General features: G+C 64.8%; 49 protein-coding genes (2 of these 49 running past the window's edge). 25 read left to right on the top strand and 24 right to left on the bottom strand.

Annotated elements, in window-relative coordinates; translation table 11 throughout:
- Window positions 1-1,212: the 5' portion of a hypothetical protein gene (locus Q7P63_02685; protein ID MDP0498983.1), read on the bottom strand. The gene continues 681 nt to the left of window position 1, outside the view; 1,212 of the gene's 1,893 nt are visible here — the first part of the coding sequence; the start codon lies at window positions 1,210-1,212; its stop codon lies off the left edge, out of view.
- A gap of 135 nt (window positions 1,213-1,347) precedes the next feature.
- Between Q7P63_02685 and Q7P63_02690 the strand changes: the two genes are divergently transcribed.
- Window positions 1,348-2,745: a PQQ-dependent sugar dehydrogenase gene (locus Q7P63_02690; protein MDP0498984.1), complete on the top strand. Its 1,398-nt coding sequence runs from the start codon at window positions 1,348-1,350 to the stop codon at window positions 2,743-2,745.
- A gap of 322 nt (window positions 2,746-3,067) precedes the next feature.
- Here the strand turns inward: Q7P63_02690 and Q7P63_02695 are convergent, their stop codons facing one another.
- Window positions 3,068-3,451: a hypothetical protein gene (locus Q7P63_02695; GenBank protein MDP0498985.1), complete on the bottom strand. Its 384-nt coding sequence runs from the start codon at window positions 3,449-3,451 to the stop codon at window positions 3,068-3,070.
- 21 nt (window positions 3,452-3,472) lie between these two features.
- Window positions 3,473-4,291 (bottom strand): ion transporter, encoded by an 819-nt coding sequence (locus tag Q7P63_02700; GenBank protein MDP0498986.1) that lies wholly within the window; start codon window positions 4,289-4,291, stop codon window positions 3,473-3,475.
- A gap of 81 nt (window positions 4,292-4,372) precedes the next feature.
- Here Q7P63_02700 and Q7P63_02705 point away from each other — a divergent pair, with 81 nt between their 5' ends.
- On the top strand, window positions 4,373-5,578 hold the full coding sequence (locus Q7P63_02705; GenBank protein MDP0498987.1) for a glycosyltransferase family 4 protein: 1,206 nt from the start codon (window positions 4,373-4,375) through the stop codon (window positions 5,576-5,578).
- On the opposite strand, the gene Q7P63_02710 is transcribed toward Q7P63_02705, so the two are convergent.
- Window positions 5,532-6,533 carry a calcium/sodium antiporter gene (locus Q7P63_02710; GenBank protein MDP0498988.1) on the bottom strand — a complete coding sequence of 334 codons (1,002 nt, stop codon included), beginning with the start codon at window positions 6,531-6,533 and terminating at the stop codon, window positions 5,532-5,534. The genes Q7P63_02705 and Q7P63_02710 overlap by 47 nt on opposite strands.
- 396 nt (window positions 6,534-6,929) lie before the next feature.
- Between Q7P63_02710 and Q7P63_02715 the strand changes: the two genes are divergently transcribed.
- Window positions 6,930-8,204 (top strand): response regulator, encoded by a 1,275-nt coding sequence (locus tag Q7P63_02715; protein ID MDP0498989.1) that lies wholly within the window; start codon window positions 6,930-6,932, stop codon window positions 8,202-8,204.
- Between the two features lie 4 nt (window positions 8,205-8,208).
- Here the strand turns inward: Q7P63_02715 and Q7P63_02720 are convergent, their stop codons facing one another.
- Window positions 8,209-9,423, bottom strand: coding sequence for a cation:proton antiporter (locus Q7P63_02720; GenBank protein MDP0498990.1), 1,215 nt, complete (start codon window positions 9,421-9,423; stop codon window positions 8,209-8,211).
- Window positions 9,424-9,593: 170 nt separating this feature from the next.
- On the opposite strand from Q7P63_02720, the gene Q7P63_02725 reads away from it, so the two are divergent.
- The 3 genes from Q7P63_02725 (at window position 9,594) to Q7P63_02735 (ending at window position 11,780) form a co-directional block, all read left to right on the top strand.
- The gene (locus tag Q7P63_02725) at window positions 9,594-10,049 is read left to right on the top strand and encodes a RimK/LysX family protein (protein MDP0498991.1); all 456 of its coding nucleotides are present in this window, start codon (window positions 9,594-9,596) and stop codon (window positions 10,047-10,049) included.
- 12 nt (window positions 10,050-10,061) lie between these two features.
- Window positions 10,062-11,270, top strand: a complete 1,209-nt coding sequence (rimK, locus tag Q7P63_02730; protein ID MDP0498992.1) for a 30S ribosomal protein S6--L-glutamate ligase — start codon at window positions 10,062-10,064, stop codon at window positions 11,268-11,270.
- An 81-nt stretch (window positions 11,271-11,351) separates the two neighbouring features.
- Entirely contained in the window at window positions 11,352-11,780 is a 429-nt protein-coding gene (locus Q7P63_02735; GenBank protein MDP0498993.1) for a hypothetical protein, read from the top strand.
- A 368-nt stretch (window positions 11,781-12,148) separates the two neighbouring features.
- Here Q7P63_02735 and Q7P63_02740 read toward each other — a convergent pair whose 3' ends face one another.
- Complete coding sequence (locus tag Q7P63_02740; protein MDP0498994.1) at window positions 12,149-15,094, bottom strand: DUF3372 domain-containing protein; 2,946 nt, start codon at window positions 15,092-15,094, stop codon at window positions 12,149-12,151.
- 120 nt (window positions 15,095-15,214) lie between these two features.
- On the opposite strand from Q7P63_02740, the gene Q7P63_02745 reads away from it, so the two are divergent.
- Together Q7P63_02745 and Q7P63_02750 are read left to right on the top strand one after the other, a co-directional pair.
- Window positions 15,215-16,012: an SDR family oxidoreductase gene (locus Q7P63_02745; GenBank protein ID MDP0498995.1), complete on the top strand. Its 798-nt coding sequence runs from the start codon at window positions 15,215-15,217 to the stop codon at window positions 16,010-16,012.
- 63 nt (window positions 16,013-16,075) lie between these two features.
- The gene (locus tag Q7P63_02750) at window positions 16,076-16,603 is read left to right on the top strand and encodes a DUF420 domain-containing protein (protein MDP0498996.1); all 528 of its coding nucleotides are present in this window, start codon (window positions 16,076-16,078) and stop codon (window positions 16,601-16,603) included.
- Here Q7P63_02750 and Q7P63_02755 read toward each other — a convergent pair.
- On the bottom strand, window positions 16,587-18,959 hold the full coding sequence (locus Q7P63_02755) for a hypothetical protein (protein ID MDP0498997.1): 2,373 nt from the start codon (window positions 18,957-18,959) through the stop codon (window positions 16,587-16,589). The genes Q7P63_02750 and Q7P63_02755 overlap by 17 nt on opposite strands.
- A gap of 56 nt (window positions 18,960-19,015) precedes the next feature.
- Here Q7P63_02755 and Q7P63_02760 point away from each other — a divergent pair, with 56 nt between their 5' ends.
- Both Q7P63_02760 and Q7P63_02765 read left to right on the top strand, forming a co-directional pair.
- Complete coding sequence (locus Q7P63_02760) at window positions 19,016-19,876, top strand: hypothetical protein (protein ID MDP0498998.1); 861 nt, start codon at window positions 19,016-19,018, stop codon at window positions 19,874-19,876.
- A gap of 206 nt (window positions 19,877-20,082) precedes the next feature.
- Window positions 20,083-20,472, top strand: coding sequence for a response regulator (locus tag Q7P63_02765; GenBank protein ID MDP0498999.1), 390 nt, complete (start codon window positions 20,083-20,085; stop codon window positions 20,470-20,472).
- A gap of 9 nt (window positions 20,473-20,481) precedes the next feature.
- On the opposite strand, the gene Q7P63_02770 is transcribed toward Q7P63_02765, so the two are convergent.
- From Q7P63_02770 to gcvPB, 3 genes are all read right to left on the bottom strand, one after another.
- A complete protein-coding gene (locus tag Q7P63_02770; GenBank protein MDP0499000.1) occupies window positions 20,482-21,348 on the bottom strand; it encodes an SMP-30/gluconolactonase/LRE family protein in 867 nt (288 codons plus the stop codon).
- Window positions 21,349-21,453: 105 nt separating this feature from the next.
- Complete coding sequence (locus tag Q7P63_02775; GenBank protein ID MDP0499001.1) at window positions 21,454-22,089, bottom strand: hypothetical protein; 636 nt, start codon at window positions 22,087-22,089, stop codon at window positions 21,454-21,456.
- Window positions 22,090-22,572: 483 nt separating this feature from the next.
- Complete coding sequence (gene gcvPB, locus Q7P63_02780) at window positions 22,573-25,548, bottom strand: aminomethyl-transferring glycine dehydrogenase subunit GcvPB (GenBank protein ID MDP0499002.1); 2,976 nt, start codon at window positions 25,546-25,548, stop codon at window positions 22,573-22,575.
- A gap of 111 nt (window positions 25,549-25,659) precedes the next feature.
- On the opposite strand from gcvPB, the gene nth reads away from it, so the two are divergent.
- The 4 genes from nth to Q7P63_02800 all read left to right on the top strand — a co-directional run bounded on the left by nth (window position 25,660) and on the right by Q7P63_02800 (window position 29,634).
- Complete coding sequence (gene nth, locus Q7P63_02785) at window positions 25,660-26,322, top strand: endonuclease III (GenBank protein MDP0499003.1); 663 nt, start codon at window positions 25,660-25,662, stop codon at window positions 26,320-26,322.
- A gap of 246 nt (window positions 26,323-26,568) precedes the next feature.
- Window positions 26,569-27,318: a PEP-CTERM sorting domain-containing protein gene (locus Q7P63_02790; protein ID MDP0499004.1), complete on the top strand. Its 750-nt coding sequence runs from the start codon at window positions 26,569-26,571 to the stop codon at window positions 27,316-27,318.
- Between the two features lie 381 nt (window positions 27,319-27,699).
- Complete coding sequence (locus Q7P63_02795) at window positions 27,700-28,350, top strand: PspA/IM30 family protein (GenBank protein ID MDP0499005.1); 651 nt, start codon at window positions 27,700-27,702, stop codon at window positions 28,348-28,350.
- Between the two features lie 3 nt (window positions 28,351-28,353).
- The gene (locus Q7P63_02800) at window positions 28,354-29,634 is read left to right on the top strand and encodes a hypothetical protein (GenBank protein MDP0499006.1); all 1,281 of its coding nucleotides are present in this window, start codon (window positions 28,354-28,356) and stop codon (window positions 29,632-29,634) included.
- An 8-nt stretch (window positions 29,635-29,642) separates the two neighbouring features.
- On the opposite strand, the gene Q7P63_02805 is transcribed toward Q7P63_02800, so the two are convergent.
- From Q7P63_02805 to Q7P63_02865, 13 genes are all read right to left on the bottom strand, one after another.
- Entirely contained in the window at window positions 29,643-30,233 is a 591-nt protein-coding gene (locus Q7P63_02805) for a hypothetical protein (GenBank protein MDP0499007.1), read from the bottom strand.
- The gene (locus Q7P63_02810; GenBank protein MDP0499008.1) at window positions 30,233-30,400 is read right to left on the bottom strand and encodes a hypothetical protein; all 168 of its coding nucleotides are present in this window, start codon (window positions 30,398-30,400) and stop codon (window positions 30,233-30,235) included. Before Q7P63_02810 ends, Q7P63_02805 begins: the two co-directional genes overlap by 1 nt.
- A gap of 62 nt (window positions 30,401-30,462) precedes the next feature.
- Window positions 30,463-31,938: a TrkH family potassium uptake protein gene (locus tag Q7P63_02815; GenBank protein MDP0499009.1), complete on the bottom strand. Its 1,476-nt coding sequence runs from the start codon at window positions 31,936-31,938 to the stop codon at window positions 30,463-30,465.
- Window positions 31,939-31,942: 4 nt separating this feature from the next.
- Window positions 31,943-33,298 (bottom strand): Trk system potassium transporter TrkA, encoded by a 1,356-nt coding sequence (trkA, locus tag Q7P63_02820; GenBank protein ID MDP0499010.1) that lies wholly within the window; start codon window positions 33,296-33,298, stop codon window positions 31,943-31,945.
- Window positions 33,299-33,405: 107 nt separating this feature from the next.
- Complete coding sequence (locus Q7P63_02825) at window positions 33,406-35,928, bottom strand: VWA domain-containing protein (protein MDP0499011.1); 2,523 nt, start codon at window positions 35,926-35,928, stop codon at window positions 33,406-33,408.
- Entirely contained in the window at window positions 35,928-37,622 is a 1,695-nt protein-coding gene (locus Q7P63_02830; protein MDP0499012.1) for a hypothetical protein, read from the bottom strand. Before Q7P63_02830 ends, Q7P63_02825 begins: the two co-directional genes overlap by 1 nt.
- The gene (locus tag Q7P63_02835; protein MDP0499013.1) at window positions 37,619-38,491 is read right to left on the bottom strand and encodes a DUF58 domain-containing protein; all 873 of its coding nucleotides are present in this window, start codon (window positions 38,489-38,491) and stop codon (window positions 37,619-37,621) included. Before Q7P63_02835 ends, Q7P63_02830 begins: the two co-directional genes overlap by 4 nt.
- Window positions 38,488-39,852, bottom strand: a complete 1,365-nt coding sequence (locus Q7P63_02840; protein ID MDP0499014.1) for a hypothetical protein — start codon at window positions 39,850-39,852, stop codon at window positions 38,488-38,490. Before Q7P63_02840 ends, Q7P63_02835 begins: the two co-directional genes overlap by 4 nt.
- Window positions 39,849-40,847 (bottom strand): ABC transporter ATP-binding protein, encoded by a 999-nt coding sequence (locus Q7P63_02845; protein MDP0499015.1) that lies wholly within the window; start codon window positions 40,845-40,847, stop codon window positions 39,849-39,851. Before Q7P63_02845 ends, Q7P63_02840 begins: the two co-directional genes overlap by 4 nt.
- On the bottom strand, window positions 40,844-42,424 hold the full coding sequence (locus tag Q7P63_02850; protein MDP0499016.1) for a hypothetical protein: 1,581 nt from the start codon (window positions 42,422-42,424) through the stop codon (window positions 40,844-40,846). Before Q7P63_02850 ends, Q7P63_02845 begins: the two co-directional genes overlap by 4 nt.
- On the bottom strand, window positions 42,421-43,455 hold the full coding sequence (locus Q7P63_02855) for a MoxR family ATPase (GenBank protein ID MDP0499017.1): 1,035 nt from the start codon (window positions 43,453-43,455) through the stop codon (window positions 42,421-42,423). The genes Q7P63_02850 and Q7P63_02855 overlap by 4 nt, the downstream gene beginning before the upstream one ends.
- Window positions 43,448-44,776, bottom strand: a complete 1,329-nt coding sequence (locus Q7P63_02860; GenBank protein ID MDP0499018.1) for a hypothetical protein — start codon at window positions 44,774-44,776, stop codon at window positions 43,448-43,450. Before Q7P63_02860 ends, Q7P63_02855 begins: the two co-directional genes overlap by 8 nt.
- 203 nt (window positions 44,777-44,979) lie before the next feature.
- Complete coding sequence (locus tag Q7P63_02865) at window positions 44,980-45,276, bottom strand: DUF2470 domain-containing protein (GenBank protein ID MDP0499019.1); 297 nt, start codon at window positions 45,274-45,276, stop codon at window positions 44,980-44,982.
- A gap of 70 nt (window positions 45,277-45,346) precedes the next feature.
- Here Q7P63_02865 and Q7P63_02870 point away from each other — a divergent pair, with 70 nt between their 5' ends.
- The 10 genes from Q7P63_02870 to Q7P63_02915 all read left to right on the top strand — a co-directional run bounded on the left by Q7P63_02870 (window position 45,347) and on the right by Q7P63_02915 (window position 54,449).
- Window positions 45,347-46,165 (top strand): ABC transporter substrate-binding protein, encoded by an 819-nt coding sequence (locus tag Q7P63_02870; protein MDP0499020.1) that lies wholly within the window; start codon window positions 45,347-45,349, stop codon window positions 46,163-46,165.
- A 10-nt stretch (window positions 46,166-46,175) separates the two neighbouring features.
- Window positions 46,176-47,282, top strand: coding sequence for an iron ABC transporter permease (locus tag Q7P63_02875; GenBank protein ID MDP0499021.1), 1,107 nt, complete (start codon window positions 46,176-46,178; stop codon window positions 47,280-47,282).
- Window positions 47,283-47,285: 3 nt separating this feature from the next.
- A complete protein-coding gene (locus Q7P63_02880) occupies window positions 47,286-48,074 on the top strand; it encodes a heme ABC transporter ATP-binding protein (GenBank protein MDP0499022.1) in 789 nt (262 codons plus the stop codon).
- Window positions 48,075-48,115: 41 nt separating this feature from the next.
- A complete protein-coding gene (locus tag Q7P63_02885; GenBank protein ID MDP0499023.1) occupies window positions 48,116-48,682 on the top strand; it encodes a pyridoxamine 5'-phosphate oxidase family protein in 567 nt (188 codons plus the stop codon).
- A gap of 94 nt (window positions 48,683-48,776) precedes the next feature.
- Window positions 48,777-49,490, top strand: coding sequence for a PEP-CTERM sorting domain-containing protein (locus Q7P63_02890; protein MDP0499024.1), 714 nt, complete (start codon window positions 48,777-48,779; stop codon window positions 49,488-49,490).
- 82 nt (window positions 49,491-49,572) lie between these two features.
- The gene (locus tag Q7P63_02895; GenBank protein MDP0499025.1) at window positions 49,573-50,274 is read left to right on the top strand and encodes a MotA/TolQ/ExbB proton channel family protein; all 702 of its coding nucleotides are present in this window, start codon (window positions 49,573-49,575) and stop codon (window positions 50,272-50,274) included.
- Window positions 50,275-50,280: 6 nt separating this feature from the next.
- Entirely contained in the window at window positions 50,281-50,685 is a 405-nt protein-coding gene (locus tag Q7P63_02900) for a biopolymer transporter ExbD (protein ID MDP0499026.1), read from the top strand.
- A complete protein-coding gene (locus Q7P63_02905) occupies window positions 50,682-51,437 on the top strand; it encodes an energy transducer TonB (GenBank protein MDP0499027.1) in 756 nt (251 codons plus the stop codon). Before Q7P63_02900 ends, Q7P63_02905 begins: the two co-directional genes overlap by 4 nt.
- Window positions 51,434-52,228, top strand: a complete 795-nt coding sequence (locus Q7P63_02910) for a hypothetical protein (protein MDP0499028.1) — start codon at window positions 51,434-51,436, stop codon at window positions 52,226-52,228. Before Q7P63_02905 ends, Q7P63_02910 begins: the two co-directional genes overlap by 4 nt.
- Window positions 52,229-52,238: 10 nt before the next feature.
- On the top strand, window positions 52,239-54,449 hold the full coding sequence (locus Q7P63_02915) for a TonB-dependent receptor (protein MDP0499029.1): 2,211 nt from the start codon (window positions 52,239-52,241) through the stop codon (window positions 54,447-54,449).
- On the opposite strand, the gene Q7P63_02920 is transcribed toward Q7P63_02915, so the two are convergent.
- Window positions 54,433-55,674 (bottom strand): MFS transporter, encoded by a 1,242-nt coding sequence (locus Q7P63_02920; GenBank protein MDP0499030.1) that lies wholly within the window; start codon window positions 55,672-55,674, stop codon window positions 54,433-54,435. The genes Q7P63_02915 and Q7P63_02920 overlap by 17 nt on opposite strands.
- Window positions 55,675-55,759: 85 nt before the next feature.
- Here Q7P63_02920 and Q7P63_02925 point away from each other — a divergent pair, with 85 nt between their 5' ends.
- Window positions 55,760-56,101 carry the 5' end (the start) of a LysR substrate-binding domain-containing protein gene (locus Q7P63_02925; GenBank protein MDP0499031.1) on the top strand. The gene runs 606 nt beyond the window's last position, so the window shows 342 of its 948 coding nt (coding positions 1-342); the start codon lies at window positions 55,760-55,762; its stop codon lies beyond the right edge, outside the window.

Below are 56,101 nucleotides of genomic sequence, written 5' to 3' on the forward strand. Positions count from 1 at the left end.
CCGGTCGCGTGGGCGCTCGCGCTTCAACGTACGCCGCGTCTCCACCAGCGGGGCCAGCAACACACCCGTCAGAAAGGCGGCGAAGAGCACCCACACTACCCACGGGTTGCCAAAAGGCTGGAAGTTGGCCACCAGCGGTGTTTCGAGCACCACCGCAGGGTCAAACAACTTGCTGGCCGGTTGCCCGCTCTCCGTCCCGGGCGGAGGGACTACGGTCTTCAGCTCGGGCCGGAACTGTTCGGGCGCAGGCTGCCATTCGCCGTCCATATACAAGGTGCCATCTTCGGCCATAAAAAACCAGGCCCCCGTCTCCGGCCACATATGCCAGTATCCAAGCCGGCCCTCGTAATCCTTGCGCATCGTCTGCCCCCACACGGTGCCCCAGGTCTGCGAGCCGAACCACCGGCCCGCATCCTCGTCGGGGTTGGGTTCGGTGCCGGGCACCAGCTTCACGTCGTCGCGGGTCAAGACCGGTGCGGCCTCGAACTGGACGCCCGGCAAGGCTTCCCGCCCGATCATCGAGACGAGGTCGGCATAGCCGCGCGGGTGTTCCCAAGCCAGGAAAGGCGACCACACCGCCAGCCCCAGCACGGTGCCGACCAAGGCTGGCTTCCATGGTAGTGCACGCCACCCCACCACCCATGCCACGCCAAAAAGCACGGCAGTCGGTAAAAACTCCAGCATCCAGAAGCAGCCGACAAAGTAGATCAGCACGGCTGCGCCAAAGGCCCAACGCTTGCCTCCCCGCGCCCAGGCGTCGAGCGCCCACAGCAGCAGCACCATAAAGAGCGGGTGCGCGCGCGGCCACAGGTTGAAGCCGAAAAACCAGCCCGTGGGCAGCAGCAAAAAGAGCGTCGCCACCAGCGCGGCCCAGCCGAGGCCCAACGGCTTGCGCAGCCATAGCACCAGGCAGACCGCCGTCGCCAGCATCATCAAGGTGCCGCCCCAACGCTCGGCCTCGCCCAGGTGGTGGGGGGCAAACAGCCCGCCCAGCGCCAGCCCGTAGGCCACCCCCGGCGGATTGACCGACATCAGGCTGTTGACCCCGCCGTGGATGGGCACTCGCCCGTGGCGCAGCAGCTCATAGGCGTTCTGGCCCTCCATGTTCAAGTCCGACGTGATCAGCGGGCTGACCGGGGCCCCCACGTTGCCGAGGAAATACAGGACCATGCCGACAAAAAGCACGAGCAGAAGGAATAAACGGCGGAGCATCGGGATCAGAAGGAAACCACGGTTGGCGCGATAGGCCAGCGCGTTTTGCAGCAGAAGACAAGCCAGCACTCCGCTTGAGCCGCGCCCGTAGTCGGGGTATGCTGCCCCTGAGTTCCGCCCTTCAGACTTCTCACCATGATGATTCGCCTCCTTGCCCTCTCTGCCAGCCTGCTCACCACCCTTTCCGCCCAGCGGATCGACGCGCTCTACCAGCAATACTGCGCCAGTTGCCACGGCGATGACCTGCAGGGCGGCTCCGGCAGCTCGCTTGTCGACGGCATCTGGAATCACGGCGGCACCGACGCCGACCACGCCCGCATTATTCGCGAAGGCCTGCCTCAGATGGGCATGCCCGGCTTTGGCGACGGCCTGAGCGAAGAGCAAATCCGCGGCATGGTCATTTACATGCGCGAGATGGAGCACCGAGCAAAGCTGGAGGGTATCCGCGAACGGGCCCGCCCCACCGACGGCGTCGTCACGAGCGAAGCACACAAGTTCCGGCTGGAGCGCGTAGTGGAGGCCAGCGACAAGACGTTCTGGTCGATCGACTTCCTCCCCGACGGCACTCCGCTCCTCACCGCCCAGCAAGGGCAACTCTACCGGGTGGAAAAGGGCGGCAAGCTGCGCGAGATCACGGGCATCCCGGCGGTGCGCTACGGCGGCCAGGGCGGCCTGATGGAAGTGGCAGCCCACCCCGATTACGCCGAGAACGGCTGGATCTACCTCTCTTACAGCGATGCGCGCTTCGACGACGTTTCCTTCACTGCCGTGGTGCGCGGCCGGATCAAAGGCGACAAATGGGTCGACCAGGAGACGATTTTCGAGGTGCCGGAGAAGTTCATGCACCGCACCCGCCACCACTACGGCAGCCGCTTCGTGTTCAAGGACGGCTACGTGTTCTTCGGCATCGGCGAACGCGGGCAGGATGCGCTGGCGCAGGACCTCAGCCGCCCCAACGGCAAGATCTACCGCTTGCACGACGATGGCCGCGTGCCCGAAGACAACCCCTTTGCCGACGACCCCGACGCCTTCCCCGGCATCTGGGCCTATGGCGTGCGCAACCCCCAAGGCCTCGACCTGCACCCCGAGACGGGCGAACTGTGGGAGACCGAGCACGGCCCGCGTGGCGGCGACGAGGTCAACCTCATCGAGCCCGGCAACAACTACGGCTGGCCCACCGTCACCTACGGCATGAATTACAACGGCACGCCGATTACCGACCAGACGACCGCACCTGGCATCACCGACCCCATCCTGCACTGGACGCCCTCCATCGCCGTCTGCGGCATCGACTTTTACGAGGGCGACAAGTTCCCACAGTGGCGCCACAACCTCTTTGTCGGCGGCCTCGTGACCGAAGAGCTGCACCGCCTCGTGATCGACGGCCACCGCGTCGTCAAAGACGAAGTGATCCTCAAGGACCAAGGCCGCGTCCGCGACGTCGCCAACGGCCCCGACGGCTACCTCTACGTGCTCCTCAACACCCGCTCCCCCAGCCGCGGCAGCGTCTACCGGCTGGTTCCGGCGGAGTAGGGGGAGCGGACTGGCCTTCGTGGCACCCCCTGCCGGGGTGCTCTCGTATCGCGGGATCTTCCCGGGGTATCGGTCCGCCAGATGGCGAACCTCGACCCCGGGCTAAGTGATGGCATCCCTCCGGGATGCTGGACCGATCGGCAACTCTCTGGAAGGGATCGGAAGCGTAGCCTTTTCTAGAGCCTGTGACGCTGCCTTGCATCCTGAAGGGATGCTATCACTAAGCCGGTGGTTGAGGACGGCCTTGCGGCCGACACCACCGGTATGCCACACGAACGGAACGCACCCCGGAGGGCGTGCCACTGAAGGGGAATGTTTTTTTCTATGGCGTCTCTACCGAATCAACCGCTTTGCTCCGTTCCTCGCGCTGGTAGATGAGGTAGACGAGTTTGTTGTAGGTGCTCACTTCCTTTTCAACCGCTTCCCAATAAGAGGCGTCGGCACCGATTGGCTCCGGATCGTTCGAATATCGAGCGACAATTGGGCGCTTTTTTGTCTCCATCTCTGCCATTTGCCCTTCGTCCAAGCCCGGCAGACGGTAGCCGAAGAAGTAGCTCCCGACGGCGAAGAAGGGCAGATCACCCGTTTCGAGGGCAGTGGCGAGTTCCTGACAGGCTGGAATTACCGGCGGGGGCTGGATTTGTACTGGGGCTGAAAAGAGGAGGCCGGGTAAAGTCACGAATAAGAGTAGAAGCGTCGTTTTCATTTCGGCTGCATATTACGAGTCTCACAAATCCTCGCCGCACTGGTCGCAGTAGCGGGCGGAGGGGCGTTGGTCGGGGGAGCCGCAGCGGGGGCAGCGACGGCCGGGGCGGGTGAGTTCTTCGCGGGGCGCACGGGCCAGCTCGGCCGTCACGATGCCGGTGGGCACGGCGATGATCGCGTAGCCTGTCAGCATGATGGCGCTGGCGAGAAATTGGCCGAGGGGCGTCTGGGGCGAGATGTCGCCGTAGCCGACTGTCGTGAGGGTGACGATTGCCCAGTAGATGCTCGTGGGGATACTGGTAAAGCCGTTCTGGCCGCCCTCCACGATATACATGAGCGAGCCCATCAGCGTCACGAGCACGGCGACGGTAAGGATGAAGACGGTGATCTTGTAGCGGCTGGCCCGCAGCGCGGTGAGGATGACGTTGGAGCCCTGGATGTAGGCGAGCAGCTTGAGCACGCGGAAGATGCGCAAAGTCCGCAACAGCCGCAGCATCAGGATGTATTCGGCCCCTGGCAGTAGCAGGCTGAGGTAGGTGGGCAGGATCGAGAGCAGGTCGACCACGCCGAAAAAGCTGCGCTGGTAGCGACGGGCCGAGGGGGCCGACCAGAGGCGCAGCAGGTATTCGACGGTAAAAAGCACCGTAAAGGCCCACTCGGCGGCGCGCAGCACCGGCCCATATTGGGCACGCCAAGGCTCAACGCTCACGGCCATGACGGCCGCCACGCTGGCGAGGATCGAGAAGATCAGCAGCACGTCGAAGGCCTTGCCCGCCGGGGTGTCCGATTCGAAGATAATGATGCGCGTGCGTTCACGCAGAGACTGAGGCGAGCGATCCATGACGGCAGTTTGGCGGCGACTGCGGCAGCTTTCAAGCGCGCGGGATTGACCGTCGCGCATGGATCGCTACACCTGAGGCAGATGTCGCTGCCTGCTGCACCCGTCCGCCTCCGGGTTGTCACGAGTCACCCGATCCAGTATCAGGTGCCGGTCTGGCGGGCGCTGGAAGCCCGGGGAGATCTCGATCTGGAAGTGTGGTTCGCCTCCGACCACGGGCTGAAGGAGACCCGCGACGCCGAATTTGGCCGCAGCATCCGCTACGATGTGGACTTACTGGGCGGCTACCGCTCCCGCGTGTTCCCGAACTACGGCCAGTCGAGCGGCAACGGCCCGCTGCGTTACGTCAACCCGGGCATCTGGCGCGAATTGCAGCGCGGCGGCTACGATGTGGCCTTCTTTCACGGGATGCACTACCTGACGCATGGGGTGGGGATGCGGCTTGCGCGCAACGCCGGGGCGAGCGTGCTCCTGCGGACAGAGACTTACAACCTTGGTCAGCCGGAAATGGGCCTGAAGCGACACGTGCGCGATTTCTGCTACCGGGCGCTGACCTTGCCGACCGACCGCGTGCTGGCGCTTGGCGCTTGTAACCGCGCCTTTTATGAGAGTATTGGGCTACCCGCCAAACGCATCGGCTGGGCACCCTATGTGGTCGACGACACCCTCTTTCGCCAGAGCCGGGCTGCCTTGGACGGTCAGCGCGACCGCCTGCGCGCTCAATGGGGCCTGCCGCCCGAGCGCCCGGTATTGATGTTTTCCGGCAAGCTGATCCCGAAAAAGCAGCCGCTGCGCCTGTTGGAAGCCTTCCTCGGCTCCGCCATGCGGCAAACGTGGTCGTTGCTGATCGTGGGGGAGGGCGAGCAAAAGGCGGTGGCCGAGCAGATGGCCGCCGAGGCCCCCGATGCGGTCGTGCGCTTCACCGGCTTTCTCAACCAAAGCCGCCTGGCCGAGGCCTACGAGGCTGCCGACGCCCTTGTACTGCCCAGCGCCTATCAGGAGACCTGGGGGCTGGTGGTCAACGAAGCGCTGCAGTTTGGCTGCGCGATCATTGTCAGTGACCGAGTGGGCTCAGGCCCGGACCTCGTGGCTGGGCGCACGGGCGAAGTCTTTCCTTACCACAAGACGGAAGCCTTGCGGGCAATCCTCGACCGCTGGGCGCAGGAGCCGGGGCTGGTGCGGGCCTATCAGGCGCGCGCGGCCGAGACCATCGCGCCCTACACCGTTGCCCGTCAGGCCGAGGCTATTGCACAGGAAGCGCTTCGGCTGACCCGGTCGGCAAGTTGGTAAAGACCAGGTAGCCCATGTAGGCGAGGTAGGCGGCGAGCAGCAAAAAGCCCTCCTTGCGGTCCACGCGCCCCACGCCCCAGAGGCCGGCAAAGATAAACAGGGCCAGCGTCAGCCCCAGCATCAGCAAGCCGTCGCGCCAGAACAGCATCGGGTCGACCGGCAAGGGCGAAACGACGCCCGCGATGCCCAGCACCATCAGCGTATTGAAGAGGTTGGAGCCCACTATATTGCCCAGCGCCAGGTCGTGCTGCTTCTTCATTGCGGCGGTGATCGACGAGGCCAGCTCGGGCAGCGAGGTGCCGATGGCGACAATCGTCAGGCCGATCAGCAGCTCCGAAACGCCCAGCAGCTCGGCGACGCGCACGGCGCCCCACACCAGCACGCGGGAGGAGGCGATCAGCAACAGCAGGCCGATCAAGGTCCACACAATGGCTACCTTGAGGGTGTATTTGGGCTTCTCCGTCGCCTCGTCGCCCTCCGGCGGCGCAGCCATCGGGTCGTTGGGAGTCTGTTGCGATTGCCAGATCGACCAGCCCATGAGGCCGGCGAACACCACCAGCAGGCCGATCGCATCGAGGCGGCTGACCGTGCCGTCGGCAATCTGGTAGAGCGAAAGCGCGGTGACGCCCACCAGGATCGGCAGCTCGCGGCGGATCACCTGCGAGTGGACGGCAATCGGGCTGATCAGCGCCGTGGTGGCCAGGATGAAGGCGATGTTGGCGATGTTGGAGCCGTAGGCATTGCCCAGGGCAATGGCTGGCGCGCCCTGGATCGAGGCCAGCACCGATACGATGATCTCCGGAGCGGAGGTGCCGAAGCCGATCACGAGCATGCCGATCAGCAGGGGCGGCAGGCCGAGGTGCTTGGCCGTATCGGACGCGCCACCTACAAAACGGTCGGCGCTCCACACGAGCAACACGAGGCCGACGATCATCGCAATTATCCCAAGGAGCATGGCGAGGGAAGTTGGCCGGAAAACGCCAGTTCCGCCAGCTTTGTCGGTCGAAAACTCGGCAGATTTTGCGCGTGGCGGCGGAGTGGGGCATTTTCTAGGGTCTATGGCCTGTTTTGCTAAAGAATTCTCGATAGCGGCCGCTCTTACATGCTGGCCCCTATGGGCTTGTAGTCACCACAAATCTGCGATGGCTACTTGTCCTGCAACTAGTTGTGAGGAATGGTTCTCTTTTTCGTGACTGCCTTACGCCAAATGGCCCCGAGCCCAAACAACGATTGCCAACCTTGGTCGGAACGCTTTGGATGGGGTTGCGCTGCGATTGTGTCCCCACCGGGGCCGTCCGCGTACGCTCCGACTCCCGGGGTGGCCGACACGATTTCTTCTTGCCTCTGATTCATGCCCAAGGTCCTGGTAGTCGATGATGCGACTGGGGTGCACGACATGTTGCGCACCCTTTTTGCGACCATGGACCTGGAGGACGCTTACGCCCACAGCGGCGCCGAAGCGCTCAAGATTTACGAAGGGGGCGACATCGATGTGGTGCTCTCCGACGTGCGTATGGAGCAGATGGATGGCATCGTGCTCTTGCGCCGCCTCAAGAAGATGGACCCGAATGCCGTCGTCATCATGATGACGGCGCTCGACCGCAAGGACGACATCCTCGCGGCGCTCAAGCTCGGCGCCTTCGACTTTTTCATCAAGCCCTTCCTCGTCAACGAGTTCAAGGAAAGCCTGCGTCGGGCCTTCGACGAGCGTCGCCGCCGCTTGGCCCCCGTGCTCGGGCAGGCCCAGCCTCCAGTGATGAAGGCCGCCGGCGTGATCGAGACCGAAAAGCTCCGTCAGCTGCGCCAGAAGCTGGAAGAAAGCGAAACCTCCCTTGCCGCCCGCGAAGCCGACCTGCTCGACCGCGAGGCCGAGCTGGAAGAGCGCGAGGTGGAAGCTGCGGCTGAGCTGCAACGTTATGAAGCCCAGCGCAAGCAGATCGAGCAGCGCGAAGCCGAGCTGGCCGCACTGGAAAAAGACCTGACGTCTCGCGCGCAGTCGACCCCTGCCTGGGCCGGAACCGGCGGAGACGACGAAGAGGCCGCTCCGGCGGTCGACCCGCATCTCGTCGAAGAGCTGCAATCCCAACTGGCCGACCTGCGCGACATGTTGGCCGAGCGCGAACGGGAGATCCAGGAGCTGCACCAGGCCGGTGGCGCCGCCGCCGAGAGTAACGACTGGGCGGCAGCCGACCTGCTCGGCTTTGGCGACGACGAGGAAATGGACAGCGGCCCGGTGACGGACGAATCCCTTTTGGCCCGCGAAGCCGCCCTTCGCGAGCGCGAAGAACTGCTGGCCGAGCGCGAAGCCTTCCTCGAACAGAGCGAAAATGCCCTCTTCGACAAGGGCCAGCAACTCCAGGAGCTGGAGACCGAGCTGGAGCATCGCCGCGATCAGATCGAATACCGCGAGCAAAATGGCGGCGGAGGCGGTGGCATCTCCGCCGAAGATCAGGCCGAGATCATGCGGATCAAGGAAGACATCGAGACTCGCGCCCGCGAACTTGCCGAACGCGAACACCGCCTCAAGGAGCGCGAACGCGACATCAAGAAAGCCGAAGCCCTGATCAAGGCCCGCGAGCAATACCTCCGCGCGAGCGAAAGCATCCTCTTCAACAGCGACGACTGATTCGTTACTCGAAGCGCTTTGTCATCGGCCCGGCCAGCACGCCGTGGATGAGCACGGAGAGGAAGATCACCAGCCCCACGAACGACCAGAGGAAGCCGGCCTCCGCAAAGGCGTGCTTCTCCAGTGCGTAGGAGAGGTAAAAAGTCGAGCCCACGCCGCGGATGCCGAAAAACGAGATGATCACGCGCTGCCCGCAGGGTATACCCGAGCCCCAGAGGCCGATCCAGCCCGCCAAGGGCCGTACCACCAGCACAAAGACAAAGGCAAGTGCGACCGCGGGCCAGGTCAGCGAGTCCAGCAAGCCGCCCGCGATGGAGCCGCCGAAGAGGAAGAGCAGCACCGCCATGAGGATGCGCTCCAGGTTTTCCGCAAAGTCGTGCAGCGCCTGGTGATACTTGTGCTCACGCTCGCGCCGCCGGATCATCAGGGCCGCGACGAACACCGCCAGAAAGCCGTAGCCATGCAGCAGCTCCGTCGCCGCATAGGTGATGAGGGTCACGGCCAGCGCTGCGATGCCCTCGCCCGTGCGCGTCTTGCTTCCCGGCAGGTGCGTGCGGAAGATCAGCCACGCCAGCCCCATGCCGAAGGCGATGCCGCACAGGGTGCCCATCGTCAGCTTGTAGGCGACGTCCCACGCCAGCCAGTGCCCCCAGTCCGTCGCGCCCAGCGAGCCGGCCGCCGCGACGGCCAGCGCCAAATGGGTAAACGGAAAAGCCAACCCATCGTTGAGGCCCGATTCGGAAGTCAGCCCAAAGCGCACCTCGGTCTCTTCGCCCTCCTGCGGGGGCCCAGCCTGCACATCTGCCGCCAACACCGGGTCGGTCGGTGCCAGCACGGCCCCGATCAACAGCGCTGCTGCCGGGGCCAGGCCGAGCACCCACCAGCTGAGCCCGGCAAAGGCCGCGATGCAGAGCAACATCGTGATGGCGAGCAGCCGCCACGTTGTCATCCAGCGTCGCCAACCCAGCGGTCGGTCGAGCTTCAGGCCCACGCCCATCAGCGCGATGATCACGAGAAACTCGCTCAGGCGCTCCACCGCATAGTTATTTTCCAGCGGGTCGAGCGGGATGAGCCCCAGCGGCAGGTTAAACGCCACGAAACCCAACCCGAGCGAAATGATCGAAAGCGAGATCGGCTTGCCTTGCACAACGTAGGGGACCCAGGCCGCGCCGAAGCAGGCCAGCCCGATCAGGAGCATCCAGATGTTGACGTTGTTCAAGGGCTTACGGAAAAGAGGGTGAGAGTGGGGTAGGGCACGCTGGGTATTTCAGCAGCCCGGGTGCCAGCCAGCTCCAGAGGCGGAGCCCAGTGGGCAGCCCAAAGGGATTTCTCGTTGGTTGACGCTCGCCGCCCTTGCCAAGCGGTGGAAATGGCCCATCTTGTGCCGCGATGCGTGAACGGTTGATTATCGGCTGGAAGGAGATCATCAGCCTGCCGGAGTGGGGCATTGGCGGCATTACCGCCAAGTCCGACACCGGGGCGCGGAGCTGCGCCATCGACGTGAGCAACATTCAGGAGCTGGAAGACGGCCGCATCTCCTTCGAGGTGATTCTTGCCCGCGGCTCCGAAGCCCGCACCCGCCCGGTGACGGCGGAGGTGGTGGGCAAGACGGTCGTGCGCTCCAGCAACGGCCGCAGCCAGCTCCGCTACCGCGTGCGCACCCAGGTCAAGATCGGTGAATGCCTCAAGGCGGCCGACTTTACTTTGGTCAACCGCCGCCGCATGATCCACCGCGTGCTCTTGGGCCGCCATTTCCTGGCCCACGACTTTCTGGTTGATCCCTCTCAGGTCTACGTTCATGGAGGCAGACCAACGCGTCGCTCCGCCACAATTCGCAAAGCCTAGAAAACCTTTTTTATGTCGGCCGTTTCTTCTCTCAACCTGGCCATCTTGTCGCGTAACCCCAAGGCCTACAGCACCCGTCGCCTGCGCGAAGCCGCTCTGGCGCGCGGGCATCGCTGCCGGGTCATGGATACGCTCAAATTCGGAATTTACGTCGAGCAGACCAAGCCTGCCCTGACTTATAAAGGGGAGCCCATCGACGATTACGATGCGATCATCCCCCGCATCGGCGCCTCGATCAGCTTCTACGGCGCCGCCGTCGTCCGCCAGTTCGAGCAAATGGGCGTCTTCAGCGCCAACTCCGCCGTCGCCATCTCCACCGCGCGCGACAAGCTGCGCTCGCTGCAAGTCCTCAGCCGCCACGACATCGGCATCGCCCACAGCGCCTTCGTGCGCCAGAAGAGCGACGTGCTACCCGCGATCCAACGCCTCGGCGGGGCCCCCGTGATCGTGAAGCTGCTGGAAGGCACGCAAGGCATCGGCGTGATCCTGGCCGAGACCGAAAAGGTAGCCGAGGCGATCATCGAGACGCTCCAGGCCAAGGAGCTGAACGTGCTGATCCAGAAGTTCGTCAGCGAGAGCAAGGGCCGCGACATCCGCGCCTTTGTGGTGGGCGACCGCGTGGTGGCCGCCATGCGTCGGCGCGCCGTGGGCGGCGAATTCCGCAGCAATGTGCACCGCGGCGGCATCACCGAGCGCGTGCAGCTGACCGAGGAATACGAGCGGACGGCCGTCCGCGCCGCTCAGATCATGGGCCTGCGTGTGGCGGGCGTCGACATGCTGGAGGGCAACGAAGGCCCCGTCATCATGGAGGTGAATTCGTCGCCCGGCCTCGAAGGCATCGAGAAATGCACCGGCATCGACATCGCGGGCGAAATTATCGATTACACCGCCGAGCACGCCCGTTTTGACGACCTCGACGTGCGCCAGCGCCTCTCCTTTGCCCGGGGCTACCTCGTGGCGGAGTTTACCGTCACCGAAAACTGGCACCTAGTCGGCAAGACGCTGGCCGAATCGGGCCTGCGCGAGCGCGACATCGTGGTGATGAGCATCAATCGCGGTGGCCAGCACTACCCCGTGCCCCGAGGCAGCGACCTGCTGCACCCGGGCGACGTGCTGCTCTGCTACGGGCCCAAGCTCGCCCTGCGCGAATACTTGCCCACGCTCGAGCGCAAACGCAGCAAGCGGAGCAACGGCGAACCCTCGGCCAAGAAAGAGTCCTAACCGCTTTTAGTAGGGATTGACAGCCGGGTGGCTCAGCAATAGCTGTCGGAAGACGTCTACTCGTTTCCAGAAAGGCCGCTTATGCTCCCTCGCCACATCGCAACCAATCGCGTCCAGGACGCCCTCCGCATTTTGCTCGGGGCGACCATGGTCTTCGCTGCCATCAGCCACGCCACCTTCGCTCGCGAAGGCTTTCAGGCCCAGGTGCCCGACTGGGTGCCTTTGGGCAAAGACCTCGTCGTGCTGCTCTCGGGCGTGGTCGAACTGGCCCTTGGGCTGGGCATGATCTTCGGCACGCACTGGAAGGTCTGGATCGGGCTGGCCCTCGGCGTTTTCTTCATCCTGATCTTCCCCGGCAACGTCAACCAGTACGTCCACCAGATCGACGCTCTCACGCTCGATACCGACCGCAAGCGCTTCATCCGCCTCTTCTTCCAGCCCGTGCTCGTCCTCTGGGCCCTCTGGTCGACGGGCGCCCTCAAGGCCCTGCTCCAGCGAAGGAAAGGGTAGGGGGGCGCTTCAAGGACAAGTGGCCGCGCTGGCTTTGGGGTCCTTTGGTCTTAGTGGCACCCAAAGGGTGCATTTCGCGGGGGGACGGTAACCGGAAGTCGCCTGCGACATCACGGCTAATCGCTTGCATCCTTCGGATGCAAGGCAGCCCAAGGGCGTAACGCCATTGTTACCCCCGTGTTAAAACTGAAAGAGGAAGTTCAAGCATCCGCAGGATGCCAGCGACATAGCCGGATGTCGGAGCGCTAGCGACGACTTCCGGTAAGGTACCTAAAACAGATGCACCCCGCACGGGGTGCCAGTGGCCGCGCTAAAAGATGGCTTCTCGCGTCCCTTTGGCGTCTCCTTTTCTTCTCCCTGCCCCCTTCCTACTCCTTCGTCACCGTCAGCTTTGGAGCGTGCAGGCCGGAGCGGAAATCGAGGGTGAAGCGGTAGCGGCCGGGCTCGGAGAGACGCAGGGTAAGGTTGCTGGCGTTGCCGGTGCCGGAAAGGCGGAAGGGTGTGCCCAGCTCCAGCGCGCCTGCGCCGCCGAAGTTGGCGTCGGTCCAGTCTGCATCGGCCAGCTTGAACTCGTGATCGCCTGCCGGCAGGTCGAGCGATAGGCCATAGACGCGGCGGCCTTCGTAGCGGAGCCGTTCGCGGTCGCCGAGGCCGGCGTTGCCCCAGTCGTTCATCGAGCCGCGCACAAAAATATCCACCGCGTAGATCGGCAGGTCTTCGCCCGGCGCGCCGAGGGACTTGGGCACTTGCCGGGCCGTCAACACCACCAGGCTCAGCGGCGGCACGCGGACCTGGCCTTCTCCCATCACCTGATCGGCGGGCAAATCGGTGCCCTCCAGCGCGGCGTGGGAAATTGGGTGCAGCCCCTGCTCGACTTCGTTCAGGGCGGCGTGGCGGAAGGTGATCTCGCGGTCGTCGCCGTTGAGCAGCAGGAGAATCCAGGCGCGGTCTGGGTCGAGCCGCTCTTCGCCGAGGTCGGCCAGGCTGAGGGCGATCAGGCCGGGATTCTCGGCGCTGCCGGGGTTGAGAAACGTGAGGCAACGCTGCACATCCTCTGCGGTGCGCAGGCGGAAGAGCGGGCTGCTTTTGCGCAGGGCCAGCAACTGGCGGAAGTAGTCGCGCTGGGCTGCGATCTGCTCCGGGCTGGGGCGCAGGGCCTCATTGGGCATGGTCGCCTGCCAGTGCGGCCAGTTGGCGCGGTTGTCGTGGTCATTGCCCGGCGGCAGGCCCACGGCCCAGTTGTTGTGCGAGGCGTCCCAGAAGACGCGGTTGAACCAGTCGCCGCTGTTGTAGCTGTTGCGGTCGCCGCTTTTGGAGCGCAGCAACTCGACCCCGGCGTGGAAAAACGGCACGCCTTGCCCCACCGCGAGGCAGGCCAGCCCCAACCGTGCGCGGCGGATGATGCGCGCGAGCTCCTCCGGGCGGCTGTCGTGGCGGCCATGGCGCAGCATCAGCTCGTCAAAGAGCGTGTAGTTATCGTGCGCGGTGAGGTAGTTGACGTTTTCCTGCGGCTGCTGGGTGTAGGTGCCGCCCGCGTCGACGCCCGGCAGCGAGACGTTGACGAGGTTGCCCGCGAGGCCGTTGCGCACCCAGTTGATGCGGCGGAATTCACCGTCGATAAAGCCGCGCTGCTTCTTGTGGCCCAACCCGTCGCGGATGCGGTCGTTAAAGCTGCCGATGCCGGTGCCGCCCAGATTATCCTGAAAGGCCGCCTCGCCGCGCCGGAAATCGAGCAGCGAGCCAAAGGCCCAGCCTTCGCCGTAGAGGTGGATGCGCGGGCCGTCGACGCCGTGCTCCTCCAGCGACAGCTCGTCGAGCGCCTTGCGCACGGCCTTGAGGTTCGCGACCGTGTGGTCGCCCATGATGTCGAAGCGGAAGCCGTCGATCTTGTAGACGCGAGCCCAGTGCACGATCGCGTCGACCATCAGCTTTTCGACCATGCGGTGCTCGGTCGCCAGCTCGGGGCAGCAAACGTGATCGTAGGCGTGGCCTTGGCGGGTGCGACGGTAGTAGTAGCCGGGCACCAGCTTGTCGAAGACGGACTTGTCGCCGTGGCCGTTCTGGAAGGTGTGGTTGAAGACGACGTCTTGCACCACGCGCAGGCCGATGCCGTGGAGCGCCTGAACGGCTTCCCGCAGCTCCCGGACGCGCGGCGCGCCGTGGGGGTCGGTCGCGTAACTGCCTTCGGGCACAAAGTAGTGCACCGGGTCGTAGCCCCAGTTGAAGCCATCTTCGTCGCGGTGGCGCTCGACGATGGCCTGCGGCTCTTCGGATGCCGGGCCATGGCCATCCGGCTTAGGCCAGAACTCGCGCAAGTGCGGCCCGGCCTCTGGCGTCGAGCCAAAGTCGTAGATCGGCAAGAGGTGCACATGGGTGAGCCCGGCCTCGGCGTGGGCCTTGAGGTGCTGCATGCCCGTGCTCTCGGTGCAGGTAAACGCCGCAAAGGAACCCCGCAGGTGGGCGGGCACGCTCTCGTCGTTGATCGAAAAGTCGCGCACGTGCAGCTCGTAGATCACCCAGTCGACCATCGGCAGGCCGGGCTTGGCGAGGCGATTCCAGCCCTTGGGCTGCAGCTCCGCATCGTCGAGGTGCACGATCTGGCCGAAACGGCTGTCAGTTGCGAGGCTCGGCGCGTAGGGGTCGATCACCTCGTGGGTGCAGACGCGGCCCGCCATCGGGTCGTAGACAGTGGCTTGAAAACGGTAAAAGCAGCCCTTCCAGTCGCGGCGGCCTCGGATCTCCCATACACCGCGCTCGCCCTCTCCGCTCAGGCGTTCGAGCGGCACGAGTTGAAAGCTGCCGTGGTCTTCGGCCCGGGCAGAGACCCGCACCTTGACCTCGTGGGCAGTTGGCGCCCAGACGCGGAGGGTCGGCACGCCGCTCTTCCAGATCACGCCCAGCGGCCCGTCGTAGGTGTATAAAGAGTCGAGCAGGCCGGCGTTCTGGATGCCCGTCGCGTCGACCACTTTGCCATTGCCGTCGAGCGCCACGATCACCAGGTGCCCGGCGGCCAAGGCTTCGAGGTCACTGGCCTGGCAGGTATCGAGCAACACTTGCTGGCCCGTCCATGGGTAATCGCGGTGGAGCTGGCCGAGGCGGGTCTGGTCGGTGATCACCTCCAGCGGGAAGTCGCGTCCGCCATCCGCCGTCAGGACCGCGCTCTCATGCCTCAGAATTTCCCCAGTGGGGTGGGCGTAGAGCTTGAAGTGGAGGCCATCGGCAGACTTCAGCGGCCAACTGATGGCGTCGCGCTGTAGCCAGCGGGCGGCAGCTCCGGTGATGGGTTGCGGCTCTGTGGAGGCGGAGTCGGGCACAACCGAGTAGTATGGGGGGATTAGCGTAATGTCTAGGAGCTATGAGCCTTTTACGCCCACTTTTGTCCTGCAGAACAAGGCTCGTGCTTGCAACCAGACAGAGTTGACTATGTTAGGGGCATGGATTTGCAATTCTCTGGGAAGACAGCCCTTGTGACGGGCTCGACTGCTGGAATCGGCTTTGCCATCGCCAGGACCTTGGCCGCCGAAGGAGCCGCCGTGATCGTGAACGGCCGCCACGACGACCGGGTGGGCGAGGCGGTGGCGGAGATCCGCCGCGCCTATCCAAACGCGCCAGTAACGGGGCTCGCGGCCGACCTCTCCACCGCGCAAGGGGTCGAAGAGCTGACCAATTCACACCCGGATGTGGACATTTTGATCAACAACGTCGGCGTCTTCGAGATCAAGGACTTCAGCGAGATCCCCGACTCCGATTGGCAGACGTTTTTCGACGTCAATGTAATGAGCGGCGTGCGCCTTTCGCGCCATTACCTGCCGGGTATGAAGGCGCGCAACTGGGGCCGCATCATCTTTATTTCCAGCGAGTCGGCCCTCAACATCCCGGAGGAGATGGTCCACTACGGCATGACGAAGACGGCGCAGCTCGCCCTTTCGCGCGGAATTGCCGAGCAGACCAAGGGCACGGGCGTGACGGTCAACAGCGTGCTGCCCGGGCCCACCAAGTCCGAAGCCGTGGGCGCGTGGCTGGAGGAGATGGTGAAAAAGGGCGAAGCGAAAGACGTGGAGGAAGCGGGCCGCAAGTTCGTGAAGGCCCACCGCTCGGCCTCGCTCATCCAGCGCGCGGCCGACGTGCAGGAGGTGGCCAACGTGGTCGCCTTCGTCGCCAGCCCCAAAGCCTCTGTGATCAACGGCACCTCGATCCGCGCCGATGGCGGTGTGGTGAAGCATATCCTGTAGGGGGCGCGCTACAAACTGCGCTTCCGGCTTGGCAGAAAGGCGGGGGGCGGCATATTCGGGGCCATGGGTAATCGCGCGGTTGTCGTGGGTAACATCGTCCTGAGTGTGCTGATCGTCGCCTTCCTGTTTTGGCTGATCTACGCCTTCGAGCTGAAGGAGGCCACCTTTACGCTCCCCTGGCTGCCGAGCTTCAACGCCGCCTGCAATGCGCTCTCGACGCTGCTGGTCGCGGCGGGCATCCAGCGGATCTACGCGCACGACAAGCGGGGCCACGGCTACCTGATGGCAGGCGCCACCGCCGTCAGCGGGGCGTTTCTCGTCGGCTACCTGCTGCACCACACGCTGCACGGCGATACCCGCTACCTGGGCACGGGGCTGCTGCGGCCTCTCTATTTCGTGATCCTGATCACGCATATCATTATGGCGACGCTCACCCTGCCGCTGGTCACGACCACGCTCAGCTTTGCCGCCCTGCGCCGCTTCGACGCGCACCGCCGCATTGCCCGCTGGACTTACCCGTGCTGGCTCTACGTCTCGATCACGGGCGTCGTGGTCTACGTGTTCCTGCGCTGGCTCAATCCGGCGGCGTAAGCCAGCGAAGGCCGCGCTGCACCCACGTGCGCCCCTCGCCATCGGCACGCAACTCGGGTGTGCGCTGCAGGATCGCTTCGCCCCAGGCCCGCGCGGTGACTTCGCCCGAGCGCGGGTGCACCGCCTCGCCGTAGAAAACGATGCGAAACGTGTCGGACCTCACCGCCAGCCATGGGCCGAGGGCCAGCAGCAGGTCGGCCTGATCGATGACGCCCGGTAAGGCCAAGGCGGGCAGGCCGTCGAGCCGTTCCGCGTCTGGATAGAGCGGCTCCACGGTCGGGAAGGTGCCGTCGCGCGTGGTCAAGGCCGGGCCGACGGCTTCAAGTGCCTGCTGCAGCCATGCGCTGTCTGCCAGTTCGGCCACGCTGCGCCAAGGTTCGGAGCGCTGTCGGTTGCCCTCCGCCAGCCGGGCGGCCAGTTGATCGAGCTGTGCGGGGGAAAGTTCGCGACCACGGGCTTGACTGGCGGCGCGAGCCAGGCCCGCCTCGTCCACCGCCTCGCCGGCAGCAGGTGCGTAGAGCGGCAGGGTGCTTTGCGGCAGACGCTCAAATGCCAGCTCCAGCCAGGCCCGCCACGCGGCGTAATGGGGGCTGTTGAGGTTAAAGGTGCCTTCGCGCAGCACTTGCGCCGCTGCCGCCGGGTCGGTCGGCTCGGGTAAGACGGTGCCTTCGGGCCAAGGCACGAGGCTGGCTTGGTCGCCGGCAAAAAAGGCGGAGTCGAGCCACGCATTGGGCCCGCCCGGCCAGCCAAGCCCTTCCAGCCCGGGGGCGTTGCGCAGGGCCGACCACGAGTGGACGGGTGCGCGGGGCCAGTCTAGCCAGGTGGCGCGGGTGGCGGTGGGCTCGTGCGTGCGCCAGTTGGGGCTTTGGAAATAGCCGCCCGCCCAGTTCGAGGCGCTCAACGGACGGGTGGGATCGATCGGCCGCCCTTCGCCGCCCCCCTGATCGAGGCTAGCCACGCCCGTGACCAATGGCCGCTCGCTCCACTGCCAATGCGCGCCCCAGTAGCGGTTGGCCGGGCGGTAAGTGTCGCTGTTGACCACATACACCGCCGGGTTGCCGCCTTGGGCGACGGCCAGCGGCGGTTCGAAGACCCAACGCTGGGCGGCCAAGGGGATGCCCCCCTGGCTCGCGTAAGCGTTGTCGACCTCATAGCCGTTCTCGGCAAAGCCGTGGGCGAAGGGGATCAGGTGCAGGCTATAAAGCGCGTCGCTGAACTCGACTTCCAGCCGGTCGAACTGCACGTCGACGTAAAATTCGTTGCTCAGGCGGCGTGCGAGGCCTTCGGGCTGGCGGGCCAGATCGGGCTCCAGGCTGCGATACACTTCGCCCGGCTCCAGTCGCCAGCCCGCCACATCCAGCCAGCTCACGAGGTTGCGCTCCCGAGGCTCACCCTCGCGCAGCAGTTCGTCGAGCGGCAGCCATGGCGTCTGATCGCGCACGCTCCAGCCCGAGCCGTTGCGGCGGTAGCTTGTCACCCGCACGGCGGGCAGGTCTTTCCAGACGAGTCGTGCCGCCTGCTCGTAGCCCATAAAGGTGGAGGCAGGGAAGGCGAGCGGCCAGGGGTAGGGGTTCCACAGCTCGGCCTGCACGTGGTAGCGGAGGTTGAGCGAGTAGCGGTTCCTCACGTTGGGCGCGCCAAAAACGTATACTCCGGCCTCGACGGCCGCCTCGGTCAACCGTGGTCGAGGGGCGGCCACGCCGTGGCTTGCCTTCAGCTCCCGTTGCTCGGCGTCCCAATACAGCGGCGCGTCGGTCATAAACGCGGCGGCCTGGGCTTCCGCAGCGCTCTGCAGGCTCCAGTTGACTCGCAAGCCGCTGCCATCGGGGGCTGACTGCACGCCACGACTCCAGGCCGTCGTGCCCCTTTGCTCCACCGCTGCTGCTCCCGGGGCATAAGTGCGATGCGCCCGCATCCCCTCGTCTGCCACCGCGTAGGCGTAGCGGCCTGCCAACTGGCCGTCCGGGGTCCGCAGCTCGACCAGGGGAGCGGCCAAGCCATGCGCCAGTGTAGCGAGCGCCGTATCTGGCGCGTCGACCCCCAGGAGGGCCAGCGGCTGATCCTCTTCGCCCCACACCATGAGCGTCTCACGCCCCTCAGCGGAAACGGCAAGATGGGTAAAACGTGCGTCTGCCGCCATGAGGGCTTCGGCCTGCATCCGTGCCTGCGCCAAGCCCGTTAGCGCTTGCCGGCGAGCCAGCTCCTGTTGCCATTGCAGCGTATCGTCACTGCGTTGCAGAGACTGCCACCGCAACACCGCCACGACGAGCAGTGCCACGGCGGCCAGCACCAGCAGAGCCCCCGCCAGCGCAAAACCGCGCCGCCGGGCGCGCAAGGCCGACGGGAAGCGCCGCATAACGGTGGAATTAAACATTTCCTTTACAAACAAGGGCTTGAATACAAGATGCAGGCATGCAGAAGCACCCAGATTTGCCAGAATTGGCAGTCCCGGACCCGGTGTCGATTGCGATCATCGGCGGAACGCACCTCAACGACGCGATTTGGGAAATGGGCGCGTTGCAGGGCCGCTTCCATGTCGAGACGGAGGCGGGTGAATCTCCGCCGCTTTATCTGGGCGAGTATGCTGGGGTCCGCTATCTATATGTGCACTTCCACGGCGAGAACCGCTGGCTGAGCACCTGGATGGCTCTCCACCAGCTGGGGGTGCGCGAAGTCATTACCGGCGCCACGGCAGGCGGGATCAACCCGGCCTTCCGCCTCTTCGACCTCGTGGTGCCCGACGACTTTGGCGACCTCAATATCGACCGCCCCACCGGCATCCCGGTCGACTATCTGGGCGGTCCCGATTTTGCTTTTCCCCGCTTCACCCCACCGATGGACGCCACGCTGCGGCAGATCCTGATCGAGCAGTGCCGTCAGGTCGTCCGCCCTCGCCGGGAGTTCGACGACATCAGCATCCACCCGGTCGGCAGCGTCTGGCAGGCCCGTGGAGGCCGGTTCGAGACCGCATCGGAGATCCGCTCGCTGCGCACGCAGGGGGCCGACCTGGTGACGCTCAACGTGGCGACCGAAATCACCTACGCCCGCCAGCTCGGGATGCACCTCGCCTGCCTCAACCTGATCAGCAACCCGGCCGAAGGACTCGGAGCGTGGCGCTGGGATACGATTCGCGAGGTTTACACGCGCTTCAACGCCGTCTGCACCGAGATCGTGCTCAGTTGCCTGCCACGCATTGCCGCCCTCGACCCGGCCCTGCCGCGTAGCGGAGACGCCTTGCGTCAACATCCGCCCTTTGAACGGCCAAAAAAGTAAACCATACTCGGAGTAAGGTTAACAGGTTTCAATTTTTAGGCGGTAGCGCACTTCAAAATGAGGCAAAGAGACCGAAAAAGAAACGACCGCTTTGGACCTGCCACTCGTAACGCGTCATGACTCTGACCCTCATCGCCACCTCACCGAGAACTGTTCGACAAAAACACTCGAGTGAGCCTTTCCCAAGTGGCCGCCCGGAGAAGCCCATGTCAAAAGCCCGTCTGTTTTACGCTGAGGACAACAACATCAATCAGCGCGTGCTTGGCGCAATCCTCAAGCGGTTCGGCGTCAGCTGCCAGATGTGCGACAACGGGGTCGAGCTGCTCGAAGCCCTGCAGGGCCAACAGGCCGACTTGATTTTTATGGACATCCAGATGCCGGAGATGGACGGCGTTGAGGCTACCCGCCGCATTCGTGCGGGCGAGGCTGGGCCCGGTAATGCCAATGTGCCCATCGTAGGCCTCTCTGCCTTCGCCCGCATGGGCGATGCCTCGGCCTATGCTGAGGCGGGTATGGACGGGTATTATGACAAACCCATCCACGCCGATACGATCCGCCGCGTCCTGACGACCTACCAGCTGTTGCCGCAGGATTAGGATACGGGCTTAGCCCGCAAACGGCACTGCCGGCTCTCCCGCCACGCCGGGTTCGCAGGCAAAAAGGTCGCCGGCCTCAGGCAGTGCAGCGCGGTCTTTTACGTCGCGGGACCCCGTGGTGATATAAAGCGTGCGCAGCCCCTCGCCGCCGAAGGCACACGCCGTGACATGCGGCACCGGCAGGCGAACCTCGGCGAGCAAAGTGCCGCGATGGCTGTCGATGCAGCGCACGGCCCCGCCCGCGTAAAAGGCGACCCATAGGTTGCCCTCCGCATCGCGCGTCATGCCGTCGGGGTGGCCCCAGTCTTCGGGCACTTGCAGCAGCGGCCGCCGGTTGGCGATATCGCCCGTCTGCACATCGTAGTCAAAGAGGTCGATGCGGCCAGTTGGCGTGTCGATGAAGAAAAAGAGGCCGCGCTCGGCATCCCAGCACACGCCGTTGGAGATCGTCAACCCGCCGAGGACTTCGCGGAAGCTGCCGTCGCCGTCGAAGCGAAAGAGGCGGGCCTGGCCTTCGTCGCCGGGCTCTTCCGAGGTGGTGCCGACAAACAGCCGCCCGCGCGGATCGCACTTGCCGTCGTTGAAGCGGTCGCCCAACAGATGGCGCGCAGGGGAGGGCAGGGCCTCCTGTTGGCCGGTCTGAAGATCAAAGGCGACGAGCCCGGTCGTTTTGGCCACGATCACTCGGCTGTCACCCGCCCGGGGCACGACGGTGCCGATCTTTTCGCCGCAGGGCAGTTGCGTGTCGATCCCGGTTTGAGGGTTGAAGCGGTGCAGCTCTCCACGCTCCACGTCGATCCACAGGAGATGCTCATGCCACCAGATGGGGCCTTCGCCGAGGCAGGCTTGTGCGTGCAGGACGTTTTCCGCTTTCATGCCCGGACAGAAAGGCGGGTGGCACCGCAGCGCAAGTATAGCCCACAAAAAAGGAGCGGAAGACCAACGCCTTCCGCCCCTCCGGGATCAAATTCGGGTGCGCTCTTACGAGAGCGTCACAGGCTTGACGCGCACCGGCCTGCTCTCGCTCCAGCCTGGGTGAGTCGCCACCTTGGCGGTCAGCTCGCGCGGCGACAAGGCATAGAAGAAGGCCGCCGTCATGATGAGCAGGGCGCCATTCAGCTCGGCCAGCTCTTCCATAAAGGGCATTTCGACTTCTTCGCAGAATGAGCCCAGTGCCAGCAACAGGCAGCCGCCTATCACCAGCAGCGAGATTCGGCTGCGGACGATTTGCCAGAACTCGCGCAGGTGGTGGCGGAAGGCTACGGCGAATCGCGCCACCAGCGCGAGGAACACCAGCGTCATCAGGATGTCCTTGGACATGCCGCCAAAGAAGAAGTTGACCATTGGGGCGATGTCCATCTCCGCCACATCGACTTCCCGCAGGAAAAAGGCGACATTGGCAAAGGTAAAGACACCGGCCAGCCAACGCTCGAAGCCCTTCAGTTGTAAAAGGGCCCAAAGGGTAAAGAAAGTCGCGCCGATGTAGCAGACAGCCTGCAGGTTCTCGATCAGCTCGTTTTCCTCGTAGAGGTGGACTTGCCCTTGCCAGAGCACGGCGTACAGGATGGCCGCGTTCAGGCCCAAGGCGGCCAGAAGGATGGTTAGCACTCGTTTCATCAGGGATCTCCGTTTCGATCACGTCACACGTGGTCAAGGTGTGACGCAAACGCCGCAGTTGGCGGCTCTTCGTAACAATCAAGTTCTACTTATGCGCCTATACCCGCAAAAGTAAAGCTCTACTTAAAACATTCGTTTTTGAACGGCAGGAGGTGAAGGCAAACAGAGGATTAGCGCATCATCTCGGCTAATCCTGAAGATTCTGACCCTCGGGAAAGGACCAGGAAGCAGGTGTATCATCAAGCTTGCAGCATTCTACCCCGCAACGAAGTGTCCACAACGGCTCGTCCGGGAAGTCTCCTATCGTCAAGGTGCAGATAAGCCCGTTGACGTTGGCGAAGTAGTTCCCGTCCGCTGGCGCTACTTCGAGCCAGTGGATCCTTCTGCACAAGAGGTCTGCTATGATGGCATCTGGTGGTTGCACCCAGACATAAAAAAGGCGGCCGAAGCCGCCCGGGGAAGTTTAAAAACGAACGACGCCCTCTACGCCTGCGCCGCGAGCTTTTGCTGGGCGGCGGCGACGATGCGGGCCTTGAGCGCCTGCACATCCATGTCGAGCAGCTCTTGCGCGGGCACGGGGGTCGGGTGGATGGGGGGCAGCTCATCGAGCGGGGCGTTGAGCACGAGGTTGCGGTTGGCCGCCACTTCGTCGATGCGCTCGGTAGGCATGAAGAGCGGCACCACCTGCAACACCTCGGGGTGCTCGGTCACGATTTCGCCGATGGCGAGCACGGCCTCGTTGAAGCGGTCCAGCTCGGCCTGCGTGTAGCTCTCGGTCGGCTCGATCATCACGCCATAGGTCTCGGGCCAGGCTACGGTGGGCGCGTGGTAGCCGAAATCGAGGAACAGCTTGCCGATGCGGGCGATGACGGCGGCGTGCGGGACCCCGGCGGCCTCCAGGCGCTCAAAGTCGGCCTTGCTCAGCGTCATGATAAACTCGTGCATGCGCTTTTCGTCGCTGCCGGCGGGGAGTAGCGGGAAACGTTCCTTGGCGCTGGCGAGGCAGTAGCGAGCGGCGAGCACGGCCACGGCAGACATGCGTCGCACACCCTCTTTGCCCAGACGGCTGAGGTAGGTGTAGGCGCGCACCTTGTGGCCAAAGTTGCCCCAGTGGCGGTGGAAGCGGCCGATGCTGTGGAGCGGGCGCACGGGCTCGAAACGGCCCCCGCGCTTCTCGATCTGGTAGCCCGGCAGGAAGTCTTGCAAACGGGCGCTGACGGCCACGAAGCCGTCGCCCGGGCCGCCGCCGCCGTGCGGGATCGACCACGTCTTGTGCAGGTTGTTGTGCACCGCATCGACGCCCAGCGCGCCGAGGTCGACCCAGCCCGCGATGGCGTTCATGTTGGCGCCGTCCATGTAGACGAGGCCGCCGGCGGCGTGGACCTTGTCGGCGATGCGCTTGAAGTCGCGCTCGAAGAGGCCGGTAGTGTTCGGGTTGGTCACCATGATGCCGGCGAGGTTGGCCCCGTGCTTGGCGAGCTGTGCATCGAGGTCGGCCTCGTCGATCAGGCCATTGTCGCCGCCCTTGAGCAGGGCGAGGGTGCAACCGGCCATGCTGGCGGTGGCAAAGTTGGTGCCGTGGGCCGAGGCGGGGATCAGCAGCACCTTGCGGTGGTGTTCGCCACGGCTGCGGTGGTAGGCCTGGAAGAGCTTGATGCCCACCAGCTCACCCTGCGCGCCGGCGACCGGTTGGGTCGTGACGGCGGCGAGGCCGGTGATCTTGCGGAACCACTCCTGCGACTCCCACAACACCTCCAGCGCGCCTTGGGCGTCCTCAATGGGGGTCTGCGGGTGCAGATCGGCAAAGCCCGGCAGGGCGGCCGCCCACTCGTTGAGGTAGGGGTTGTATTTCATCGTGCAGGAGCCGAGCGGGTAGATCCCGTCGTCGGGGCTCACATTCAGCTCGGCGAGCTGGTTGTAATAGTCCTGCAGCTTTTCCTGCGAATAGCGGGGAAGGTTGGGGGTCTGCTTGCGCTGGAGCGGCGCGGGGACCTTGGGCAGGTGAGCCGCTGGCTGGGTCGGCTCGCCATAGCGCTCCGCAAAGAACGCCACCGTCTGGGCCACCACGTCCGCGTCCTGGCGGTCGCTCGTCGAGAGCTTGAGCAGGGGGCGCTTGCCGCCGCCGATGCGGTCGCTCACGTCCACGCCGAGGTGCAGACCGGCCTTGCGGGCGTCGGCCAACAGCTCGTCCACCGGCTCCGGCACTTCGAGGGTCAGCTCGTTGAAGAACGGAGCCTCTTCGAATGCCGGGCGCACGCCTTCAAAACGGGTCAGCTGCTCAAACAGCTCGACCGCGGTCGCACGGGCCTGGCGTAGCATCGTGCCGATCCCTTCCGCCCCGCGCTCAAGCAGGGCCGAGCCGGCGAGGGTGGCGAGAAAGGCCTGGTTGGAGCAAATGTTGGAGGTAGCCTTCTCCTTGCGGATATGCTGCTCGCGGGTGCTGAGCACCATCACCCGGCAATCGCGGCCCGCTCCGTCGAGGGCCTTGCCCACGTAGCGACCGGGGGTGTAGCGGATGGCGTTCTTGTTGGCGTCGTTGTAGCGCACGCCAAACAGACCGAGGCCCGGACCACCGAAATTGGGACCGATGGCGAGGTGTTGCGCTTCGCCCACGATCATGTTGGCACCGTTCTGGCCGTAGGCTGCCGGCTCCTTCAGGCCGTCGGGCCCGAGCAGCATCGGATCGACCACGGCCACGCTCTGCACGCCCAGCTCGGCGCAGAGGTCGGTCAGTGCGTCGACATCTTCGAGCAGGCCGAGGGTATTGACCTGCGGGAAAACGATGGCGCCCACGCGGCTGCCCAGCTCTTCGGCCTTGCGGCGCAGGGCGGTCAGGGAGATGCGGCCGGTGGTCGGGTCGAGCGGCACGCGCTCCAGCGAAAATTCGGTATCGGCAATCAGCGTCTCGACGGTTTCGAGGTCGGCTGGGTAAAGGCCGTCGCAGACGATGGCGATGTCGGCCTTGCGCTGCATGCGGAGCGCGGTGGCGAGGGCCTCGTAGATCCCGCTCGCACGATCGTAGAGGGAGCTGTTGATCGCCTCGAAGCCGGTCAGCGAAGTCAGCGCGCACTGGTAGATCCAGTGGCAGATCAGGGTGCCCTGCGAGCGCTCGGGCTGGTAGGGCGTGTAGGCGGTGGCCAGCTTGCGCAGCCCCAGCACGTAGGGCACGATGGGGCTCACGCTGAAGTGCGGCAGGCCGTCGCCAAGGAAGCCCGGCAGCGGACGGTTGCGCTGCGAAATGGCCTCGACGTGGGCGGCCGTCTCTTCGTAGCCCAGCTCGTCGGGCAGGTCGGGCGCCTTGGCAAAACGCACCTCCTCCGGCACATGGGCAAACAGCTCGTCCAGGCTGCTCAGGTTCAGCCGTTGCAGCATCGCCTGCAGCTCCGCTTCGGAGGCAGGCAGGTAGTGGCGGTGGGATTCGCGCGGAAAAGCGCTGGGATCGTACGGAAGTTTGGACATCAGATGGCTCTCGACTTCGGAAGTTGTGGCTTGGGCCGACCGCGGCGTCAACATGCTTGCGCTGGACGCATCCACCCCTTGAAGATAGCGGTTTCAGGCCGACGATTTGACATGAACAAAAAGGAACGCGCCGCTTTTGTCTACCAACAGCTCCAGGATTTCTGCTCAGAACCCATCATCCCATTAAGATATTATGATGCCTACTCGCTGCTAGTAGCTGTGCTACTCAGCGCCCAGTGCACCGACGAACGGGTCAATCAGGTGACGCCCAAGCTGTGGGAGCTGGCGCGCACGCCGCAGGAAATGGCCGAAATCCCGGAAGAAAAGATCCTCGAAATCGTGCGCCCTTGCGGTCTCGGCCCGCGCAAGGCCAAGGCGATCAAGGAACTGTCCCGCATCCTCACCACGCAGTATGGCGGGGCGGTGCCCCAGACGAGCGAAGAGCTGGAAGCCCTGCCCGGCGTCGGCCACAAAACGGCGGAGGTGGTGCGCGCGCAGGCCTTCGACATCCCGTCGTTCCCCGTCGACACCCATATCCACCGATTGGCCCAGCGCTTTGGCCTCACCAGCGGTCAGAACGTCGTCCAGACCGAGCGCGACCTGAAGGCTCTCTACCCGCCGGAGACCTGGAACCACCTGCACCTGCAGTTCATCTACTACGGCCGCGCCCACTGCACCGCCCGCAAAAAGTGCGACGGCTCCCCCGAGGCCTGCCCCATGTGCCCCCACGTTAACGCCGGGAGAAGAACGGCGCGCAAGACGAAGAAGGCGTAGGGCTTCACAGGTAGCGCGAATACTTGGTAAAGGAGCGATGCCACCTCCTTCCCCTTACGACTTTTGGTATAACGGAATTCTTGCCGACGGGGCGTTTGTTTCTTGGCCCCCGCCAACGTTTGGATTAAAGTGCCTTATTAGAGCGATAACCTGTCTCGGCCGTCCTGTGTTGTCTCACAGCGAGGCATGAGATTTAGGCGCCTAAGCCCTCCGCGACTCTAAACCCAAGAAACCTGAAGTTCATTCGTGAAAAACAAAAATACGCTGTCTGTTCTCACCGCCGTTGCCGCATTTGCCGGGGCCACCCACGGCCAACTCGTGGTTGAGTCCTTCAACTATCCGGATGGGAGCCTGGTAGGTGCCCTCAATTCACCTTGGATCACTTCCGGGGGCACTTCGGGTCAAGTCCAGGTGTCGTCCGGTGCCATTACCATCAACGATAGCGACACGGAAGACGTTGCGATTGGTTTTGGTTCGCAGACCTCTGGAGAGCTTTTCGCGAGCTTCGAATTTTCCGTTGCCGATCCGGTAAGCTATACGGGCGTGGATTTCGAATATTTTGCGCATTTCCGCAATGATGCCTCCGCCTTCATTTCTCGCATCGATTTAGCAGCCTTCTCGGCTTCGGGCTTTCGTGTCGGCATCTCCAGCAACACCAGCGAAGCTCAATCGGTTTGGGCTACTGATCTGGCCTACGGAACTACCTACACCGCCGTTCTAAGCTATTCGTTCGAAACGGGATCCTCCACCTTGTGGATCGATCCGGTCGACCGCAACTCTGTCAACATTGTCGGGACGTCGCTGTCAGTCGGAGAGCTTGATGCGTTCGTGTTTCGTCAGTCCGGGGCCACGCCCGATCAGTCGATTACCCTCGACAATCTGACCATCGACACGGCTTTCCCGGTTGCCGCCGTGCCCGAGCCCTCCACCTATGCCGCGCTGGCAGGCCTCTGTGGGATTGCTTTCGCCTGCATCCGCCGTCGCCTGCGCGCTTAAGAGCGGAGTTGGCAGGATTTGCCTTTTTTCAGCCGCCGGAGCGAGTCCCGGCGGCTTTTTTGTGCGGGTCTCCATGATCTTGGTGCTGAGTCAACGCTACCGAGGCAGATCCGTGCCTTGGTTGAGGATGGAGAGATAGCCCAGAAAGCCATATTTCTATCATGTTGTAGCATACCCGTATCCTCTCCCTCGCGGCTCGGCGTGAGGCAACATTATATGTCTTGATGGCTGACATAGAATGTATGATGCCCTTTGGGATTTCCCTGTGGGTTTAATGGTTGAAGTCTTTATGTATGCTGATCATCAAAAGCTTACGGGATGTATGGTTTTGATGGCCCGCTTCGTGATTAAAGGAAAGAACAACCTTCAATCCGAAGCACCATGAGTATCTGGAATCGTATCCGCATCAATTTCCGCACTGAGGTGACGCGCCTGCTCGATCAGGTGGAGAACCATGAAGCTGTCGCCGACGAATTGCTCGGCAAGGCACGCCAGCAGTTGGCGGCGGCTGAGACGCGCCTCGTGCGTCTGCAACGAGAGCGCGAGCAGCTCGACCAGCAGCAGCGCGACGCAGTGGCCAAAGCCGAACAGTGGCAGACCCGGGCCGTTCAGAACGCCACCGCCAACCAAGAGCTGGCCCTGCAGTGTCTCCAGCGCAAGAAGGCCGCCGCCGAACTGGCCCGCCAACGCGAAGAGGAGCTGGTGCAGCTCGACGGCCTGGTCCACGAGGTGGAGCAAGAGCTGGACGAAAGCCGCCGCCTGATTGGCGAGCTGAACCGTCGCAAGCAGGCCCTCGCCGCACGCGACCTGAGCCAGCGGGCGCAGCAGGATTCGCGGGCCGCGAGCGGCGACGAGGAGCTGGGCCGCTTGCTCGACCGTTGGGAAGAGCAAGTGCGCGTGCGTGAACTGGAGCGCCCTATGGGGCGAGGGAAGCCCGTCGACCGTCTGGAGCAGCAGTTCCGCGAGGAGGAAGAGCGCGACGCGCTGGCTCGCGAGCTGGCTGAACTGAAGTCGAACCTCAACCAGGCCTAAGTCATGAACGCCACCCCACCTCCGCTGCCCGCTACCGTCGTCCCCAATCTTCCGGAGGTAGAAGCTCGCCCGCACGAGGGCTTTTCGCTGCCCCGCCTGCTCCGTTGGCTGGGGGGCCTGCTGCTCGCGTCTGCTGCGGGCAAGTTTATCTTTACCGATCTGATGGAGCGCGGCCCGTTCGGCCAATACGCCGTCTTTCTCGGCTTTACGCTGCTCATCGGCGTGTGCGGCTGGCTGGTGACGCGCCGCTGGCAAGATGCAGCCGCCGGTCGTGCGCTGCTGGGGCTGGCCGCTGGATTTGTCCCCGCCCATTTCGGCCAACTGAGCGCACTGCTCTACGAGGCACGCTTTGAGGGCCTCATGCTGGGCGCGCCTGCCTGGAGTCTACTGGGCCTCGCGCTGCCGGTGCTGGCGCTCGTCTCGTGGCTGGGCATGTCGGCCCTTTGCCGTTCACATGCGCGGTTGCTGGCGGTCAGCTTCTTCGCGGGGCAGCTTCTCCTGCTGCCCACCTGGCGCGATCCGCAGTGGATCACCGGTATAACGGTCGCTTTGCTGATCGCTACCGTGGTCGTGCTCGAACGGGTGCGACGTAGCTCCCCCGGCTTTGTGGGGCTGGAAGGCCTATTGGCGCAAGTCGCGTTCTTTCCCGCCATCCTCATGCTGCCGATCCGGCAGGTATGCTGGCATCATGGTGACGAGGGGCCGTTCTTCCTGCTGGTCGCGCTGACGCTTGCCTACCTTTTCAATGGCGTGTTTGCCCCGGGCGTTCGCAATCGCGTGCTGCGGGGAATCGTCGAGACCGGGGGCTTGCTCTGGGGCTTTGCGGCCTGGCTGCTCGGTGCGCAACTGCTCTTCGGTTGGCACGAGGAACTGCTGGCCTTTGCCGCGCTGCTCTATGCCGTGCCGGTGATGCTGTGGAGCCTCACCCGTTCAGTGGAGCAGGGCCAATGGATCCGTAGCGTGGCAGCCTTTCTGCTCATGCTCGTGGCGCTGCTGAGCGTGGGCGAAGACGCTTTTCCGCTGATGGAGCGTGCGTTGGTGGGGCTTGCGGTCGGTGCGGCTCTGCTGGCCTGCCACCTGCGCGAGCGCTTGTTGCTGACGTTTGCCCTCTTGGCGTTGATCGTCTCCGGCTGTGACAACGCCTACACGCTCTGGACCGGCCTCTTCCGCTGGCACTGGAGCCTGCTCGGCGTCGCGGGTCTGGTCATCATCCTGCTCGCCTCCTGGCTCGAACGCCTCGACGCCCGCCGCGTCTACCACCACTTCAAGCACGAGTGGCGGTAGGGGGGGCGTTAAAGCTCTGCCACCCGGAAATACCCGCGAATTGCCACGGGATCACGGACGGTAATTTGCACGTGCGTCTTTGCCATGATCTTGGCCCCAGGATAAAGTGGCTCCCCTTCCATAAATGGGCCTCGGACAGTCGTATACGGTTCGAGGCCTTCTTCTTGGCGGAAATAATGCATAAAGTTGATCACGGCGCAGTCGAGGTGGCGCTTGATCAAGTCGGCGTCGCCCTCAAAGCCGGACTTATTCTCGGGAAGCTCTCCCCCTTCCATCTTCCTTATTTCACGAAATACTTCGTAGGCGCGTTGAAGGGTTGTGAGCGAGCTTTGATCAGAGAGATCTAGGCATGAGCCGGGATCTATAATCGCCCCTACCACAAAGGGCTTATCGATGCGGGTCTTGAAGAACTGGGGATGTTGTTGGATGAAGAGCGCCCAGTGATAGGCGCGGAGCGGGTCGTTTTCCCAGAAGTAAATCCCTTCTCCAAGCCAGTCGTAGTCATTACGGCTCAGTTGAAGGTGTTCCCCAGCCAGCACACGTTCGCCCACGGCTCGGTCGCAACCGTGAAAGCCTAGAACCCAGGAGGTGCGGAACATTAGCGGTATTTCTTCGCCAACTTCCCGTCTTTTGTAATAAAGCCGCCTTTCAGCAACGCTGCGCGCGCAGCCTCAGGCGAGGCTGTAGCTTTCTTAGCAAACGATTCCAGTGCCCGGCGTTCGGCTTCGATGTCCGCTTGGGGACGCTTGTAGACCACCCACGTCATGGGGTTACTATCACAAAATACTTGTATTCCCGCAAGCTGATTTGGCGTCTCCCCACTGCCCTCTAATACTTCTTCCAGAGGGCGGGGGAGAAGAGGGCGAGGATGGCGTAGAGCTCGAGGCGGCCCAGGATCATGAGCAGCGAGAGGAATATCTTGGTGCCGCTGTGGAAGAAGGCGAAGTTCTGCGTAGGGCCGACTTCTTCGAGGCCGGGGCCGATGTTGAACAGCGTGGCGGCGACGGCAGAGAAGTTGCCCGTAAAGCTGAGCTGGGGCTCCAGCACGGCTACGATGAGGGTCGACACGAGGAAGATCATCGCCATCTGGACGAGGAAGACCATGATCGAATCGATCGTGCTCTGGTCGAGGTGCTGGTCGTTGACCTTCAGCGGGCGCACAACGCGAGCCCGGTAGGCCCGCTCAACGTGATGGCGAGCCACCTTCCAGGCCACGCAGAGGCGGATCACCTTGATGCCGCCAGCAGTGGAGCCGGAGCAGCCGCCGATGATCATGAGGATGAAAAAGATGATATGTGTCGCGGGCAGCCACTGCTGGTAGTCTTCGGTCGCGAAGCCCGTGGTCGTCATGATCGAGATCACCTGGAAGGCTGCGTCGCGCACGGCTCCTTCAAAGCTGTCTGCGTTGAGGCCCAGATAGAGGAAGAGTGTCACCATTGCCGTGGCCCCGCCGATGATGCCGAAGTAGCTCTTCACCTCGGTCGACTGGCTGAGATACTTCCAGTCGCCCTTGATCAGGCGCAGGATAACGAGAAAGCTGCAGCCGCCCAAGGCCATGAAGACGATGACCGCCCATTCAAAGGCCGGGTTGTTGAAATCGGCCACGCTGGCGGAGCGCGTGCTGAAGCCCCCCGTGCTCAGCGTCGTGAACATGTGGTTGAGCGCGTCGTAGAGGCTGAGCCCGCACATGAGAAACACGACGGTGCAGAGCGCCGAAAGACCGAGGTAGAACAGGAGGATCTTCAACACGCCCTGTTGCACCCGCGAGGCATCGAGATCGGCCGCCTGCGCGCTGGATTCGCGCGAAAAGAGCACCTTGGCCCCTGCGCCGAGGAAGCTGAGCAGCGCGACGAAGAACACCACCACCCCCAAGCCGCCGATCCACTGGCTAAGGCTGCGCCAGAAGAGCAGGCTCAGCGGCATGTGCTCCAGATCGCTCAGGATCGAGGCTCCTGTGGTGGTAAAGCCGGAGGCGGATTCGAAGATACAGTCCGCAAAGTGAATGCCGGGGAGGATAAAGTAGTAGGGCAGGGCACCGAGCACGCTGGCGAAGATCCAGCCCAGGCCGATCGTGGCCAGCGCCTCCTTGCGAAACATCTTGTGGTTCTTGGACCGCCCAAGGATGAGGCCTGCGGTGCCGATCGCGCCCGCGATTGCCGTGCTGATCCCAAAACCCCAACGCGCCGGGCCCGCCCAGTCGCTGCCATCGTCGAGAAACCAGGCGACACCCCAACTGAGGAGGAAGGCGAGGCAGATGGTGACGGCAATCGTGCCGAGCAGGCGGATGACAATGGAGTAATTCATACGGCTAGGCGTGGCCGAGCAGGCGCAACAGCTTGGGCACCGTGTCTTCGCGGGCGATCACCACTACGCGGTCTCCACCGAGGATCTGGTCGTCGGCGCCCGGCACCTTCACACTGTATTTGTGCAGCAGGGCGACTGCGACGGAGCCTTGAGGCCAGGCGATCTCGCGCAGGGCCTTGCCGGCGGCGGGCGAATCGTTCTTAACGCCGATCTCGAGGATGCGCACCTGCTGGCGCGGAAACTGGAACAGCTCGATGTACGGCTCCTTGCTCAGGTAACGCTGCACCTCGTTGAGCGTCACGAGCCGGGGCGAGACGAGGGACTCGATACCGAGGGTCGAGCGCAGGTGGTTGAGCATTTCCTCGTAATCGCTCTTGTTGAGCACCACCTGCACGTGGTTGGCCCCCAGCTTGGCCGCCTGGATGCCCGCCATGATGTTGTTTTCGTCGTCGCCCGTGCTGGCGACAAAGTAGTCGGCATCGCCCACCTGCTCCTCTTCCATCAGGCGCAGCTTGGTGCCGTCGCCCCGTATAATGGTGACGTGGGGGAAGGCTTCCGCCAGCCGCTGGCACTTGTCGGCGTTCTTTTCGATAATGCGGATGCGGAAGCGCGAGCTGCTGAGCAGGCGGATGAGCGCCACCGCCGTCTCGCCGCCGCCCAGGATGACGACGCGGGCGGTCGAGGCCTCGCTGTGCGGGTCAAACTTGCCCCGGATGCGGCTCACGTCGTGCGGCGGGCCAAAAATCGTGACGATGTCGCCCTCTTCCAGCACGGTATCGGCGTGGGGCACGTCTTCCTGCTCGCCTCGACGGATAAAGCCGATGCGGATGTCTTGCGGCAGGCGGATGTCGCGCAGGCTGCGCCCCCGCCATTTGGCGCTCTTGTCGACCCGCACGCGCTGGGCTTCGATCTGGCCGCGGGCGAAGTTCTCGACCGCCACCCGCGCGGGATTGCGGATCGTCTTGGCCAGCTCGACCGCGCTGAGGCCTTCGGGGTTGATCATCACGTCGATCCCGAAGTGCAAGCGATAGTTGACGAGCGAATTGTCCTGATACGTCTGGTCGTGGTTACGCGTCACCACCAGGCGTGCGCCCAGCACCTTGGCCAGCGAGCTGGCGATGAGGTTGGTCTTGTCGTCGCGCGTCATGGCGAGGAAGCAGTCGCAACTGTCGACGCCTGCCTTCTTGAGCACCCCGGCGCTGCTGCCGTTGCCCTGGATCACCTTGACGTTGTGCTCCTCATCGATCGCGGTCGCGCGCTCGAGGTTGGACTCGATCACGGTCACGTCGTGCCCCTCGTTGCTGAGGGTCCAGCTCAGAAAGGTCCCGACTTCGCCCGCGCCGACAATGACAATCTTCATCGGGTGGGCAGGCTAGAGCACTTTCACCGAAAGGGAAGCGTTTTCCCCAGTGATTTTAGCCTGTATTTGGAATGGATACAGTGAAGTGCTTCGCGGTTATGCCACTTTTACCGCCGCCACCAGAGGGTCCTCAACTGCAGGCGCGTCAACGCGGCGTCGGCGAGGGCCAGCAGAAGGAGCAGGCCGAGCAGGTAGGGCCGCAGGCTGTAGGAGCGCTTGCCGGGGAGCGGCTGGAAGCTGTCGGCGAGGTTCTGGCGCAGGGTGCCCCCGCTGGCGTTCGAGAGGGCGGCCAGCTCGCGCCGCGCCTGCGGGTTGCGCACAAACTCGGCGGAGGTGCTGAGCGCAAAGGGCCCGGCGGGCACGAAGTTGCTGCCTGCGCTGACGCCGCCGGTAAAGGTCTCGCCGGGGGGCAGGTGCACGCTGGTGCGGAAGTGCCCGGGCTCCATCCGCTCCCAGGCCGGGGCCAGCTTGCGAGCCTCGGACGACAGTTCGAGCGCGGGCGGGGTTGTGCTGAGCGGCCCGATCCAGTCGTCGCTATAGTAAAAATCGAACGTCAGCCGCGAGCCCTCGCGGTGGCTCTCGATCGCGAGCCCGGCGGGCACATCGGGGCGGGCGGTCCAATCGACAATGCTGCGCAGGAAGGCCCCGCGGTCGCCCCACAGCTCCGTCTGCAGCGCGCCGTCGCCCACCACGGGGAAGGTCACGGCCATCACGCGCCCGCGCGCCTGTTGCCAAAAAGCCACCAGCGGCGCCTGGTAGGCATCGGTGGTAAAGAGCGCGCCGTTGGCGTTGTCGCGCAGGTAGCCGAGGTTGTAGCCCGGCACCTCCGGCAACCACTCCAGCGGCGCACTGCTGATCTGGCTCCAGGCCAGCGTCGGCTCGGTGGGCGTCACATCTTGCACGAAGGCCGAGCGCGCGATCGTCACCGTTTCCTGCGAAAAGAGGGCGGGTAGCTCCTGCGCTTGGTCGGTGAAGAAGATGCGGCCACCGCCCAGCTCGGCGATGTGCTTCAGTAGTTCGGCATGGACGTCTTCGGGCGTGCCCAGTGCGATGACGGACACCGTGACGCCGTCGGCCCGCATCTCGGGCAGCAGCTTTTCGTAGCCCTCTGCTGCTTCGGAGTCGTTGGCGTCGGAGAAAAGGATTACGTGGCGCTGGCCGAATTGCGCCTCCTGGAGCTGCTCCCAGGCCGCTAGCAGGCTCTTGAACACGTAGATGCCGCCGCCCATCGAGGTGATGCCGCCCACGCGCCGGAAGACCTCCTCGCGGTTGCCGGTGAGGGTTGTCATGGGCACGATTACGTGCGCCTCGGTGTCTGCCGCGAGCACGGCCAGGCCGTCGCGGTTGCCGAGCAGGGCCGCGGTCGAGACGGCTCCGGCGTTGGCCAGCTGCATCTTCGTCACCGGCTGGCCGCTGGCGTCGTCGACCGTCATGCTCATACTGCCCGAGCGGTCTAGCACCAGCACGAGAGCGGTGGCGAGGCGACGGTGCTCCTGTCGCAGCTCCATGCTCACCGGCAGCACCTCGGCCAGCGCCGAGCCGAAGTAGCCGCCCGAGCCGAAGCTGTTGGGGCCACCCACCATCAGCAGCCCCGTGCCCTGTTCGCGGATCGCCGCCGTCAGCTGCGCGTTGAAGCCGATGGGCAGCACATGGGCGGGCACGTCGTTGAGGATCACCAGCCGCGAGGCGATCAGGCTGCCTTCGTGCAGGTTTGAGAAGTCATGCACCAGTTCCACTTCCGCGCCCGCTGCCGCCAGCAGGTCGGCCAACGGGTCGTTCCGATATTTGGAAAGCAGCAGGATGCGACCGTTGCCCTGCGCGCGCAGCCAGGCTTCGCGGCGGTTGTTAGCCTCGATGGCGTCCGTCTCCGGCTCGATCTCGACTGCATAACGGTAAGCGCCCGCGCGCTCCACCCGGTCGGCCAAGGCCAGCCGCGCGCTGCCACCGCTTAGCTTGGCCGTGCCTTCGTGCACGGGCTGGCCATCGCGCAACAGGCGGTAGGGCACCTCGCCGTCGGGCCCCTCCAGCAGCAGGCTCAGGCGAAAGAGCTGCCCCGGGCGCACCTCGCCGGGCAAGGCCAGCTCGCTCACCTGCACGTCGGTGGCCTCTTCGGCCTCGATCAGGCGGTAGTCGACCGCCAGCCCTTCGCGCATCACGGCAGTGCCCACCTCTTTCAGCGGCTCGGTGCTGTAGCCGTCGCTCAACACTAGCACGCGGGCGGGGGTGTCGGTCTCGCGCCGCAAAAGGACCTGCCGCAGGGCCGTGTCGAGGCGGCTCTCGTAGCCGGTCAGCGCCTGTCCGTCGCTCTGGCGCGCCAGCTCGTCGCGCGGTTCCTCGGCGTAGTCGATTCGGTGCAGTGCGGCGTCCTGAGGACGGGCGTCTTCGAGCAGCGCCCACCAGCGGGCAAACACCTCGTCCATCTCCTCGCGGTTGGAAAGGGAGCGGTCGACCAGCACCCAGAGGTCGGGCGCGCGGTCCTGCAAGCGAATCTGCGGCTCGGCCAGGATCAGGGCCAGCAGCAGCGCCAGCAGGATGCGCAGGGGTCGCAAGACCACGTGGCGGGGTAGAAACAGCAGCAGCGCCGGGTAAAGCAGGGCGATCAGGAGCCAGGTGGGATGCGCGAGGGTCATCAGCCGCGTTTGAAAGCCATCGACCAGGCGCCGGCGAGGCAGAGCCCGATCAGGAGCAGGATGAATTGGTTGAGCGCCGTGATGGGGTGGGCGACCGCGCGGTTGCGGGCCTCCATCAGCGTCGGCAGGTCGTCGCGTAGAGCGGCGGCGGAAAAGTCGGCCTCACGTGCGTCGGCAAAGTGGGCGGCGGCGAGCAGTTGCAGGCGGCCTTCCCGCGAGCCTTCGATAAAGGACGGCACTGCGGGCCATTGGCCGAGTGCTGAGACTGGTTGGGCGGGTTGGCCGACGGGCTCCACGATCCACTGCAGGGCCTGCGCCGTCGTCAGCGGGGTCGAAAGCTCGTGGTTGGACTGCTCGTAACCGGGCGTCTCGACCCGTACTTCTTCGACGAAGCGGTGCAGCAGTACGAGAAACTCCGGCACGCGGGCTAGGTTGCTGAAGCGTGGGTCGAAGTGCAGGCGCAGCTCGTCACCCCGCCGCTCCACCAGCGGACGCTCGCCTTTCCACACCAGCACCTCGCCTTGTGGGGTGGGGGCGGCACCGGGCGGCTGGCGGATCACCAGCGCGTCCCATTCCAGGCCACGGATCAATGCCGCGTCGGTGCTCAGCGTCGGCTCGGTCCAAAGGCCCTTGACCGTCTCCGGCCAGCGGGTAAACCGCACCGTGGGGCCATCGCTCTCCTGCTCGCCGAGTATAAACGTGACTTCCGGGCTCCCCACGGTCTCACGAATCGCGCCGAGCGCGTCGAGCATGCGGCGGAGGGGCTCGTCGAAGTCGCCCGTCTGCAGGAGCACGGCGAGTGATTTTTCCTGCGGGCGGACGAGCGGCAGCGCGTCGTCGAGGGCAAAGTCGTCGCTCGAAAGGTGCAAGACCAGCCGCTGCGTCGCGGGGAAATTGCCGCTGAGGGTGGCCGTCGCGCCAGCCTCCAGCGAAAGCGTCTGGTGAGCGGCATCGGCCTGCCCGGGCACCTCCGTCCACCATTCCAGCGAACGGTTTTGCGCGCCGTAGTTGCGCACCAGCGCCTGCCAGCCCAGGGGTGGGCCACTCTCGAAAGTCACGCCCGCAAAGCCGACGTTTTCCAGCGCCTGCCCGACCGAGACCACCGTTACGGAGTCGTCCAGGCCCTCGATCTCCGGGTGATCGGTGAGCCACACGACCACACCGTCGGTCCCGGCGGCGGCGCGGGCCGCCGTCAACGCCACCAGCGGGTCGTGCCCGTTGCGCGCTGGCCAGCTCTCGGGCAGGCTGCCGGCCAAAGCCCCCGCCTCCGTGCCCCGATAAAAAACGTTGGCCGACGGGTGGCTCCCGAGCACTAGGAAATCCGTATGGCGGCTGCGGGCGGCCAGCGTTTTGCCGATCTCCGCCAGCGCCGCTTCGGTCTCGGGACGAAAAGCGGCCATTGAGAAGGACTCATCCACCACCACGGCCACGCGCTGGGTCGCCCGTTGCCCGATCCAGACCGGGCCGGTGAGCAGGAGCGTCGCGAGCAGGATTGCGGCGGCGTAGAGCCAGAACGAGGGCGTGCTCTGGAAGGGCAGGCGCTTGCGGCCCCCGGTGGCATCGGTCCCCGCGTCGGGCAGGAGAAAAAAGAGGTTGGTCGGGGCGGTCGGGCCGCGCCGCTGGTAGAGGTAGATCCACACCAGCACGGGCAGGCCCAGCAGGCCGAGCAGCCCCCAGGGTTGGGTGAAGATCATGTGCGGTAGCGGAGAAAGCCGGAGCGCAACCCGTCGAGCCGCAGGGCTTCGACGAAGGGCAGCGCGGGTGAGACGCGGAGCAGGCTGGTGCCGTGGCTTTGGGCGCTGCGTTGCCAGTCGCTCAGGTGCCGGTCGTAACGCTCCTGCAGGCTGCGGCGAAAGGCGGCATCGACGCGCAATACCCGCTGCCGACCCGATTCGCGGCAATCAAACGTCGTCTGGCCGTCGAGCAGGTCGGGCAACGGCTCTTGCGGCACGAGCACCCAGGCCTCCCCGGCGTTGCGGGCCAGCGTCGACAACAGCGGGGCCGGGCTGTCGCCAAAGAGCAGGTCGGAGATCAGAATGCGGAGTGAGCCGCTGTGCAAAGGCTGGTCGATCTGGGGACCCGATGCGCCCGCCGCCGGGGCAAACGTCGCCGCCTCGCCCCCTAGCGCGCGCGGGTCGAACGCCTCCAGACCCCGGTGGTCGGCCATCCACAAGCGCAGGCGCGCGCCCTCTTGCCGACTGGCCTCCAGCATAAAAAGCAACAGCGCCCACGTCAGACGCGCCTTGCCTTCGGGGGCAAACATCGAGGCGCTGCGGTCGAAAATCACCTCCGTCAACGGGCTTACCTCAGCCTCGAATACCTTCATTAGCAGCCGGTCCGTGCGCGCAAAGGCCCGCCAGTTGAGGTGACGGAAGTCGTCGCCGGGGTGGTAGTCGCGCTGGTCCTGGAACTCCAGCGATGCGCCCTCCATCGGGCTCGTGCTGCGGCCCGTCATGCGCTGGCGGTGGCGCGCAGTGCGGTTCAGGGCCAGCTTGGCCGCCGCCTCGATCGCATCGGCCCGGGCTTGGCGCGGGATGGCAAGGGCTGGGGCTTCGGCGCTCATTCGGTCACGACGGCATCGGATTCGCCCACCCGGGTCCGACGCCCGGCCAGCAGGATGATGAACAGCACGCCCACAAAGAGCAGCACGTTGAGCAAGTCGAAGCCGTCCAGCGATGGGCCGCCGGTCTCGTAATGGATCAAGGCCAGGGGCGGCAGGACGGGCAACAGGAAGGCTACGTCTTGCAGCTCCATCCGCGCCATGCCGAGCACCATCCCCGTGAGGATCGAAGCTACGACGACACCGGCGGCGGTAATCGCGTAGACCTTGCCGATGCTGCGGTGCTGGTAGGCTTTGCCCCAGACGGCGGGCAGCACCGGCAGGAGCAGTGCGTTGGCGAAGATCGCGATCAGGCCCGGCCCCGCCGAAAAGTCATCTGAAACGAAGCTCATTAGCATCCCGATGATCGCCACAAAGCCGATCAATACGCTACCGCCAAACCAGCCGGTGGAGTAAAAGGCCTTCCGCAACAGCCCCGGAGGGCCGTTGCGCCCATAGCGCGGGTGGAAAAACGGCGTCTGCATCAGGACGGGCAGCCCACAGAACATTGCCATCACGACGGCCGACGGAGCGGTATCGTGGTAAAAATCGGGGACAATGAGGCACAAGCCCCCGAGCAGTAGGAAGTAGAGCGCAAAGCCCCGCAGCGACATCAGTTGGCGGTCCGAGGGCGAGCGAAACGGCAAGGCTGCCACCTCCAGCAGGGCCAGCACCGCCGGCAGCAGGAGCGTTATGCCCGCCACGCTCAGTAGCAGATAGTCGGGAGGGGCCGCATAGCCCAGACTTCGGCTCAGAGTCATCAGCGAGATGAAGACCGACATGACCGGCCCGCCAAAAATCAGGGCACCCACGATGATGGCCCAGCGCAGGATCGTATTCTGGATCGGCGAGATCGAGACCGCGATGGCACACGCCAGGGCCGAGGCAAAGAGCGTCGCGCCCGCGCCCATTGCCACCATGTCGAGCGGCAGCGGGTTGATCATCTGGACGGCCAGCGCATAGGGCGCGACACAGGCCGTTGCCAGCGCGATCTTGGCCAGTAGCGCGCACCACTGGCCGTAGACGATGCCACGGGCGGTCAGTCGTGAGGTCAGGATCAGGTCGAGGCGGTTTTCCTGCCGTTCGAGCGTGAGCCCGCCCACACCCATCAGCGGCAGGTAAAGAAAGAGGTAGAGCATGGTGATGCCGCCGACCAGCCCGAACGAGTTGGCGCCATCGATGGGCAAGACCCAGAGGTTGAACACCACCACGATGGCCAGCACGGCATGCAGCAGCACGAGGCCCCAGACAAAGAAGCGCGAGCTCAACTCCTGCTGGAGCTGGCGGTGTACGATGGGCAGAAAGGTTTGGAATCGCGGCTTCATTGCGGCAGGGGAGGCGGGGTGGTCGGCAGCTCCGTCGGCTGGATGAGGTGCATGAACGCGTCTTCGAGGCGCGCCTCCACCTGGCGAAACTCGTGCACGGGGAAGCCGGCGAGGATGCTGCGGTGCAGGAGATCGCGCGCGGCTTCGGTGCCGGTCGTCTCCAGCAGCACGATGCCGCCGTCGAGGTGCTCCTCCTGCAGGGCCATCGCCGGCTGGAGCTGCACCCATTCGCGCCACTCGGCCGCCTTGGCGGTCAGGCGCACGCGGATGCGCTGCCCCGGCTGGGCCTTGGCGTGTACGCTCTCGGTCGTGCCGCTGTGGATGATCTTGCCCTGGTTGATGAAGATGAGCTGGTCGCAGATCGCCTCCAGATCGGCCAAGATGTGCGAGCTGAGCAGCAGCGTCTTGCCCTGGTTGCGCAAGGCGAGGATGAGATTGCGGAACTCCACCCGCGCGCGCGGATCGAGGCCAGCCGCCGGCTCGTCGAGCAGCAGCACCGAAGGGTCTTGCAACAACATGCGCGCGAGCGACACCCGTTGCGCCTCGCCCTTGGAGAGCTTGGTGCAGGGGCGCTTCACGAGGCCCTGCAGGCCCACAAATTCAACCACCTGGGCGATACGGGTATCGCGCTGGGGCTGGGGCATGCCGTAGGCGCGCCCGAAAAACTCCAGATATTCGACCACCGAGAGGTTGGGGTAGCCGCCAAAAGTGTCGGGCATCCAGCCGATGCGGGCGCGGACCACGCGGGGGTAGAGCAGCGCGTCGATGCCCTCGACCACGATTCGGCCCGCGTCGGGGAAGTCGAGCGTCGCCAGCAGGCGCAGCGTCGTCGTCTTGCCCGAGCCGTTGGTGCCGATAAAGCCCGTCACGCTGCCGCGCGGGAGCGTAAAGGAGACATCCTGCACGGCCTTCACATCGCCAAAGCTGCGGTAGAGACCCTTGGCGATCAGCGCAGGCTGCTCGGGCGGGATGGGGGGTGGGGTGGGTTCGCTCATGGTCGCAGCACCTCCGGTGTGCCGTAAAATACGTCTTCGATCGCGAGCCAGTCGATCTCCTTGGCCGGCTCGAACAAGGGCCGCTCCATTTCGCCCACCGCGAGGTAGACGGGAGTGCCCACCGGCATGCTTTTGAGGGAGAGCGGCACCTCGTCGGCGTCTGCCGGCTCCAGTGCGCGCCGCTCGCTCAGCCGCAGGTTGGTGGTCTTCCAGAAGCGGCCACGCGCATCCTTCAGCCACACCTGGTCCAGCTTGGCCGGCAGCAGCGAGACCAGCTCCGGCGTCGCGCCCTCGACCAGCTGCAGCTTCATCTGCGTCGGGTAGCTGCCGACGATGCGGTGACTTGTCAGCGCGCGGCTTTTCAGGATGCCGCTGGCCGAGCTGGGGGTGACCTCGATCCTCTCCTGCTGGAACTGATCGTAGTTGAAAACCTCCGAGTCGGGCGGCAGGTGGATCAATGTCGCCTCTGCCGGCAGCGAAAAGCGGTCGTTGGTGAGCAGGCGGGAGCGGACTTCGGCGGCTTGGGTCACCATCACACGTTGCTGTTGCGCATCCAGATAATGGATCCGCTGGGCGACGCCGCTGCTGCCCAAGCCCTCTGCCGCCAGCGAAATCCCCAGGATCAGCACTACTGCGGCCACCGAAACGGCGGGCACGATAAGAAAGAGGCGGTGCTGCCGAGGTGGGCGCGCCAGAGCGAAAAGAGCCCCCGGGCCAGCGATCACTGCAAACAGCAGCACGACACCGCCCAAGACCCCGTAGGGCGGACGAGCCGGCTGCAGCATGTCCTGGATTTCCAGCGACTTTCCCATGCCGAAGGCGTGCTCGTCGATCCGCTCCAGCGCGAGCGGCAGGGTCCTTGTGCCATCGAGGCGGGCGGATAGCGCGATCATGTTTTCGCCCGGGATTACGTCCACTTGACCAAAGCCAGTCCAGAAATCGGGCGTCCAACCGGTTTCGGCGCCATCCGCAACGATGAAGTGCCCGCCCAGGCGCACCCAGTCGCGGATCGCCGTTTGCTGCTCCGCGTCGAGGCCGTTCCAGTCGTTCGCGCTCAGGGCGAGCGCCTTCAGGCCCAGCAGCCCGTCGAAGCGATGGGGCAGGCGCTGCGGTAGCACCCGCATGTCCATTTGTGGCAACTCTCCCTCCCGCGCCGCGCCGATCAGCCGGTCGGCCGCTTCGCTCCAGAGCACGTTACGGGTGCCGGGATCGTTGATCGAAAACCCATAGACTTCGTTCAATGTGGCGTAGTTGCGCTCGCGTGAGCTGATGGCCATTTCAATCGTCCGGGTGCTTTGAGCGGCGACGGGCGTTTTCGGGCCGTTAAAGGTGAGGCTCTCGCTACCATAATCCCAGATGTGGACTTGGGGCGTGAAGTTGATCTCGCGGTCGCTTTGGTTGCTCACCACGATACGCAGCGGCGTGTAATCGCGCACAAAACCATCGTCGGCGCGCAGCGTTTCCACGCTGATCAAGGCACCCGTCGCGGGGTCGACTTCCGGTTGTGGCGCGGCTTGGAGGACGCTCGAAAGGCTGAGAAGCGCGAGGCAGGCAAGGAATAGACGGTGCGGCTTCATCCTTGGGGCAGCGGTTGGAGGATGTCGGGCAGGTTCTTTTCTTGTGGCAGCACTTCCTGCAACAGGCGTTCGACCAGCCCCGCGCCGGTCAAGCCGTCGAGGCGGGCGCTATGGTCGAGGATGATGCGGTGCTGGAGCACGGGCACCGCCATGGCCTGCACATCGCTGAAGTCGGCGTGCGGGCGCTGATGCAGGAGCGCGCGCGCCCGGCTGACGGCCGCGAGCGCGATGGCCGCACGCGGGCTGGCCCCGTGGCGCACGTGTGCGGCTGCCTTGGAGGCATCGGCGTGGGTGGCCTCGACCAGCCGGGCAATATAGCGGCCCACCACGGGCGGTAGATAAACCTCCTGCACCGTTTGCTGAAGCGCCAGTAGGCCCTCGGCGTTCATCACGGTGGGCACGCCGCTGCCGCCTTGGCCCGGGCGTCGGTTGAAGAGGATCTTTTCGAGGTCGTCGAGCCCCGTGCGGCGGATGTCGAGCTTCAGCAAAAAGCGGTCGAGCTGGGCCTCCGGCAGCGGATAAGTGCCCTCCAGCTCGATCGGATTTTGCGTCGCCACGACAAAGAACGGGTGGGGTAACGTGTGCGTCTCGCCCAGTACCGTCACTTCGCCTTCCTGCATCGCCTGGAGCAGGGCCGACTGAGTCTTCGGGCTCGCGCGATTGATCTCATCCGCCAGCAGGATCTGGCAAAATACCGGGCCTTTCTGAAACACGAAGCGGCGGTCGCCGTCGACCATCTGGACCACGTGTGAGCCTGAGATGTCGCCCGGCAAGAGGTCGGGCGTAAACTGGACGCGCTTCATCTCCAGCCCGGTGGCGGCGGCGAGGGCTTTGACCAGTTCGGTCTTGCCGAGGCCGGGCAGGCCCTCGATCAGGATGTGGCCACCGGCCGATAGGCCCAATACGGCTCTTTCGAGCAGCGCGCGTTGGCCGTAGACGGCGGTTTCCAGCGCCTCGACGAGTTGCCGCACCTGGGCGTGGGCGGCGTTGAGGCGTTCATCGGACAGGATCGGGGGGCGAGGGTCACTCATCTTGGAAATAACGTTCGATCACCTCCGCCTCACGCGGGCGGAAGCGGGTGGAAAGGCGGGCGTCGCTGCGGGCTCCAGTCTCCAGCGTGGCGCGGCTCTGGGCGCTGCCGTTAAAGTCGGCGGCCTCCTCGGGGGCTCCGGCGGTGCTCACGCCGAGGGTATCGCCCGGCAAGGCGCGGTTGGGGTCCAGCTCGGCCGCCAGCTGCTCTTCGAGGCCGGGAGTCGGCAGGTCGGCAAACGGCTGCAAAATCATGGGCGCAGTGCCGCCGCCTTCATCGGGGCCGCCCTCACCGCCTTGGCCTTCGCCATTTTCGCCCGGCTCGCCCGGTTGCGGCATGGGACCAAAATATGGCTCCAGATCGTCGGGCGACAGCCCCAGCGATTGCGCGACCTGGTTGGAAGCATCGCGCATGCGCTGGCGCAGCTGGTCGGCGGTCTTTTGATCGAGCCCCGGCGGGTTGTTCTGGTTCATCTGCGAGAGTTTGTCGACCAGCTCGCGTTGCAAGGGCAGGTCGCCCATCGCGAGGTCGTCGACCAGCTTTTCCCAGCCTTGCTGCCCGGTGCCACCGCTTTCCCAAGGTTGTCCATCGCCGGCTTCGTGCGAGGCGGCTGCCATTTGCGAGGCCATGTCTTCGAACTCACGCTGCAGGTCGTTACGCAGCTTCTGGGTGGCTTCGAGGCTCGCCCCGTCAAACCAGCGCTGCTCGTCCTGTTGGGTCAGGTCTTCCAGCCGCTCGCGCCACTGTTCGAGCGCTGCCGGCTCCACCACGTCGAGGTCTTCCATCTGGTCCAGCATCGCCTCGATGCGCGACCAGTCTTCCGGCGGGTTGAAGGCGAAGGGGTCTTCGGCTTTGGGCTCGGGCGAAGAGCTGAGCAGCGTAGCGATGGCGAGCAAAACGACTGCCCCCAGCGCCTGCAGGGCCGGGCGTTGCCAGTGCCAGCGAAAGAGCGGGCGGCGCGGTTGGGGGCTGGGCCATGGGAGGATGCCCTGCCACGCCAGCACCAGCCGGTGGTGCAAGCCCAGCCACAAGTCGACATCCATCACTACGGCCTCGGTGCGGGTGCGGCGTCGCCAGGTTTTGAGCACGGCAATGGCGAGCGCGCTTCCGCCCAGCACGGCGGCGCACCACCAGCCCGGCGATTGGGGCCACAACTCTTGCAGCAGCAGGGCGGCGGGGATGGCGGCAAAAGCGAGCCAGAGGCCCCAACGTGCCAGTTGCTCCCCCAGGCGGGCGAGGTGGATGCTCCGGCGCGTAGTTGCGACGAGGCTACGCCAGTGCTTGGCGTCGGCCGTGAGTTCAGTCGCAGGAGGCACACTCATAACGGGAGACGCCTTCAGCAAAAGCGGCAACCGCCCCTACGACAAGCGTTTCTTTACGTTTATGCGTTGGCTCGCGGCCACGCACGGAAACAAAGGTGCTGCCCGGGCTTTGCCCTGCCTGGCCAAAGGTGGTGACGTGGCCCGGACAGCGTGTGTTTTGACTTGTTGCGCAGAAGCGACTTGAACAAAAGCCAACGAAAGAACTAGCGGCCGAGAGCCTTGCGCGCCTCAATCGCCATCGAGACCAGACGCGTGTGGGCGTCCTGGCTCGATTGCAAGGGCTCCGCGAACGGGATGCGCAGGTCTTCCTGACCGTTTGCCGTATCAATACGAAGATCGAATCCAGCGGCGTCAAGACCAGTCATCGTCGCGGCGGTGGCATCGTGGCGTTTTCCGTGGAAGTGCGCGTAGCGGAGCAGGGCGTCCGCGTGATCGTCGTTCATGTGCTCAATGGCACGTTGGGCGGCAGCCTCGGGTAAAGCGAATGTTTGAGCTTCCATAATTTTAAAGTTGATCCTGAGTCGCAATATCCGCAATTTCAAGCTCCTAATGAGACGCGGATTCAATTTCATGATGATCGCTGCCTTGGTTCTGGGCGGTTTGACTGCAGCCCATGCCGCTCGGCTCGTGACCTTGGGCGGCGCGGCTACCGAAATCGTCTATGCCCTTGGGCAGGGCGATGACGTGATCGCGACCGACCAATCGAGCACCTACCCGCCGGCAGCGGCCGCCTTGCCGCAGGTCGGCTACATCCGCGCCATCAGTGCCGAGGGCGTGCTCTCGCAGGAGCCCGACGCGATTATCGCGACCGACGACCTCGGCCCGCCGGCGGCAGCCGCTCAGCTGCGCCAGGGCGGGGTGCCCTTGACGCTCGTGCCGACCCCGCGCGACGAGCAGAGCCTTTACCACGCCATCGAAGTCGTGGCCCAGGAGCTGGGCGAAGAGGCGAAGGCCCAGACCTTGATCGCCGACATCAAAAAGGACTTTGCCGAGGCCGCCGAGATTTCGCAGGGCAAGGACGCTCCGCGCACCGTGTTTATGCTCGCGCACTTTGGCGGCGGGCGTGCGGCCGGTCGCGGCACGATGGGCGACGGCATGTTGCAGCTGGCCGGTGCCCACAACGTTTTTGGTGATTTCGAGGGCTACAAGCAGGTTTCCGAAGAGGCGATCCTCGAAGAAAACCCCGAGGTGCTGCTGATCGGCGTGATGCCGGGCACCGCCAATACCAGCCGCGAAAGCCTGCTCGCCGCCGTCAACCTCCCGACCTTGGCCGAGCTGCCGGTAAAAGTCGTGCCGCTGGACATCGGCTACTACCTCAGCTTTGGCCCGCGCGCCGGCGAGGCCGCCCGCGATCTCGCGCAGATCCTCCACGGCTCCGCCGACGAATAAGTCATCCGCCATGTCGACCACCCGAGCCGATTATCCTGTGACGCCCACCGCGCTGCCCACCTGGTCGCTCAAGTCCGAGCGAGGGCGCTGGGCGTTGCTGGCGATGCTCGGCCTCGCGCTGATCGGCGTCTCGCTTGGCGCCATCGGGCTGGGAGCCGTCTCGGTTTCCGCGCGCGAGATCCTCGCGGTGCTGGCCGAGCGGGTAGGGCTGGGCACTGCCGAAGTTTCAGCCCTGCGCGAGGCCGTGGTGCTCAACATCCGCCTGCCGCGCGTGGTGCTCGGCATCCTGGTGGGCGGTGGGCTCGCGGTGGCCGGCGCCGCCATGCAGGGCCTCTTCCGCAATCCCTTGGCCGACCCCGGCATCATCGGCGTCTCCAGCGGCGGAGCCATCGGCGCGATCACCATGATCGTGCTCGGCGTGAAGCTGCTACCGCCCGACCTTTACGCGACTTTCGGGCCCTACCTGGTGCCGGTCGCGGCGATGGGCGGCGCCATGGGGATGACGTTTCTCATTTATCGCCTCGCCCGCTCCGGTGGGCGCGTCGACCTCGTCTCGATGTTGCTCGTGGGCATTGCAATCAACGCCATTGGCGGGGCCTTCATGGGCTTCCTCAGCTACATCGCGACCGATGAGCAACTGCGCTCGCTCACCTTCTGGAGCCTGGGCAGTCTGGGCCGGGCCGATTGGGAGCTGATCCGCGCGGGCAGCCTCTTTATCCTCGTGCCGCTCTGCTGGCTCCCCTTCTTCAGCCGCGAGCTCAACGCGCTGCTGCTGGGCGAGGAAGAGGCGCAGCACCTCGGCATCGACGTCACCCGCGCCAAGCGCAAGCTCATCGTGCTGGCGGCCAGCCTCGTCGGCGCGGCGACCGCCCTCTGCGGCGCCATCGGTTTTATCGCCCTCGTGGTGCCGCACATGGTGCGCAGCCTCATCGGGCCCGACCACCGCTTCCTCCTGCCCGCCTCCGCGCTGCTCGGCGGCGTGCTCCTTTTGCTGGCCGATATGGTGGCACGCACGGTGGTCGCCCCCGCAGAGCTGCCCATCGGCATCCTCACCTCGCTGCTGGGCGGTCCCGTTTTCCTCGGGCTGCTCCTGCGGCGTCAACGACTGGTTGGTTAAGCCATGTTACGTGTTTTCGAAGCCTCGGTCGTCCGCCATGGCCGCCGCATTCTCGGGCCGGTCAGCTGCCAGCTCTCGCCCGCTCAGTTGACGGTGATCGTCGGCCCCAACGGCGCGGGCAAGTCTACCCTGCTGCGCGTGATGAGCGGCGCTCTCCGGCCCGATGAGGGCTACGTGACGCTGCACGGTCGCCAGCTCCGAGACTGGCATTCGGCCGAGCTGGCCCGCACGCGCTCCGTCCTTTCCCAATCCTCGCCGCTCCAGTTCGCCTTTTCGGTCGAGGAAGTCGTGCTGCTGGGCCGCACGCCCCACATGCAGGGCTTTGCCCGCCGCCGCGATCGGGAGATCGTCTACGCCGCGCTGCGCCGGGTGGGCATGCTCGCCTTTGCCACGCGGGATTTTACCACGCTCTCGGGCGGTGAAAAGCAGCGCGTGCAGCTGGCACGGGCTCTCGTGCAGCTCGAAGACGAGCAGCAGACGCAGCCCCGCTTTCTCTTGCTCGACGAGCCCGTCTCGGCGCTCGACCTCAAATACCAGCACGAGGTGCTGCACCTCGCCCGTCAGCTGGCCGACGAGGGCCTGGGGGTCTGCGCGATCCTGCACGATCTCAATCAGGCCATCGACTATGCCGACCATGTGCTGGCGCTGCAGACGGGACAGTTGGTGGCCGAAGGGCCGCCCGCCGAGACGCTGACGCCCGCCCTCGTACAGCGCGTCTACGATGTCGAGGCGATGTATGCCGCCGAAAGTGCTACGCCTCACCTCCGCGTCGAGCCGCTGCACGCCCGCTAGATTTCTCACCCATTCATCGAACGATCAACGATTGCGATCACATGAGCAAAGATACCGCCACCATCGCCGAGCCCTCCCCGCAGGAGGCCGTCCTCACTGAAGCCCTCGCCCAATATGAGCAACTGCTGGAGAGCCAGCAGAGCGTTATTATCGGCACCGTCAGCTCTCAAGGGCTGCCCGATGCCAGCTACGCCCCCGCCATTCGCGACGAGGCCAACAATTTTTACGTCTACGTCAGTGCGTTGGCCCGCCATACCAGCGCCCTCAAGTCGGGCCGCAAGGCCAGCGTGATGGTGATCGAAGACGAGGCCAGTGCCGGCCAGCTCTTCGCCCGCAAGCGCGTTACCTACGTCTCCCGCCCGGTGCTGATCGAGCGCGAGACGGAGGAATTCAACCGCCGGATGGATGAGATGGCCGAAAAGCTCGGCGGCGTGGTCGGCCACCTGCGCGGTATGCTCGACTTCGAGCTCTTCCGCCTCGAGCCCGACGAAGGTCGCCTCGTGACCGGTTTTGGCCGCGCCTTCCGCCTCACTGGCGAGGGCATGCGCGAGCTCCACCACCTCGGCGGCGGCTCCGGCCACGGCCACAAAATGAAGCGCGACGCGTAAATTCGCCTGTCACGACGAGAACGTGAAGAATTTGTTGAGAAAAAGTCGCAATCTCATTGACGTCGTAATCGTGTCGATACAGAGTCTCATTAGCATGAAGATGATGCACCTCACCTCTTATCTCCGCGCCGGCGTGGCGCTGCTCTCTCTCGCCGTGGCGGCTCCGCTCTCGGCTTTCACCGTCAGCCTGCCGGGCGTCAGCGAATTCGAAGGCTGGGAAGGCCTGAACAACACCAACTACACGGCCCCCACCTACACCGGCGGTTTCATGAATGCCGATGCCGACTGGGGCGCGCCCGTGCAGTCCAATGTCAGCGGCTCCGCAGGCTTTGCTGCGCTGGACAAGGTTTCCGGCGGCGGCTACTTCGCCTCCACCTCGATCTACTCGGCCTTCTCGCCCGGCACCTTCAGCATTACCAACAGTAATGCGCTGGCGGGCCTCGAAACGGTCGTCTTCCAGCTCGAAGCGGTCAGCACCGATCCGATCGTGCCCACGTTGAGCTTCAACGGAGGCACGCAAAGCCTGGAGGCCGATCTGACCTGGCTGACCCTCGGCGACACCGAGACCAGCTTCGGCGACTCGACCATTTACACCTTCCAGTGGGACTTGAGCACGCTCGCCGGCATCACGGACTACGTGATCACCTACAGCGGTCCTCAGCACTTCTCCCAAGTCGGCATGTCGCTCTACAGCGGTGACACCTTTGCTCCGGTTGGCGCCGCCGTGCCCGAGCCGAGCACTTATGCCGCGATCTTTGGCTCCCTCGCTCTCTTGACGGTGGCTGCGCGCCGCCGGATGAAGCGTTAAGTCAATCGTTGACCTCGCTCGATCCATGCCGCCTTGGGCTTCGGCCCGGGGCGGCTACCCCTTTCACCCTCACCACATCCCGATGGACTTGCTTGTAGACTGGTTCCTCAAAGGCGGCTGGATCATGTGGCCGCTGTTGGTCCTGTCGGTGCTGCTCGTCGCCGTCGCCCTGGAGCGCGCGGCCTTCCACCTGCGGCATCGCTGTTCCTATCGCCACCTGCTCCACGAGCTGCCCTGCGCCTTCGAGTGCGCCAAGGGCGGTCGCAAGCCGGGATGCCTGGAGCGCGACCCCGACGCGCCGCTGCGCCGGATCACCGCCACCTACCTCGACCACCTCCACTACCCGCGAGGCGAGCGCCACAAGGTGCTCCAGCGCGAGGGCGACCGCATCTTGCGCGAGTGTAATGCCCACCTCAAGCTGGTCGGCTGCATCGCCCAAGTCGCGCCGTTGATGGGCCTGCTCGGCACCGTGACCGGCCTCGTGGCCGCCTTTTACCACATCCAGCTGCTCGGCGGCAAAGTCGTGCCGTCGGATCTGGCGGGCGGTATCTGGGAGGCGCTGATCACCACCGTGGCAGGCCTCTGCGTGGGCATCCCCGCGTTGCTCGTCTACCAATTTTTCCACGCCCGGGCCGAGCGCATCGCCAAGCAGATGCAAGACCTGGTGAGCGAGCTCGACGAGCTGTATTTCTGCTCTCGCTACCGCAACAAGCTTTCGAACATCAGCGAAGGCATGAGCCGGGTGTCGCCCGAAGGTGCGGCCACGCAAACCCGCATGGGCTGAGGCGATATGGCGGTCAACTTCACCAGCCCGGCGGCCCACGCGCCGCACATCGAGATGACGCCGCTGATCGACGTCGTGTTCCAGCTGCTGGTGTTTTTCATGCTCACCTCCGTCTTCGCCCCGCCCGCGATCGAGCTGACGCTGCCTGAGCTGAAGGGCGAGCCCTCCGACGCGCAGCCAAGCCTCGTGCTGCACCTCAATGCCCAGGGCGCGATTTTCCTCAACGACGAGCCCCTGCCCGAGACCGATCTCGTGGAGCGCTTGCGCGCCGCCCTGGCCGAGCAGGACGACAAGGCCGTCTACTTTCGCGGCGACAAGGATGCCGCCTACCAGACCGTGCTGCGCCTGATGCAGGAAGCGACGGAAGCGGGTGCCACCCGCTTCCAGTTTATCTACGAGCCTGAGTCATGAAGGCGCGCCGCCGACGCTCATGGTTCGATCTGAGGGCGGCCATTGCCTGCTCGCTGCTCTTCCATGCCGCCTTGGCGGTCGCGTTCAAGAGCCATCAGGTGCCGCCGCCGGAAATCCGGTTCGAGCAGCACCAGCACTCGGTCGAAGCCACTTTCGTTCCTTTACAGCCGCCTCCGCCCGAGCCACCACCGGTGCCGGTCGAGCAGGCCCCACCGCCTCCGCCGCCCACGCCCGCCATCATCGCCGCGCAAGAGGCCGAGGTAGAGCTGGCGCCCCCTCCGCCACCGGAGCCCGAGCCGCAGCTGGAGCCGGTCGAGCCCGAACCGCTCCTCGAGGCGCCCCCGCAACCCGAACCTGAGCCCGAGCCGGAGACGCCGGAGCCCGCAGAACCCGAGCCGCAGGCCGCCCCTCCCGCGCCAACGCCTCCGCCCGTGCCCGAGGCTGTCGCCAGTAACGTCGCCACTCAGCCCATGCGCGGCGTTCAGGACTTTTCCGATCTACCTACTGCACGCTACAACCCGCCGCCGCGCTACCCGGCCAACGCCCGCCGCGAAGGTCGCGAAGGCCTCGTGATGGTCGCCATCCAGGTCAGCCCGCAAGGCCGCGTGTTGGAGGTGAACCTGGCCCACAGCTCCGGCCACGACGACCTCGACCAACGCGCGCTCTCGGCGGTGCGCCGTTGGCGCTTTGAACCTCTCGGGGGCCGCGACGCCCTCACCTTCGAATATCCCATCCAATTCACTTTACAATGAAGACGCTCTACGCCCTCACCTCGCTCTTTTGCCTCATTTCGGCTGCCGCCGCCCAATCGACCGCCTTTGTCGATCCCGGCTTCGAAGGCACCACCCAGCATTCGGAGTGGGACATCTTCACCCATCCCTCTGGCGGCGTCAATGTGCCTGACTCCGTGGGCACCGTCGGTGAAATCCGGCAGACTTCGGGCAACGCCATCATCACCTCGACGGCCAATATCTACAGCCCTGCCCGCGATATGACCTTTTCGCTCACGGCCGATTCGCCGGAGCCGCTGGGTATGATCTCGCTCCAGTACCGCCTCTGGGGGCAGGGCAACGCCTTTCTCGGCACCACCCTCCTGCTCAATGGCGGCGAGACCGTGCTCCAGCCGGACAGCAGCGAGCAAGTCTATTACCAGGAAGGAGAGTCCGGCTTTGGCGATACGATCGACCAGGCGATGCACTACCAGTGGGACGTAAGCCAATACGATGTGACTTCCTACGAAATCCAGTTTGTGGTGCTGATCCACAACAGCCTCGACCAGGTGCGCCTCGATACCGTTACCCGTGTGGACGACCATATCGAGCTGCAGGCGCCGGAGGTGCTTTCGACCACCCTCGTCGACGGCCAGCCGACCGTCACCTTTACCACCGTGAGCGGCCAGAGCTACCAGCTCGAAGCCTCCGGCGATGGGGCTACCTGGTCGGCCATCGGCACCGAAGTGGCGGGCGACGGCGAAACCCAGAGCCTCAGCGACGCCACCTATGCCGGCACCGAAGTCCGATACTACCGTGTGATTGCCCGCTAAAGGCCGCCCGATGAAATCCATTTTGACTGGCAAGATGCTGGCCCTCGGTTGGGCCGCCTGGCTTTGCGCTGCTCCCCTGCACGCGCAGGCCGAAGATTCCGAAAACGCTCAGCGCGAGCGCGTGCGCATGCCCACGCTCACCGTCACCGCAACCCGCACGGAGCGTCCGGTCATGAAGACCCCCGCCAGCGTCGTCGCTGTCGATATGGACAGCTTCAACCGGCAGGGTGGGGCGGACGCGGGCGACGTGGTGCGCTACGAGCCGGGTATCTCCATCCCGTTCGAGTTTACTGGTGTGGACTCGTATGTGCCTTATCGCGGTGGCGGTTTCACCAACTACCGGGTGCGTGGGGTCGAGGGCAACCGCGTGCTGCTCACGGTCGACGGCATCCGCATGCCCCCGCAGTTCAACTTCAGCGGCGGCAACGGTCGAGACTACTTCGATCCCGCCGTCTTCGACCGCGTTGAGGTGCTGAAGGGCTCCGGCTCTACGCTCTTTGGCAGCGATGCGATGGGCGGAGTGGTGGCGTTCGAGACGCGCTCGCTACAGGAGGACTTGATCGACTCCGACCGGCCGTGGATCTTCCGCAACCGCGTGCTGTTGCAGGAAGTCGACGACAGCATCAAGAACGTCGCCAACTTCGGCTGGAAGAGCGAGCCCCTCTATATCACGCTCGTCAATTCTTACCAGAACGGGCACGAGGTGAAGAACGACCGCGGCCGCATCGACGCCAACCCGGTCGACACCTGGAGCAACCACATCCTCGGCAAGGTCGGTTATTCGCCCAACGAGGTCCACCAGCTCACCTTCACCGCCGAGAATTTCCAGCGCAGCACCGATACCGACGTCAACACCTCCGAGCGCACCTGGGCCTCCCCCTTCAACTACTACGTATTCAATACGGCGGATGATGAGCGCACCCGGCTGAGTCTTGACTATCAGCAGCTTCCGGTCGAAGCATGGTGGCAGGCGCTGGATGTGAAGGTCTACTACCAGACCTCCGATACGAGCAGCTTTACCAACACCCAGTCCAGCGCTGCACTGGCTCCGCCGCCCACCACTCGCGACCGCGACGACTATATCGGCTTTGATCACGAGATTTACGGCCTGAACCTCCAGTTGACCAAGGAGGCCTACTTCTGGGGGCTCGAGCATACCTTCGTCGGCGGCTTTGAAGGCTCGATGGAGTGGGCGAAAAATACCTTCCGTCGCGTCGACCGTAAGCCTCTGGAGAGAGGCGCCGTCATGCCCGGCTTCGATCCCTCCGACCTGATCCGGGGCGACGTTTACCTGCAAGACGTGGTGGAGGTCGATCGCTGGCTCTTTCAACTGGGCCTGCGCGCGGGATACTACGAGATTCAGCCGAGTCACGACCCTGAGTTTCTGGAGCAATCGGAATTCGTCACGGCTGCCCCGGACTACGATAACCTCGCGATTTCGCCCAGCCTCGCCATCCAGTATGAGATCAATCCCGATACGATCGTCTGGACCCGCTATGCGCGCGGCATCCGCAACCCCAGCCTCGAAAACTACGTCGGCTTCTTTGACCACCTGGGCGACTTTCAGCAGATACCCAACCCGAATCTCACGGAGGAAAGCAGCGATTCTTTCGACCTCGGAGTGAAGCGGGACGGTGAATATGTTACTCTCGACGCCAGCGTCTTCTACGCCTTCTACCGAGACTTTTTCGTGACGGTGCAGGTCGACGACAGCACCTATCAGACGCAGAACGTGGACGAGGTCGACATCTACGGGCTCGACTTGAGCATCCAATACCGCCTGCGCCACCTCAGCGAGAGCCTCGACGGTTTTTCCGTGGGCCTGAAGCTCAACCTTTCCGAAGGCGAAGACCAGAATACCGGCGAGGGCGTGGACGAAGTCGACCCCTATACCGTGGTCGGGCACCTGGCCTACGACGCGCCCTCGGGCCGTTGGGGCACGCGCCTGATCGGCACCTATCGCGCCCGCAAGGACGACCCGTCAGACAACTACCTCGGGTCTGGCCTGATCATCCCGCCCAGCTCGTTTGTGCTCGACCTGTCCGCGTATTGGCAGGTGCGGGACAACCTGTCGCTCGACCTTGGGGTCCGCAACCTGACCGATGAGCGCTACTGGGTGTGGCCCAATGCGGGTGGAGCCGATCACAGCTTCAACGAAGACCCGGAGCTGGCCGTGCGCCCCGGGATCAACGTCTACTTCGCGCTTAACTTCGAGCTGTAGCCGGGGCACCGACGGCGGGGCCGCCCTCCGTGCTCGCGGTCAATCGCACCACAAAAGCGAGCGCGGAGGAGGTGACGGCGAGTGCCACCACGCCCAGCCAGCCGAATTGGCCGAGGATCCAGCCACCCAGCCCGGCCCCGGCCGACATGCCGGCAAACATCCCGAAGAGCAGGATTGCGTTGAGGCGGCTGCGCGCTGCCGGGTCGATCCCGTAGATGATCGTCTGGTGCGAGACGGTCGTGGCCTGCATCCCCAGGTCGAAGCCGATCACGCCCGCCACCAGCAGCCACACTTGGTGGCTCGGAGCAAAGAACGGCGCGAAGGCCATGATGCCAAACGAGGCGGCGCTCAAGGCCGTGCTCAGGCGCGTCACCACCTCCGGGCCGTGGCGGTCGGCCAGCTTGCCGGCAAAGGGGGCGATGAGCGCGCCGGCGGCCCCGGCAATGCCGAATATGCCCGCCACCGTGCTGCCGAGGTGAAACGGCTCACCGTGGAGGATCAGCGCGAGCGTCGACCAAAAGGCGCTGAAGCTCACCGCCACCAGCCCCTGCGCGATGGCCGCACGACGTACCGACGGGTATTTCTGCCACAGGTGGCCGAGCGAGGCCATCAGCGCGCCATAGCGCAACTGAGTCAGCACGGGGGTACTCGGCATGCCCCGCCAGGCAATTACCAGGAGCCCGCCGATGCTCGCCGCCGCGATGTAAAACATCTCGCGCCAGCCCAGGTATTCGGCCACGAAGCCGCTCACCACCCGCGAAACGAGGATGCCCAGCAGCAGGCCCGTCATCACGGTGCCCACCGTCTTGCCCCGGCTGTGATCAGGGGCCAGCATGGCCGTTCCAGAGACGACGTCCTGCGCCAGCGTCGAAGTCAGGCCGATGAGGAGGCTCGCCACCGCCAGCACGGCCATGGAGGGCGCGGCGGCACTGGCGACGAGGGCACCGATCAGCAGCACGGCCTTGATCATCACGATCCGCCGCCGGTCATGGCGGTCGCCCAAAGGCCCGAGGAAGAGCAGCCCTGCCGCATAACCCATTTGGGTGAGCATCGGCACCAGGCTCATCACGCCGTCGGAGTAGTGGAGGTCGCGCCCCATCAAGGCCAGCATCGGCTGGCTGTAGTAGAGCGTCGCCACGGCAAGGCCCGTGATCGTCGCAAGCAGCAGCACCGTGCTGCGGGTGAGGACGTTGCGACTATGCGCTGGCAGTATGTCGGCCTTCATGATAGCGCTATTATACAGGCAGATGCGTTCTTGGGTAGACGGCGCGTCGGCATAATGGTTATACGTGTTGCGCATGAAAGAGCCTATGCCGGTATCCAGTCTGTTTGCCGGCGGCAACGACCGCCTCGACCTGCTGCAAACCTTTGTCCGCATTGTGGAGGCAGGTAGCCTGTCCGCCGCCGCCGCGAGCCTCGGCACGACGCAGCCCACCGTCAGCCGCCGCCTGCAACAGCTGGAGCGCCTGCTCGGGCGTCGCCTGATTCACCGCTCGACTCACTCCATGCGCCTGAGCGAAGACGGCGAGCGCTGTTACCAACGCGCCAAGGAGATCCTGACCGCGTGGACGGCCTTTGAGGTGGACCTGCAGGGAGACGATGCCGAACCGGAAGGGCTGTTACGCGTCTTCGCGCCCCATGCCTTTGGTCAA

Source organism: Verrucomicrobiota bacterium JB022 (assembly GCA_030673845.1).
Taxonomy (GTDB): domain Bacteria; phylum Verrucomicrobiota; class Verrucomicrobiia; order Opitutales; family Oceanipulchritudinaceae; genus WOUP01.

Excerpts from the sequence above, each read along its gene's own strand:
- Q7P63_02690 (MDP0498984.1), top strand. The coding sequence starts at position 1,348 with ATGATGATTCGCCTCCTTGCCCTCTCTGCCAGCCTGCTCACCACCCTT.
- Q7P63_02695 (MDP0498985.1), bottom strand. The coding sequence starts at position 3,451 with ATGAAAACGACGCTTCTACTCTTATTCGTGACTTTACCCGGCCTCCTC.
- Q7P63_02700 (MDP0498986.1), bottom strand. The coding sequence starts at position 4,291 with ATGGATCGCTCGCCTCAGTCTCTGCGTGAACGCACGCGCATCATTATC.
- Q7P63_02705 (MDP0498987.1), top strand. The coding sequence starts at position 4,373 with ATGTCGCTGCCTGCTGCACCCGTCCGCCTCCGGGTTGTCACGAGTCAC.
- Q7P63_02710 (MDP0498988.1), bottom strand. The coding sequence starts at position 6,533 with ATGCTCCTTGGGATAATTGCGATGATCGTCGGCCTCGTGTTGCTCGTG.
- Q7P63_02715 (MDP0498989.1), top strand. The coding sequence starts at position 6,930 with ATGCCCAAGGTCCTGGTAGTCGATGATGCGACTGGGGTGCACGACATG.
- Q7P63_02725 (MDP0498991.1), top strand. The coding sequence starts at position 9,594 with ATGCGTGAACGGTTGATTATCGGCTGGAAGGAGATCATCAGCCTGCCG.
- rimK (MDP0498992.1), top strand. The coding sequence starts at position 10,062 with ATGTCGGCCGTTTCTTCTCTCAACCTGGCCATCTTGTCGCGTAACCCC.
- Q7P63_02735 (MDP0498993.1), top strand. The coding sequence starts at position 11,352 with ATGCTCCCTCGCCACATCGCAACCAATCGCGTCCAGGACGCCCTCCGC.
- Q7P63_02745 (MDP0498995.1), top strand. The coding sequence starts at position 15,215 with ATGGATTTGCAATTCTCTGGGAAGACAGCCCTTGTGACGGGCTCGACT.
- Q7P63_02750 (MDP0498996.1), top strand. The coding sequence starts at position 16,076 with ATGGGTAATCGCGCGGTTGTCGTGGGTAACATCGTCCTGAGTGTGCTG.
- Q7P63_02755 (MDP0498997.1), bottom strand. The coding sequence starts at position 18,959 with ATGCGGCGCTTCCCGTCGGCCTTGCGCGCCCGGCGGCGCGGTTTTGCG.
- Q7P63_02760 (MDP0498998.1), top strand. The coding sequence starts at position 19,016 with ATGCAGAAGCACCCAGATTTGCCAGAATTGGCAGTCCCGGACCCGGTG.
- Q7P63_02765 (MDP0498999.1), top strand. The coding sequence starts at position 20,083 with ATGTCAAAAGCCCGTCTGTTTTACGCTGAGGACAACAACATCAATCAG.
- Q7P63_02770 (MDP0499000.1), bottom strand. The coding sequence starts at position 21,348 with ATGAAAGCGGAAAACGTCCTGCACGCACAAGCCTGCCTCGGCGAAGGC.
- Q7P63_02775 (MDP0499001.1), bottom strand. The coding sequence starts at position 22,089 with ATGAAACGAGTGCTAACCATCCTTCTGGCCGCCTTGGGCCTGAACGCG.
- gcvPB (MDP0499002.1), bottom strand. The coding sequence starts at position 25,548 with ATGTCCAAACTTCCGTACGATCCCAGCGCTTTTCCGCGCGAATCCCAC.
- nth (MDP0499003.1), top strand. The coding sequence starts at position 25,660 with ATGAACAAAAAGGAACGCGCCGCTTTTGTCTACCAACAGCTCCAGGAT.
- Q7P63_02795 (MDP0499005.1), top strand. The coding sequence starts at position 27,700 with ATGAGTATCTGGAATCGTATCCGCATCAATTTCCGCACTGAGGTGACG.
- Q7P63_02800 (MDP0499006.1), top strand. The coding sequence starts at position 28,354 with ATGAACGCCACCCCACCTCCGCTGCCCGCTACCGTCGTCCCCAATCTT.
- Q7P63_02805 (MDP0499007.1), bottom strand. The coding sequence starts at position 30,233 with ATGTTCCGCACCTCCTGGGTTCTAGGCTTTCACGGTTGCGACCGAGCC.
- Q7P63_02810 (MDP0499008.1), bottom strand. The coding sequence starts at position 30,400 with ATGACGTGGGTGGTCTACAAGCGTCCCCAAGCGGACATCGAAGCCGAA.
- Q7P63_02815 (MDP0499009.1), bottom strand. The coding sequence starts at position 31,938 with ATGAATTACTCCATTGTCATCCGCCTGCTCGGCACGATTGCCGTCACC.
- trkA (MDP0499010.1), bottom strand. The coding sequence starts at position 33,298 with ATGAAGATTGTCATTGTCGGCGCGGGCGAAGTCGGGACCTTTCTGAGC.
- Q7P63_02825 (MDP0499011.1), bottom strand. The coding sequence starts at position 35,928 with ATGACCCTCGCGCATCCCACCTGGCTCCTGATCGCCCTGCTTTACCCG.
- Q7P63_02830 (MDP0499012.1), bottom strand. The coding sequence starts at position 37,622 with ATGATCTTCACCCAACCCTGGGGGCTGCTCGGCCTGCTGGGCCTGCCC.
- Q7P63_02835 (MDP0499013.1), bottom strand. The coding sequence starts at position 38,491 with ATGAGCGCCGAAGCCCCAGCCCTTGCCATCCCGCGCCAAGCCCGGGCC.
- Q7P63_02840 (MDP0499014.1), bottom strand. The coding sequence starts at position 39,852 with ATGAAGCCGCGATTCCAAACCTTTCTGCCCATCGTACACCGCCAGCTC.
- Q7P63_02845 (MDP0499015.1), bottom strand. The coding sequence starts at position 40,847 with ATGAGCGAACCCACCCCACCCCCCATCCCGCCCGAGCAGCCTGCGCTG.
- Q7P63_02850 (MDP0499016.1), bottom strand. The coding sequence starts at position 42,424 with ATGAAGCCGCACCGTCTATTCCTTGCCTGCCTCGCGCTTCTCAGCCTT.
- Q7P63_02855 (MDP0499017.1), bottom strand. The coding sequence starts at position 43,455 with ATGAGTGACCCTCGCCCCCCGATCCTGTCCGATGAACGCCTCAACGCC.
- Q7P63_02860 (MDP0499018.1), bottom strand. The coding sequence starts at position 44,776 with ATGAGTGTGCCTCCTGCGACTGAACTCACGGCCGACGCCAAGCACTGG.
- Q7P63_02865 (MDP0499019.1), bottom strand. The coding sequence starts at position 45,276 with ATGGAAGCTCAAACATTCGCTTTACCCGAGGCTGCCGCCCAACGTGCC.
- Q7P63_02870 (MDP0499020.1), top strand. The coding sequence starts at position 45,347 with ATGATGATCGCTGCCTTGGTTCTGGGCGGTTTGACTGCAGCCCATGCC.
- Q7P63_02875 (MDP0499021.1), top strand. The coding sequence starts at position 46,176 with ATGTCGACCACCCGAGCCGATTATCCTGTGACGCCCACCGCGCTGCCC.
- Q7P63_02880 (MDP0499022.1), top strand. The coding sequence starts at position 47,286 with ATGTTACGTGTTTTCGAAGCCTCGGTCGTCCGCCATGGCCGCCGCATT.
- Q7P63_02885 (MDP0499023.1), top strand. The coding sequence starts at position 48,116 with ATGAGCAAAGATACCGCCACCATCGCCGAGCCCTCCCCGCAGGAGGCC.
- Q7P63_02890 (MDP0499024.1), top strand. The coding sequence starts at position 48,777 with ATGAAGATGATGCACCTCACCTCTTATCTCCGCGCCGGCGTGGCGCTG.
- Q7P63_02895 (MDP0499025.1), top strand. The coding sequence starts at position 49,573 with ATGGACTTGCTTGTAGACTGGTTCCTCAAAGGCGGCTGGATCATGTGG.
- Q7P63_02900 (MDP0499026.1), top strand. The coding sequence starts at position 50,281 with ATGGCGGTCAACTTCACCAGCCCGGCGGCCCACGCGCCGCACATCGAG.
- Q7P63_02905 (MDP0499027.1), top strand. The coding sequence starts at position 50,682 with ATGAAGGCGCGCCGCCGACGCTCATGGTTCGATCTGAGGGCGGCCATT.
- Q7P63_02910 (MDP0499028.1), top strand. The coding sequence starts at position 51,434 with ATGAAGACGCTCTACGCCCTCACCTCGCTCTTTTGCCTCATTTCGGCT.
- Q7P63_02915 (MDP0499029.1), top strand. The coding sequence starts at position 52,239 with ATGAAATCCATTTTGACTGGCAAGATGCTGGCCCTCGGTTGGGCCGCC.
- Q7P63_02920 (MDP0499030.1), bottom strand. The coding sequence starts at position 55,674 with ATGAAGGCCGACATACTGCCAGCGCATAGTCGCAACGTCCTCACCCGC.